Genomic DNA, 57,671 nt, shown 5'->3' on the forward strand with positions numbered 1-57,671 from the left:
GATTACCCCGGGCGCCCGGCAGGCGATCCAAGTGGTGGGGTGGCGAAGCGACTTGAGCACCGGGAAGCTGGCCATCGAGCGCGTCTATCTGATCACCAGCCTGAGCATCTTCGACGCCACCCCCCCCTGAACTCGCCACCTGGATCAGAGGCCACTGGGGCATCGAGAACCTGCTGCACCACGTCCGGGACCGCGCGTTCCGCGAGGACGACTCCAAGGTCCGCACCGGCACGCTGCCCCGCGCCATGGCTTCCCTGCGCAACCTCACCATCAGCGTCTTCCGCCAGGACGGCCAGACCAACATCGCCGCCGCCCTCCGCCACACCGGCCGCGACTACCTCCGGCCCCTACGAACCCTCGGCCTCACGTGACGAACCCGGACAGATCCCGATCACGCAATGACCCTGGGTAGAGGGAGGGTCCGTACGTAAGCGCCCTCACGTAGCGGAACAGACCACCGGTGCTGGCGTCGACACGAAAGCAGGCACCCGCAGAAGCGAGGACCTCTGCCATGGCAACCACCGTGCAGGTATCCCCGAGAGCCGCCGTTATCCCGGCCCACGCCGCGTGGGGCGCCGCATTCAGTGCGGCTGATCGCTCCTGGGCTGCGGCGGGTTTGGGAAGTAGGCCGTTGTCCCGACGCGGGACGGCGGAGCCCTCGCCCCGCCAGGCCCGGCTCTGCTGTGCCTTCCGGATCCGCAGGCACGTGGCCCACACGATCGTCTGCAACCCGCGCCGCGCGGCCCGGCAGCAGCAACTTCCCTGCGGCGATCCCCATCGCCCGCGCCCGGCGGAAACCGCCCGGCCATACCCACTGCGGGCGAACGTGGAAACCGCAGTACGCGAACGGCCGGACATCCCAGCCCGGTGTCGCCCACGCCCACGACAGCGCCGGCGTCAGACAGACGCGAGAGCGGTGAGCCCACCCCTCAACCGGGCAAGGGGGCGAATAGTCCGGAAAGGGCGTAGCAGGCCCCGCTCGTCGCGCCCGACAATGTGACGGCTGCCACGGATGTGGCGGTGGGACCAACACCGCGCCCAAGGTGTCCCCCGCTCCATGACGGGGGTCTGTGGTGCTACGTATTCACTTCACCGCGGAAGATCTCGCCCGCACCCGGGTGGCCAGTACGATCGGGGCCGCCGCGGAGACGTACTACAGCCTGGAGATGCTGCGGAGACCTTCCCTCCCGCTGCCCTTCCAGCGCTGGCGCGCCTCCGTGGCCGGCCACCTCGGCGCGGACACCGCACCCCTCACCACACTGGTGCCGACCACAGGACCCGGTCTCGACCTGCTCGCGCTGGCAGGCGACTCGCCCGACATCGACCACGCCGTGGAGGCCCTGCTGCGCGCACCGCGCACCCGTGTACGCCGGGAGTTGGAACCCGTCGCCGTTGGTCCCGCCCACAGGTCCTGGGCGCGGGCCGTCGCCGACGGGGACTCCGACGCCCGACGGTTGCTGGCGGCCGGCCTCGTGGCCTGTCACCGGGCGACCGTCGCACCCTACTGGGCGGCTTCGCGGCCACGGCTGGACGTGGTGCGTGCGCAGTACGCCCGCACGTTCCTGGAGGGGGGAGTCGAGACACTGCTGGCCGCCCTGAGCCCTCCGCTGGTGCGCTGGCGGCCGCCCGTGCTGGAGATTCGCTACCCGCGCCCGGTCGAGGTCCACCTGGGCGGCAGAGGGCTGATCCTGGTGCCGACCGTGTTCTCCTGGCGCGAGTTCAGCCTGCTGTACGACCCGCACGACGACGAGTCGGTGCCGCAGCTGACCGTGCCCGCGGTAACCGACCCGGCCGCGGCCGCGGCGCTGTGGCACCCCGGTGGCCCCAGGACGGACAATCCCCTAGGCGCCCTGCTCGGACGTACCCGGGCCGCTGCGCTGCGCTTGGCCCTCGACGGTTGCAGCACCACGGAACTGGCCGCGCGGCTCGGTGTCTCCCTGCCGGCCGTCAGCCAGCACACCAAGGCGTTGCGCGACGCGCGCCTCATCACCACCAGCCGACGCGGTGGTTCCGTACTGCACATGGCCACCGCTCTGGGGCGGGAACTGCTGGACGGGAACCGATAGCGCCGCACAGCGTGGCCCTCCTTTAAGCCATACCTTCAGGGCGTAGCCGCCCGTACCGGCAGCCCGGAACATTCATGGTGTTCGGCGTACCGAAACTCCTGGAGGTACGACAAGGGCAGGCAGCGTATGACCACTTCACCGACGCCAACCGGGTCACCGGGTAGGAATCCTGTCCCGGTCCCTTCGGACGCCCAGCTCTCGTGCGCCTCCACGGCGGGGGCGGTGCAGCGGAACTGCCCAGGGGCAAGCCGGTACAGCAGGGTTGCCTTCCGTTTTCCCGCCGACCGCGGCGGATGCCGCGGCCATCGGACAGCCGGGCAGTGGGGCCTTCTGTTCACAGCCGCACTCCCGTGGGAGTCGAACCAGGCCGTGCCCTACAGACGAATCAGCGCTTCTCGCCGAGGTGCCAGAGGCTCACTACATCGAAAGGCAGCTATCACCATGAAATCCCACTTCATCCGTACTGTTGTGATCGCAGGCTTCGCCGCAGGTGGTCTGTTCGCCAGCGTGGCCACGGCCACCGCGGCACCTGTGTCCGCCGTCGCCGCGCCCACAGCGTCGCCGGCCAGCGTCAGCTCCGCGCCGACCTGCGTCTACCTGTACCAAACCGACTACATCCGCGACGGCAAGTACCGTTCGCTGGCGAACGCCAAGAACAACTGCACCTACCCCATCCGGACCCGCATGATCTGGGTGGGCACCACTGACGGGGGCTGCTTCAGCCTCAACCCGGGACAGGACCACGGCGAATCCAAGCCCGGAACCGCACCGTACGTCTCCGAGCTGCGCGACTGCTGACACACCGCAAGCTCTGCACAGGACAACGAGATGTCAGTGGGGGCCAGGTGACCGTGGGCGGGGGCCGGGCTCCCACTGGCAGGTGCCCAACCGAGACCTTCGCGTACCAGTGGGCACTGGACTCGGGGATCCGCGTCTGGATGGCGTAGTCCCCATACATCGCGCCGAACCGCCTGCTGTAGCCGCAGGACCACTCGCAGTTGTCCGTCAGCGAGCGACCACAGGAAGCAGCACGGACATCGGCGCCGCCCGCGATCGCGCGGCGCACGCCAGAGGCCCGAGGCCGGCCAGCCACTGCACGGTCGCGACGAACGCTCGGGTGAACAGCCGCTGCGCCGACTGCTCGCCGTACCGCTCGACGCAGCCGGGCCGGCCCTCGAGGACCAACTCCTGCTCCTCGAGGGCCTCGGCCAGCTCTGGGGCCGTCAAAGGCAAGCTCACAGCAGATCATCCAGGACCGCCCGCACCCACGCGACGGCTCCCTTACCGGCACGGACCTGATCACGGAGCCTGACCGACATCACGGATTCAAGTTCAGAAGCCGGGAACGGTGACGTCTTCGTGCTGGGACGGGCGCTCGGGCTTTGCGCAGGTAGCCGTCGCCGAGGTCGCTCTCGTCGAGCAGGCGGGCCTTCAGCGTGGCTGGCGACAGCGGAGCGGGGCTCTGGTCGCCACCGGCAGGATTCTCGGCGTGGGCGGAGGAAGCCCTGTCGGGCTTGCCCTTGGTGGTGTGGGTGGAGCGGGCGAGGACGGTGACGGCGGTGAGGCAAAGGGCGGTGGCACGCGAACGCGCATGGTCGTAGGGGCGGGGGTCAGTGGCCGAGGTGGCGCAGGCAGTCCTCGAACGTGGCGTGGGTTGCGTCGGGGGGCCGGTGTGCCGGTTGTACCAGGCGGTGTCGAGACGCGGCTCAGGCTGCTGATGCCCTGCCTGGCAGCGCAACCAGATCTGGTTGCGGGTGGAGAGGATGAGCCAGTCCCGGTACGTCCCGCACTCGGTACAGGCGACCATCTCGCCGTCGAGGACGAGCGGCTGCTTCCAGGACGTCATCCGGCCAGCGACCTGATTGTGGCTCGAAACCCGCAGTTCCGGCGGAAGGAAGTCGTCCACCACGGCAGCCGGCTCGGCGTAATCCAGTTCGGCCCGCACCCGCTCGACCTGCGGCGGCACCTGCCCCTGCAACTGCGCCGACATCTCGAAGAACCGTTGCTGCGCTGCGCGGGGCTCCTTCGCACGGCGGCGTATCCGGTGAAACACCCTGGCGCCCTCCCTCGTCTCGTCCTGCACGCGTCATGATCGTGCCCCAGATCCCGGGCGGCCTTCAACTCACAAAATCAACAGTCGCGCCGCATGGGGCGGCATGCCCGTCATGCGCAGTCCAGCGCGGAGGATCACGAGTTCGCCACGGCACGTTTCCACAAGGCGGAAGACGGCGTTTGCCCGGTATGCCTAGCCACACCTCACCCCCTACTTTCGCCCAACTGCACGGCGCCTACTGGCTCGACTCGTGGTTTGTCGCGCATACGTCTTCGTGCGCGTGTGTTAACCCTTCGCAGCTCGGGCGGCGTGCTGAGTCTGCGGCCGAGTAACGGCAGGGCTCAGCGTGTGTTGCCCGCCGGCTTCTCGCCTTGAGGCCCGCCGGGCGTGGTGGGACGAGGCGTTGCCGGACGTTCGGCAGACGCGCCTTCCACCGTGCCGGAGTCCGGGAGCCCAGAGGCGTCGGCCGGTAGTTCCGCCAGACGTCGCAGGCGCCACGTCAGAACTCCGCTCACCGAGTCCGCGGTGTCGAGTTCGCGTCGGTGTGCTGTGCTGCTCAGAAGGGTTGCTGGGTCGAGGCCGGCGGCTTCGACCTCGGCGATGGTCGCTGCCAGTGCGTACCAGCCGGGTTCGGCGAGGATCCGTTCTGCCAACTCCGGCACCGCTACACGCAGCAGTACCGTCTGCCGTTGGAGCAGCGGCCGGGGCAGGCGCTGCCCGCGCTGGTACAGGACCGCGAGCGGTTGGGCGGCTGCGGCCTGGTAGGCGGACCGCAGGTGCGTGGCGGCTTGGAGGGCGGCGGCGGCCTGCTGCGCGTGCCCCTTCTTCGCGTGCCAGTGCGCGGTGGTCGTGATGAGGAAGAACAGCATGTCGATGGCCATCGCGGTCGTCGCACCGTCTTCGCCTCGACCCAGGGCGGGCCCGCCCTGGACGAGATCGCGGGCGGCCTGCCGCAAGGCACGATCGTGCCCGCGTTCTGCCCGGACGTGGGAACGCGAAGCCCGCTCGAACGCGGATGCGGCATCGCGCAGTTCGCGCCGGGTGTGGGCGGCGGACGTCTTCGCGAGCGCGTCCAGTACCTCACCGGCCGCCGCGATGTGGGCAGCGGCGACCGCGTCGTCGCCGTGTTCGACGATCGTGATCGCCGTCCAGGCAACCGACGCGGTTCGCCGGCGCGCGGCGGAGGGGCTGGCAGGCGTTGCGCGGCCGGGAGCACCTGGCGGCGAGATTTTCCCGAAATCGGCGGACCAGCGCTCCCGGATCCTGGGCAGGGAAAGGTCCGGGGCCAGCCGTGCCCCGGGGTAAAACACGGGCTCGCCGTCCTTGTTGCGGTCGTCCGGCAGGGCCACCTTGTAGCCGAGCAGGTCGCCGGAGGGAGCTGCGCGCTTGCGGATCAGGAGGCCGGCGGCGGCCAGCCGGTCGAAGAACTCCCCCTCGCTCGTGGCGCCTGTCACCGCTCGGCGTACGCTCTCGCGCAACTCCTCACGCGCGGTGCGCTCGCGGCCCTGCCGCTGGGCCTTGTGCCGCTCCGCGCTGGTGGGGCGTTGGGCTGCGGTGCCGTCGCCGGTGTTGAGTTGCTTAAGGCCGTACTCGGCTTCGATCAGGCGGGCTTCGGCCTGGGAGCGCTTAGCGTCGTTGTTCAGCCGCGGCCTGCGACCGTCCTCGCGCACGAGGGTGGCGATGATGTGGATGTGGTCGCCCGCGTGGCGCACGGCAGCCCAGCGGCAAGCGGTGTCGTCGTCCGCCGGGGCGATGCCGGTCGCCGCGAGCATGCGTCGGGCGATCTGCGCCCACTGCTCGTCGGTCAGGAGCGGATCTTCCGCAGCGGTCCGCACTGACAGGTGCCAGACGTGCTTGTCCGGACGCCGCGACGCCGGCAAGGCGTTGACCGGCTGGTCCAGGAGCTGCTGGAGTTGCTTCAGAGTCGCCTGCGGATCGCGGCCGGGGTCAGGGGCGAAACCGTCCCAGGCCGCAACGAGGTGGGGGTCGGTGTGTTCTTCGTGGGTACTGGTCGCGTAGAGGTAGGCGAGCAGGCCGATGGTGCGTGACCCGCGCTTGTGGACGCGGGGGATCACCTGGCTCGTGATTCGGTGTCTAGGTAGCGCTGAGTGAAGGCGTCCACACGTTGGGCAGCGGCTCGGACAGCGTTGAGGACGGCCGTGGCGTGCAGAACGTCTGCACCGGAATTCGTGGCCTTGGCTACCTGATTGAGGTTGTTGCCGATCTGGTTCAGGTGGCGGCGGACCGCGAATAGTTCCGAAATCACTTCGCGTTCCGAAGCAATCGCGGCGGCTGTGCGGTTGAGATCGCCGGCGGCTTTGAGCGCTGCGTAGGCGAGGAAACTGGCGACGCTCATCTGGCATGCGGCGGCGGCGCGGACGAGCTGCTGGAACTCTTCGTTGTTCATGCGGCAGCTGGGCTGGTGCTCGCGCTTGTGCGCGTCGTGGAGGCGCTGGCGCGTGCGCGGTTTCGCGGGCGGGGCGTGAGTGCAGTGTGTGCTGTGGCAGGTGTGCTGTGTCTTTTCCTGGAGATGCGGTCCGCCCTCGGCCGCATCTTCCCGGACCGGCGCCCCCTGGTGCCGGTCCGATTCCCCCGCCACTTTGGGGGCGGGGGACCCATTTGCATTGCTCCCGACGGGAGCAATGCAAATGGGATAACTTGCTCGCCCCGGAACCGAGTTGAGGTCATGAGCGGGTTCCGGGGTGTTGGCGTTCTGGGTCGGGTTCGTCATCGGGATGCGGGCCTCGTGGAGTGGGTGCGGTGCTGGATGGTGGCGACCAGTTCGACGACCTGGGCTGGTCCCTTGAGGACGTGGACGGGTCCGTCGGGCTGGTGCTGGATGAGCCACTGGCCGGTCGGGCAGAGGACGGCGGCGTGCAGGAGCCGTCGGCGGACCAGGACGTCCGCCCAGGTGCCGGCCTCGGCGGTCGTGGGCTCGGATGAACGAGGATGACGCGGTATCACGGCGTACCTCCTTAAGCAGGGCGGTAGCCCGGCGCAGAGCCGAGCCACCCATGGCGGATAGGGGTGATGACCTGCTGTTTTGCCCGATTCAGCCGCACTCGGGGCAGCGCCCGACGTGGCTGTTGAGCGCCCGGGCCATCCGTGCCTTCGTCGATGCGGCCTGCTTCGCGCTGGACTTCGCCGCCGGCCTGCCCTCGTGCCGTACGGAGTGGGCGAGCATGAAGCCGATCTCCCGCTCGTACTCCGCGCGGACGGTCTTGAACTGGTGGCAGGTCTTCATCGGGTAGTGCTCCTGGTCTGGGTGGTGTTGTCGCTCCGCAGTTGCTGGAGGACAAGGCTCAGTCGGTCGTTTCGGCCGCCTGTCAGGCCCTCGCGCCGCAGGATTTCCCGCAGCTGGACCCGGGTGACCGCTTCGTTGCCGTCGCGTGCGAGCAGAGCGGGGACGTGGGGGCGGACCTGCTGGGCGAGCTGGTCCGCCGTCTGCTCCGACTCGCGCGGCGGACGCTGCGGGCTGCGGGACCGGCTGCTGCGCTTGCTCTTGGCCTTCGTGGTCGGCTTCCGCCGCAGAGGAACCTTGTGCCCTGCCCTCGGTCCCCGGTCCCCGGCTGGCTCGGTCCCCGCGTTGGTGTGGCTCGGTCCCCGGTCCCGGGTGAGGTCGGTCCTCGCGTTGGTGTGGCTCGGTCCCCGGTCCCCGGTGGGTTCGGTCCCCGATTCGGTCCCGGCCGGTCCTTGAGTCGATTCAGGGGCCTGAGCTGGCATTTCAACCCCAGGGCGGTCGGTCCCCGCACCGTCGTCGTGCCCCTGTTCCAGCTCCGGCCGGCCAGCTTCGGTCCCCGAGTCACGGTCTTCGCTTCCGGGGACCGGTCCCCTTTCCCTGTGCGGTCCCCGGTCCCCGATCGGTGCGGCGGGACCGTGGGGACCGCGGGTGGGGACCGCCGTACTGGAGGGGTTCGGGGTGGGGACCGTGGTGGCTGTTCCGCTGGTGCCGTGGTGCGGGGACCAGGGGGAGGGGAGCGGGACCGTGGCGAGGGTGAGGGCGTGCCGGCGGACGGCGAGTTGGTCGAGCAGCTGCGCGCGCTGGAGGGGGTCGGTGCCGACCGAGGCCCTGCCTAGAGCCTTCGACAGCCGTCGGGTGAGTCGTCGGCCGCGCTGTCCCTGCTGCTGCTCGGGCGCGCGTTCGGCGAGGCGGGCGGCCAGGGCGACTGCGCGGGTGGTGGCTCGGTCGCGGGTGATCTGTGCGGCGTCGCGGTCTCGGGCGGCGATGCCCAGGCGGGACAGCAGCCGTTCGCGTGCCTCCCGTCCCAGGGTGGCGAGCAGCCCGTGGGAGGCGGCGCCCGGGGTGCGCAGGCGCAGTTCGATGCCCATGGCCAGGTGCCAGAGCACCGCCGCCATGATCGGACCGACGAAGGCGCGGACCGTGCCGCCGACCGGACCGCTCTCGGCGTAGGCGGGGATCACCTGCACCCCGGTGATCACCCAGACCAGCGTGCCCGGCAGGCCCGGCGCCCCCTCGCTGGCCAAGTGCTCCCGGGCCATCAGGGCGGTTGCGAACAGGGCGAGTTCGGCGGCGGCGAACATCCCGACGCGCTCGGTGGTGCCGGCGATGTCGAGGAAGTCCGCGGCGAACCGCCACGAGGTGTCCGCGCTGTAGGCGGTGCAGCCGAGCGCGGCGAGGGCAGCGACTTTGACCGCCGGGCTGCCGAGACGTTTCTGCGGGAGGGCGCCCCGGCGTCGGATCACCCGCCCGGTCAGTACCAGGGAGAGGGCGGCGAGGGGAGCGCCGATCGCGAGGAGGAGTGGCAGATCCGGAGCGGCACCAAGGGACAGGACTGGGTGGGTCATGCGGCCTTTCCGAGGGGGACGTGCGCCGAGGCCGGCGCCGCCGGCTGCTGGGTGCCGGGCTGGGTGGCCTTCGGGGCAGCCGGCTTGCGCTTTCGCTTCTTCTTGGGCTTCGGCACGCCGTAGGTGCGGTCGCGGTCGAAGACCTTGAGGGCGGCCTGGCGCAGCAGGTCGCGGGCGTGCTTGGGGCTGATCTGCAGGGCGCCGGCGAGCCGGGCGGTGCGCCAGCCGCGGACGTAGGCGTGGTCGATGACGAGCTGGCGCTCGTCCTCGGTCAGGTGCACGTCGCGCCCGTTGAAGAACGCGATGACGCGGGCGTAGTCGGTGCGCTTGTGCAGCCCGTCGTGCCAGGGGCGCCGTTCGGCTTCGGTGAGCCCGCCCCAGATGCCCTCCTTGAGGACGTTCTCCAGGGCGAAGTTGAGGCAGTCGCGGCGCACCGGGCACCAGCCGCACAGCTCCTTCGCCTCGGCGATGTCTTCGTGGTCCCGGGGCCCGGGGAAGAACACGGCGTCGGCGTCCTCGACGTCCATGCCGTGGCACGCGCCGCGGGTGTGCCAGCTGGTGTCACCGATAGCGCGCAGGCCGGTGGGTGGCGTGTGGTGGGTGGTGATGTGGCGCATGGTGGTCTCCGATGTGCTGCCGCGTCGGCCGGTCGGGTCGGCGGGAGAAGGACGCGGGCGTCGGGCGGGTGCCAGTTGCGGCGCAGGGCAGGCGCCGCAGCTGGGGGCAGGACGGTGGCGTGCTGGCGGTGCACGGCAGGGCGATCAGGCCATCGAGGGCTGCTGGGCCTGCTGGTTCTGCTGGGCGGTGGCGAGGTCGAGGCGGCTGGGGTGCGCGGTGGCACACGGGGCGGTTCCGCGTGCCTTTCCGTCGGGGCCCGTCCGCCGACGGCGGCACGGCTCGCCGATCGGGGCTAGGCACCAGTCGCAGCGCACCGCGAGGGCGTCGGGCCGGCCCTGGGCGACGGCGGCCTCGCGAGCTGCGCGGGCGGGCCGGTAGCGCGCGAGGGCTGCCCGGGGGGTGGGCGGTATGCAGGAGCCGACCTCCCGCAGCCGTGCTTCCAGTTCCGGATCGCGCTGCCCGCTGGTGATGGCCCGGTACTGCATGGGCTGCGCGCTGCCGGTAGCCACTGCGCGCCGGGCGCTGACCAGGGCGGCGGTCCAGGCGGCCTGGTCGTCTGGGTCGACGGCCGGGGTGGGGTCGGTGTGGCGTCCCAGGCGGTCGCGTCGGTAGCTCTCCCATGGGCGGCCGATATCGGCGGCCACGATCGGGTAGGGCGAGATGCGGATGTGGTTGCGGGCGGCGATGCGGGCGTCCCAGCCGTGCGGTGTGGCCATCGGCACGTCGCCGAGCAGCTCGTGCCACTGGGCGAGCTGGTCGCGGGCCTCGCCGGGGTCGGTGCGGCTGGTGCGGGGGTCGAGTCGGCCGATGTAGGCCAGCAGGGCGGCGATTTCGCGGCGGTCCATGGTCAGCCCTCCGTTGCGGTCGGCTCGTCGTCGAGAGCGGCGAGGAGGGCTGCGGTGTGGGCCTCGGCGCGGGTCATCCCGCCCGGCTGTGAGGGGCCTTTGCCGGGCAGGGCGTAGAGGTTCGGGTGGCCTGGGGGGTGTTCTCGGGCGACCCAGGAGCGCCAGTCGGCAGCCCAGACTCCCGCCGACTTCACGCCGCGGTCGGCGCGGTGGGCCCGCCACTTCGCGTCGGCCGCCCGCAGGCCCTGTTCGCCGAGGCGGTCGAGGTGCCCTTGCTGGCGGGCCCAGGTGTGGGTTTCTGGGTCGACCTTCCACTCGCTGGCCGAGGTGACGGTGCCAGCCCTACTGCTGTACCTACGGTTCACCTTCGGTTCACTACGGTTCTGGGGGGCGGAATCCGCACCTTCGAGGGTGCGGATTCCGTGCCTTCGAGGGGTCGGATTCCGTCGCGAGGGTGCGGATTCCGCCCCGGTCGGATTCCGTTGCGAGGGTGCGGATTCCGCTCTCTTGATGGGCCAGATCCCGTACCGCTGGAGTCTCTCCGGCTTCAGTTCAGGTAGCGGGTCAGCGTCGGACGGCTCGACGTGTGCGTCCGGGTCTTCCTGTCCGGCGGCATCGACCTTGGCCAGGAAGGCGGCGGCGCGGGGCAGGCGATAGACAGTGGCGCGAAGCGGTCCCTGATAGCCGTCGAGCAGCTCCAGCTCATCGCCGGCGACGAGAGCCCGCAGAGCGTCGCGCACCGCGGTCCGCGACGCGTTGGTCCGCTCGACCAGACTCGTCAGCGAGGCCCAGGCCACGCACTGCTGGTCGGGCACCCGGTCGGCGATCGACAGCAGGACCAGGCGCGCTATTCCCCGGCTGGCACTGTGCTGCCATACCCATTCGCGGGCATCGACGCTCATCGGCCACTCCCGCCCGTGAGGCGGGGCTGGCAACTCAGTGCGACGAAAGTGGCTGCCGCGCAGGCCAGGAGGATGGGCCTTTTGCGCAGGGCAGGAGGCATGCAAGAATCCCCTTTGCAGTGTTGCCACGCTGAGACGTCCCGAGGAAGGGATCAGCGTGGTGATGGTGGGCAATCTCCGCCCTTGCCGGGGCGGTCATGCCGATTGGCGTTCGGCGTCCGGGAGTTCGTACCTCTCGGGCGCCGCCGCTGCTTTCGGGTCTGTGTGGTTCGATCCGGGGCGCTGGCTCCTCGCAGCCGCAGTGCCGGGCGGGGTTGCCCGGGGTGACGATGAACATACGCAGAGACCCGCGCCAAGATCCAGAGTTGGTTCTTAATCTCTGTACTAGTTGCAGAGAGTGACGGGGCGGGACGTCGAAACGCCCCTGGGTAGTGCTCGCGCCAGTGTGCCGGGGAGCGTCGCCGCGATGATCTAGAGTGCTTGGCGGGGGCCACGCTTGGAGGCGGTAGGCGAAGCTGAGCTACGGCATGCTCGCTCCCATTGGCGGAGTTGATTGCACCGCACCCTCACAAAATTGCGTCTCAACAATTTGTTGAACCACGCGCCGGAGCGATCTGACCCAGGCTTCGCCGGAGCGCCAAAGGCAAGTTCTCGTTCGCCTGGGAGGCGGGGCTGCCAAGGTAGCCCGCGCTATCCCGTAGACCGTGCCAAGGCGAAGGTAGGCCATGGCTGCGACGCTGTTTGCCGCCATGATGTGCCCGCGTCGGGGCTGGCGCAAGCGCTTGTCGGCATTGGTCGGCCAAGAGGGGGCTCACGGGTCCATCCGATCTTTCGAGCAGGTTCCGCACCCTGGTGCGGCGACGTTGAAGTCACGGGACGTAGCGCTCGCGCATCTGTCGCGTGAGCAGCCCCGACACGAAGCGGAGCCACAAGTTCAGTTGCTATCCTAGACAGATGATCGAACAGATTGTCTACTGGTATCAACCGTGATTAATACCGAAGGAGAGGAGCTGTCGTGACCCATGACCAGGGAACGCAGACTCCGGACGACGCCCACGAGCAGCCCGCCAGGGGCACCTTCGCCCAGCGCCTAGACTTCCTGTGCACTCACGATCCGCGGGGTCCCCTCAGTAACCCGCAGGTCGTGCAGATGCTTGAGGAGCAGGGTCTGCCCAGCTTCTCGGGCACCTACATGTGGCAGTTGCGCACCGGTCGGGCTGATAATCCGACGTTGAAGCACATGGACGCTCTTGCGGATCTGTTTGGGGTGCCGAGGGACTACTGGGCCAGTGCCGCCACGGCGAGGGTCGTTGACGCCCTGATTGTCCAGCTCAACGGGCTGAAGGCATCCGGTGCGTCGCCCGAGAAGTTGCATCGACAGCTCGCCAAATTCACTCAGAAGATGAGCGCGGGCACCCCTCCCGCAGCCCTCAAGGCGCAACTGGATGAACTGGCCCGACTGAATCAGCACGGAGTGAGCGCGGTTACGCTGAAAAGCCTGCAGGACGCGCGAGTCAGCAGCATCGCCATGCGCGCGGTGGGGCTGAGTGACGGAGGGCTTTCCGCTGTCCAAGCCGTCCTTGAACAGTTCCGACGAGCCGAAGGACTGCGGCCCGTTCCGCCCGAGGGTGAGCGGGGGGCACTATCTGACGATTAGCACGAGGAGTGACCCATGAGGCGCCGCTCACGCCGTACCGGCCGAGCCGGAGTGCCTGCGCCGGCGCAGTCGATCCAGGGCGCATGCCGGACCTTCGTCCGGTCCCTGGATCTGCCTTGTGTGCACGGCGTTCGCGAGCTGACGGACTACATCGAGCGCCTGATTGGCGAGCCGATCATCATCTCGCCGAGCCTTTCTGCCGATGGACGCACCCCCTGCGGCCTGCTGGTCAAGATTGATGGGGTAAATCACATCGGCTATGACCCGAGCACCAGCTCGTCTCACCAGGACGACATCATTGCCCATGAGTTCGGTCACCTTCTCAAAGGGCACGCGGGCGGGCAGGTAACCCCGGCATCCGCCGCCGGGATCATCCTCGGGGACATTGACCCAGACCTGATCCAGATGGTTCTCTGCCGGGCCCGGTACGACGACAAGCAGGAGTTGGAAGCCGAGATCATCGGCACCTACCTGCAAGCGCACGTCCGCCGCTCCAGCGGTGCTCCCGCGACACAAGGGCCGGACGGTGACCGGATCCTGCAAACTCTCATACGACGAAAGAACAATCCACAGTGAGCGCGCTGCACCCCTACTGCCTGGCCATATCCAGCCTGGGATTCGTCCTGTTGCTCTGGGGTCTGAAGAGCAGCAAGAAGAAGACGAATGCAGCGCTCCTGCTGCTGGCTCTGACGTACCTGGCTTCGGCCGGCTCCTTCGTTATCGAGATGCCGCCGATCTGGTCCCGCATCGACAACACCTTCGGCGTCACCAACATCGCCGTCCCGCTCTCGCAGAGCTGGGTCATGCTGGTGTGCACGTGCCAGAGCAGCGTCATCGCCTACTGGGCCTACGCCCCCAGCCAGGCGCGCCGTGCAGCGAAGTGGTTCTTCGCCGCCGGCGCTGTCGTCATCGCCGGCCTGCTGGTGACGTTCTTCAAGATCCCTCCCGACGACTTCGCCACCTTCCAGGTGCGGGAGTGGTCCTACGCCACCTACCTGAGCATCTACATCGCCGCCTACACCGCCGCCCAGGGGTACCTCACCGTCCAGTGCTGGAAGCTCGCGCACCGCGTGGGCGTGGCCTGGGTCGCCTGGAGCCTGCGCATCATCTCCGTGGGCGCTCTCATCACCATCGGCCAGAGCATCATCCGCACCGCGAACCTCCTCGGTATGGCCGACGTCAAGTGGCTCGACCTTGCGTGGCTATGCGGCGACCTCGGCACGCTACTCACCAGCGTCGGCTACCTCCTGCCCACCCTTGTCGACCGCGCCCGCGAAACCTACACATGGGCCAACGAGCACTACACCTACAAGCGCCTCGGCCCCCTGTGGGAGGCCCTCCACACCGCTTCCCCGGAGATCACCGCCGTCAAGGCCCCGCCCCAGCGCACCACCTTCCTGCGCCTGCGTTCGATCAACTTCGCCCTGTACCGGCGTAGCACCGAGATCCGCGACGGCATGATCGAACTGCGACCATATCTGGACGCCGGCGCCCGCGGCTCCGCCGAAACCCGCCACGCGCAACTCGCCGCGCCCGAACACGCCGCCGCCGTGACCGCCGAGCAGATCCACCAGGCACTACGCGCCCACCAGGAAGGGCGCCAGGCCACGACCTCGGTCGAGTGGGCCGACGCCCGGGTGCCAGCTGACACTGCCGCACGGGAAATGCAGCTCCTTTTGCGCATTGCGGCCCATTTCAAGCGCCAGGCCACGGCCGCTGCCGCAGCACCTGGCTCTCCACTGGTGCCGACAGCCAGCTAACCCCCATGGACTGCGCCTTGGCATGTCAACCCAGTTCAGACGTGTCCCTGACCGCGGCTCCGGCGGGTCGGGGGCACGTTGCGCTACAGGGCTTCGCCTCCGCGCACGGCTGATCCGACCATTCGCACCGCGCTGTGAAGACCCCGCCGTGCACCCCCCGACCGTGACGGCACACACCGCTGCGCCGCCACGTCGTACTCCATCCCCAAGAGCCCCGCATGATCGGTATCCACCGGCTCCCAGTGCACCGGCCATCCCCGATCGAGTACGGCCCTCGCGAATTTCTGCGACTCCCGCCAGTCCAGCACGTCGTCTGCCGTTCCGTGCGACAACCACACAGGTACCGGCGACTCGGTGGTTGTGGCCAGGTCCTCGACGGGTGGAGTGCCGGACGAGCGTGCCACCAGATCGTAGCGGCCGGCCAGACCCACCACCGCTAGTGGGCGCCAGCCGTCCGCCAGGTCAGGGCGGAGCGCCATCGACACCGCGGACCCCGCTCCCGCTGACCAGCCGACTGTCACCAGCCGCCCGTCGCCCCCGTGCTCGGTGGCGTGCTCCCGCACGTACGCCAGCGCACCGAGCAGGTCCCCTTGACCGCCGTCCTTCGCGTCCGACTGCCAGTCCGCCGCAAACGCTGTGATGCTCAGGCGAGCAAGTTGCTCCGCGATCGCGGCCATGACGTCTCGCTCGTTCGGCCCGAGCCCGTGCCACAGAAGGACGGCAGGTCGTGCCACAACGCCAACGTGTGTGGGTTTGTACACGTCGATCAACCTGCCGCGGCTGGTCTTGACCGTCAGCTGTTCCACGCCGTTCGCCACGTTCTTTCCCCTGCTCCATGGTTGTCGCTTCTTTGATCTACTCATAGTCGACCCTCGACGCCAAGATCAATCCGAGTCCAGGGTGTGACCCCAGGGCACGCATGTCGTCATAGCCAGTCAGCAATGCGGTCGCTTCAGCTGTGACCCGATCGCATCGCTGCCTCGCGCGCGGTTGTGAAGAGTGCGCTTTGGTCTTTCAGCGGGAGACCTGCGCGATTGGCGTGGAAGATCACGTGATGTGCGATGACGGCGCGCAAACCGCGGGACAGCCCGCCCCCGGCGTTGAGGCAAGCCAGCGTCGTACCGGCCCGCTCGAAGCCATACACCCACTCCGCCCGCCCATCGAACGGGGCGCCCGCGCGGCACAAGCTGTGGATGTCGGCTGTCATTAGGGTCCGCATCGCTGGTATCAAGATGGCGGTCCGTTCCGGCGTGAGGGGGGCGGCCGGGCGCAGTGCTGCGGCCTTCGCCCAAACGTCTCCTTGCTCGAACCAGTCCAGGTTCGCGGCCCTCATCAAGCAGCTCAGCAGGAGTACCGCAGTCTCCCGGCGACCGAGCCCTTCTGGACCGAACGGGTAAAAGAGCAGGTGCCGGCTGTCCACATAGAACATGTCGTGGGCGGCGTCCATCGAGAGGGCTCCACCGAATGCGGTGCTCTCCGGCTCATAGATGCCAGAGGCCCAGGACTCCACTGTGCCCTCAGCAACAAGCTCTTCCAGGGCCGACTGAACCAGCGGCGACGGTTGCGCGGCCCGGTAGCGCAGCGGCCAGGGCTGCTTGTTCATGAACCACCAGCCGTCGAGTTCTCCGGCTTCTTCGGCCGCCAGCAGCGTGGGGCCGATGCGTTCCGAGATGGAGGTCTTGCCGCTCTCGCGGTCGGTGAAGGTGACGTTGTGCTGATACCAGCGGTCCGGGGCCATGGATAGTCCTCGATTGGCGGGTCAGGCAAGGAGTAAGCAGGTGTCCCAATGGCCTTGAGGTCGTGCGGCGCCATCAGGTTCGGCGTCCTGGAAGGCGAGGGCAGCTCCGGTCTTGCCTTGTAGGAAGCCTTTTTCCTCCGGGGGGCCGGCGGTCAGGAATCTGCCGGTCAGCAGGCCCATACGGGCGGTGAACGCGGAGGGTGTCTCGGCGTCTTCGGCGACGCGCAGCACGGTGCGGATGACGCCGCCGAAGCCGTGGCAGAGGCCGCGGTCCGCTATCCGGTCGAGCTGGTTCGGGTCGGTCATGCAGTGCAGCAAGGCGCGCTCGGCCATGCGCTTGCGGTCATCGTCGCCGGTAACGATCGCGGCGAGCTGCTGGGCGCGGGCCAAGCCTGGCGTCCCGTAACACCAGGAAGGGGCTGCGGGGAGAGCCGGAGCCGGGCCGCGTTCGCTGATCCAGCGGGGCCAGCGGACCCCCAGGTGGTCATGCAGTCGTATCTCATCCAACCACCGGCAGATGCGGTGTATGGCAGTCTCGTGGCCCTCTACGGTGATCCCCGAGCGCATGGCCAGGGCCAGGAGTGCGAGCGGGCCGGTGATGCCGTGGGCCAGACCGGCGTTGGCATGGCCGCCGGGCATGGTCGCCTTGTTGTTGGCCGGTGCGTGACCGACCCACCATCCCGGCAGCAGGTTGCCGTCCACCGAGACAGACTCGGTGAGGCGAACGAGGTACTCCAGGACGGCCTTCGTCTCCGGACCGTGCGGCTGTCGCAGCAGCAGCAGCGCCCCGATTCCAGTGAGGCCCCGGAGCAGGTCATATTCAGCGAACTCAGCCAGGCGGCCGGTGTTGATACGGGCGTGTGCGATGGCAAGGCGCTCCCGAACGTGAGCGACCACGATGCCATCGAGGCTCTGGAGGGCGCCGGCGTACCCGCCGCTGCCGTCGGCCGCCAGGTGCAGGACGAAGGCCAAGGCGGGGGCTCCCAGGAAGAGGCTGGCGGTCGGGCCGTCGATCAGGGGACCAGTGCCGGACAGGCTGCGGTGTACTCCCTCCCACGTTTCGGTACCGCGCCGGGCTCGTTCGATGCGCAGGAGAGCGGCGCCCAGTGGTCCGTGAGCGAGGGATTGTTTGGACGACAGTGATGTGTCGACGGCCGGTGGGGCTGCGGTCACCGCAGGGCTCCTTCTGAGCGGGCGATCAAGGAGAGAGCTGCCGCGCGGGCGGTACGGCGGCAGGTCGCTTCGGCGGCCGGGTCGATACCTGCTACGCGGTTGTGGTGCATGTGAAGCAGCGACGGCAGCACGTCCGCCGGATCGCTCCCGGACTCCTCCAACGCCTCGCGGTAGTGCAGGAGCGCGCGACGCCGCGCTTCCCACGCCCGCATCACCGCGGGTTCGCCCACCATGGTCTGCGCGGGGTCCGGGCCGGAAAGTCGAACGGCAAGGGCTTGGACGTGCCGGGGCGCGGCCTCGCCATCGGCGCGCCGCAGATTGCGCGTCAGCCAGTCGAGTCCAGCTGAGTGGGAGCCGAGCAGGCCAGCGCAGATGTCCACGAACGAGGCTGCGGCTGTTGCGGACTGAAGGTCGGCGGGATCGAGGAGCATCTGCGCGAGCGCCGCGGCGGAGTCGGCGGCGAAGTACGCCTCGGCAGCATCCAGCGCCGCGCCGGTGCCGTACCGGCCGGTCTCGGGCTGGTCGGTGTCCCAGGTGATGCGCTGGATGACGCCCTCTTCGCGAAGTGCCGACGCCCAGACCGCGACGTTCTGCGCTGCGGCTCCGAATCCGTCTGGGTTCGTCAAGCGGAGCCGCAGACGAACGTGCGGTTCGGGATCGGCGTATCGGACGAACCACGCGGCGAGGTCGGTGTCCCAGCCCGTGAGCAGACGCGGCAGGTGCGCCGTCAACAGCTCTGGCACCCGTGACGGGTTGCCGTAGAGCTTGAGGAAGGCGTGATCCGAGCTGCCCGGCAGACGTCCAGCCCCGCGCTCCGCCACGCGGTCGAGACGAACTACGGGGGCCGGGGTGGGCTCCTGGTCGGCGACGAAGGGAAGCACCACTTCGTGAGCGTGGCCGATCCAGCCGAAGGCGCTCTCGTCTGGTGCTTCGTGCAGGACGACGGACTGGTGGCGGTTCAGCTCGTGCCGCAGGAGATCCCGGTGGGCGGGCAGGCCGAGGTCTAGCCGAAGGAGCTGGTCGTTGGAGCCGACGTAGACGTTGCGCGGAACCCCGTACTGAACGAGCCAGTTGGTGAATCTGAACACCCACTCCTCCCCGTCGCCCAGGTTTTCCGCACGGAGCCGCCAGCAGGCGGCGGACAGGATGGTGCGGCCGTAGCGGATCTCGGGCAGGAAGGGGAGGCGGGCGGCGGCGCCCCAGGCGAAGGGAATGAGGATCGCGGCGTGGGAGCGGTGTATCTCGCACAGGAAGCGCACCAAGGGGTGGGTGGCGTGGCTCAGCTCGACGGCGTTCATCACCGACGGCTCGATGACACGGCCCGTGGAGAGGGTCACCAGGTAGAGGCGACCGGCGTCCGCGACCACTCCGAGGTCGTCCAGGTCGAGGGTGGCGGCCGGGTTGTGCTCGCCGACGGCCAGCACTTCGGGCGCGACCACAGGCGCCCGGCCGACGTTGAACGTCTGCTGCTTCATCGGGGGTGAGGTGACCTGGGCACGCACCGCTCCAGCGGTCAGCGTCGGCAGCGCCTTGTACGCGGCCGACCGTCGGTTCAACTCCGCGGGCGGCAGCATCGACAGGAACCTGCCGGTGGTCGTGCCGGCGGCCAGCGACAGGCCCACGGTGGACAGTTTGAACCGGCCCTCATCCAGCTCGTTTTGGGACGTGGCGAGCACGGTGAAGCACAGCTCGACGTGCGCGGGAACCTGGGTCGACTCGCCGACGGACAGAGCCTTGATGTCGTCTTCGGTAAGCGTGACCTCGCGCCGGTTGGTGAGCGCGGCGTCCTGGGCAAGCGCGAGGAGGTGTTCGTCGCGTGGTGTCGTGCCGAGGACGGGACGTGGCAGCACGGTTCCCCGGTAGCCGACGGGGACGCCGAGGCCGGTGTCCGCGTCGGTGAGGTCGCGCAGCGGCACGACGGTGCCCATGCTGTACCGCTCCAGGAATCGCGTCCGATAGTCGTTCCAGGCAGGCGAGCCGTTGGGATACGGCGTGATGCCCGCGATGGCCCTCAAAGCTTGCTCTGCCTCGCGCGCCACCTTGTCGGGCAGGACGATCTCAGCGTCCGGGCGGACGTTCACCACCAGGGGCCGGACCGTGACGCTGGTGAGCGCCGACATCAGGTCGACGGCCTCTGCGCGCAAGCCCGCCTGTTCGTCGGTGCGGGCGAGGTCATGGCGCTGGAGGTTTCGGTGGACGTGGCGGAGCCGCGCGGTGGCAGAGGTGTCGACTTCGGCCTTTTTGAGCTGGTGAACCAGGTGGCCGAGCGGGTCCATGGTCGTCATCGGCGGCGACAGTTCCGTGAGCAGGACGCGGTGGTCCACCAGGTTGGTGATCATCGTCTCGATGGTGGGCGCCGGGGTGTCGGGGTAGTTCGTTCGAATCTTGTCCACGAGGTCGCGGACTCGGATCGGAGTACGGGCCAGCGCGAGCGTCTGTTCGGCGGCCCGGGTGCGCCGCAGACTGGTGCTCGTCGGCCCGCTCGTGCCTGGCTGGTAGGGCACCACGATGCGGGGGCCCTGTACGGTCCACGTCGAATCCGCGATGACGGCTAAGTTCCGCAGTACCTCAGAGTCCCGCTCCAACGCCGTGATGATCTCGCGCAGCCACCCGGCGTCAGCCCCGGCGAACGCCCGGTGCTCCGTACCCCAGCGGACATGTGCCCTCTGCCCGAGGCGCACCGGGGCCGCTCCGGCGAACAGGCCGAATGGTGTGGCGCGGTGCTGCATCCGCAGTAGATATCGGGCCAAGGATCGCGCGGTGCTCTCGATGCGCGTCTGCGGAACGGAGCCGTTAAGCGCCTTGCGGACGGCTTGAGCGAGTACGGGTGCCGCGTGGCTGATGGCCTCGGCGCGAGATGCGTCCGCCCAGACCTCTCCCATCCAGTCGCCCAGTTGAGCACGGCCGGCGGATTCCCCGGGCCAGGAGGGCAGCGTGACCGCCATAGGTGTGACGGACGCTCTGATTATGCCGGCGTCGAGTGCGTGGTACATCGTGCCTCCTTCCCTCTGCGGTGCCCGGGACCGGGCGGGGCGCCCCGCCCGGTCCCGGGCGTCACGTCAGCCGCCGATGCAGGTGCTGTTCGAGCAGGCGGACGCGCAGGTGGACGTGCAGTTGTCGCTCGTGTCGTTCAGCAGCGAGCCCAGGACGGGGGCCGCGCCGACGGTCGACACGTCGAGGTCGAAGTCCCCGTCGGAGCGGTAATCCGTCGCCGCCTTGAGGACGGGACCGGTCTTCTGCTGTGCCATCTATGCCTCCAGAAGAGGTGGGTAGGGAGGTGTCTTGCGTGCTGTGCCGCCTGACCCTGCGCCCGAGGAGGGGCTAGGGCCAGGTGATAGTGACCCGCGTGTGCCTGCGCTCGATGCGGCGCCCAGCGGGAAGTCGGTCCTCCGGCGTGCCCACCGGGTAGACCTCGATGCGGGCGCGGTCGTTGCGATGCTCGCGGTCCCAGGTCTGGATCTCGGAGACCATGCGCTGGGCAAGCTGCTCCCCGCGCGGGCCGTGCCCGATGGCGCCCAGCTCGAAGCGGTCCTCGTCGTCCGTGGCTCGCACCGTGCGGTAGGCGAAGCTGCCGCCGTCGACGAGGGTCGGGACACCGAGGGGCGATGCAGAGGCGACCAGCCCGCGCTCGCGGGCACCGGGCTTCGCCGCCAACAGCGGCAGATTGTCCAGCGCCGTGGTCAGCCACAGGTCCAGGTGCTCATTGGACTCCATGCCGCCCAGCGTCACCCCTGACCACACCGTTGCCCGTGGCGTGAACAGCGCCTCAGACAGCGCCTTGGCGTCCGGCTCCGGGTGGCCGTCGATGCGCAGGCAGACCTCCTCGCCCTCCGTGTCGTGCAGGACGGCAAGCCGCACGCGGTTCTCTCCAGCGCCCTGCATCGGGACGAAGCCACACAGCTCGAAGCCGTCACTGACCAGGCGATCGCCCTCGCGGACGAAGGCGACGGTGCGCGTCAGGCCGCGCATCCGCAGAGGGACGACGAGCCGACCGCTTTCCTTGAGCTGCTGCATCCAAGCAGGGGGGACGTCGGCGGCTTGCACCGTGACCACAATGCGATCGAAGGGCCCGTGATCGGGAGCGCCCTCTTCCGCGTCGGCGGTGAGAACGGTGACGTTCTGGTAGCCGGCCGCCGCGAGGAAGGTCATCGCCCGGTCCGTCACCTCGGAGTCGATGTCCATCGTGACCACCCGGCCCTCCTTCCCCACCATCTCGGAGAGGTAAGCCGCGTTGGGGCCGCCGGAGCCGACCTCCAGCACGGCCATTCCGGGCTCGATCCGGGCCTGCTCGATCTGCATGGCCTGCACCCGCGGGGCCGACACTGAGCTGATGTCCACGCCGGTGGCATCCGTCTTCGTCACGGCCGCGAACTCCGCGTCGTACGACTTGGCCGGCCCCACCTCGGGGGTGGCCAGGTGCCGCGGGACGGCACGGAAGGCGGCGACGACGCGGGGGTCCCGGGCGGCTCCAAGCTCGATGAGCGCTTGCGTCATGGCATCGCGCAATCGTTGTTCGTTGGGGGCTTCTTGGCCCGGGGCGGTCGTCATGCCGGGGACGTTAACCACCAGTGATCTCCTTCGTGGCTTGCGCCATACTTCGGGCGGATTGTGCAGGGTGGCGTGGGACGCGAGGGCAAGCAGCCCGCGCCGGGTGGGTAACCACCCGCCGGTCCGATCGGTCACGTCAGGACCGGCGGGCGGTGGCTGCGGTCAGCGGCAGCAGCCAACCGGGCGGGTTGGCCTGCCTCGCGGACGACGGCCTGGCTGTAGCCGTAGAACCCGCTGCGCGCCACGTCGTCGTAGTCGCAGGCCGGCGGTTGGCCGCCCCACTCGACCACGTGGCAGGTGTCGCGGTAGGGGGAAGGCCGAACACGCAGGTTGGGGAAGCCCGGCAGGCCCTCCAAGAGGCCGCGCGTCTTCGCCGCCAGGATCAGCAGGTCGAAGGACATGTATCCGCCACGGCGCGCTCCGCCTACGGGTACGGCCAGCAACGGTGCCCGGTGGACGCAGACGGCTACGGCGTGATCAAGCAGCGATGGATCAGCGAGACGACTGGCGATGTACTCGAAGTCGTAGGCGAGCCGTGCCGGAACCAGGCGTGGGATAAGCGGGCGGATGACGGTCACGCCACCCCCTTGATGGAGTCGACCGCGACCAGCTGGTCCAGTAGTTCGCCGACGACCCATCCCATCTGCCGCAGATGCAGCACGGCGCGCCGGTAGTCGCCAGGCATCTCGCTTGCCCGCAAGGTGCGCGCCCGTTGAATGAGCGTGTCCGCGTAGGCCGACTCCTGCCAAGCCCGAGTGGACACAGCGATGTTCACGAGCCTCATGAGGTGACCGCGGGATCGCTGAACGAAGTCCTCTATGACTTCCTCGGGAGGCGCGATGTCGTCCAAGGCCGTGGCGACGTCGTCAAGGAGGTCCTCACTCTCATGCGCAGTCCAGGCCCAGCGGAGCAACAAGCCATGCACGTCGGTCAGACCAGCAGCATCCAGCGGGGGATTCCACGGGGTGACGGCAGGGGTTTCGGGTTCAGCGGGCTGCGGCCCGGTCGTCGAAGGGCACGTCAACCTGCGGTGCTGAGTCCGAACGGTCATCGGCCGGCCCCCGCAATGCTCAGCGTGCACCAGGTCGTCGTACCGTCGGCGCTGACCCCCCAGTCGTCGGCAAGGGCAGCGACGAGGAAGAGACCCCGGCCGGTCTCGCTGGAGTCGCCCGCCACACGCAGCTGCGGACGGTGGGCTGAGCCGTCGTTGACCGCGAGCAACAAGCCCTGGAGGGTGATGACGAGACGAAATTCGATCTCTCCGCCCTCGCCGTACCGCAGGGCATTGGTGACAAGCTCGCTGACCAGGAGGTTGGCGTCATCCAGAAGCGCAACAAGCCCCCAAGACCGCAACTTGGACGTACTGATGCGGCGAAGCCGTCCCACCCACTGGCCGTCAGGGTCCCGTTCGAGTGCGCCGCCATCCGCCGCGCCGTTGGAGATTCGCACCGTGAAGTCGTCGCAGATGCGCTCGCTGACATTGGGGATGTCGGCCCTGGGTGTGGAGGTGGTCGTCATGGTGTTTGCTAACCGGGTCATGAGACATGCTCCCTACGTCCAGCACAGCGCGTGCCGGGAGGGGCCACGCACATCCCGCGGCCGACCCCGCCAATCCATCCAGCCATGACCATCTCCCGTAACCCGTTACGAGTCAGCGAGAACGCGGTCGCACAGCAGTCGTTACGGGCACTGGTCACCTTGTCTCCCCGTCTTGGAAGAAGGAGCGGAAAGCGTAATCACGCCGTTCCTCTCCGTGTGGGAGCAAGAGTGTGTCGCCGGAGTGGGTATCGCCGCCATGTCTTACCGGGCATCGTTTGTTGACCCGCCGTGATCCACAGGTATCCCAGAAGTGTCGGCGGCCTATCTCTTCGGGGTGGACCATTGCGCTGCACCAAGAGGCGCAGGTAGTCCATAAGTGGGAGCCCCACGTTTGTCTGCCCTTGCGGCTGTCCACCGAGGAGCGAGGAGCCGGCCATGCCCGACGTCCCGACGTTGTTGAAGGCGCTTGTGAATGAGCGAGGCTGGAGCTATCGGGAATTCGAAAGCATGTACCAGCGCACGGCCCGACGGGTCCTCGGGCTCGAGCTGACCGTGTCGGAGCCTCAGTTCCGACGATGGACAAGCGGATCGCTCACGAAACTGCCACGCGCCGAAGCGTGCCGCGTGCTGGAAGAGATGTTCGGGGTGATGCCGGCCAGGCGGCTGTTCGCATCACCGGAGGCGCACCTTGCCGAGGTTCCCGCCACGTTCGACCTGGAAGCAGAGATCGCAATGACTGCACGTGACGCTCAAACCCGGGCTGGCGATACCGCCGCCCAGTCCGTCTCCGACATCTCCCTCGACCAGCTGCGCGAAGATGTGCTCACGCTCGCCCGCAGTTACAACGCCTTCGCGCCCGCCGATGTCTTCCACCGCGCGAAGGCGTTGCGGGACGAAGCTGAAACGCTGCGCGACCGCACTGCCGTACCCACCCAGCAACAGGAGCTGGTCATCCTCGCCGGACAGAGCTGCGCGCTGTTGGCCGCCTCAGCGTTCGACCTCGGGGCACTGGACGGAGCAAGGCGCCTGGCTCGTTCCGCCGCCCTATATGGAGAGGTCGCACGCTTCACCCCGCTGCAAGCTTTCGCCGGAGGGTCGCTCGCTTACATCGCGTATTTCAGCAACCGGCCTGCCGAGGCGGTTCGTTTCACCCAGGCAGCGCAAGCACTCGACGGGCTGGGAGATCTTGCCCGACGCCGCTTGGCGACGATCGAGGCCCGTGCCTTCGGGCACCTGGGGCACGTAGAGGCCGCTCATCGTGCCTTGCGGATCTCCGAAGCCCCTATCGGGAGCCAGGCCGATGATCTCCACGACGGCGTCGGAGGCGAGTTCGGGTTCACCGACGAGCGACTCGCCATGTCCAACGGCTCTACGTACCTACTGCTCGGCGACGGCCTGAACGCCGAAGCCGCTGCCCAGCGTGCACTGTCCCTCGTGGAGGAACGGTCCACCATCCAGCAGTCATGGCCCGTAGTGGGCGGGGCTGCCGTGAACTTGGCGAGCGCACGCCTCCTGGGCGGCGACCTGGCCGGAGCGGCAGAGGCGCTAGAGCTGGTCTGGAGTATCCCCACCCACCACCGGGTCACTGGCCTGCTGGAGCGGACCTCCCGGCTCCGTCATGCCCTGACTGCCCCCCCGTTCAGAGGGGCTGCAACCGCCGCGGCCCTGGGCGAGCGCCTGGAGGACTTCCACCGGGCCTCGGCACAGGGCACAGTGGGACCAAGCGACCGGCCAGCCCTGGAAGGGGGAGCCAAGTCAGACAAGCGTGGCTAGGATTCGAGCCTCCCTCTCGGGAGCAATGCCGTGCTCGGCCCAACGCGGATGTTCCACCGGCCGCCCATCCTGCTGGAGCCACGCCCAGGTGTCCGCCACGGTCGCAGCCAGCGGGCGGCAGCTCAGCCCCGCCGTGTAGGCGCCGGAAGAGTCGATGCGCCACACTCCCGCGTGAGTTCGCCAAAGTGGCAACTCCGTCCACTGCTTCACCCCCTGCTCGATGAGCACGGCGTCGGGTGCCCAGACCAGCTCGCCATCACTGCCGGTCGCCTCCAAGCAGGAGGTGAGGAAGCCGCCCATCGTCTCCCGCCCGACCGGCGCCGTCACGTTGTAGGTCCCACCGGTCGGCGCGGCTGCCTGGTCAACTGCGAACGCTGCGACGTCCCGCGCGTCGGCTGGTTGGATGCTCCGCATCGGATCGCCCGGAGCGAGTACTCGGCCGCCGGCCGCCGTGCGGCGTAGCCACCACGGCAGACGACCGACGTACTCACCGGGACCCAAGATCACGCCGGGTCGCAACAGCACCGCCCGATCCTTGAAGATGTCCAAAACCGCGTTCTCCGCACCGGCCTTTTGCGTGCCGTAGTGCGTATTCGGTCCATCGGCGCCTGGCGGCATGGAGCCGTAGTCGGACCCAGCATCGGCCGGACACGGCAGTACCGGCGACTGCTCGTTGAGATTTTCGTCCGGCCAGCCCTGATACACCGACACAGTGGATACGTAGACGTAGCGCCCAACCACACCGTTGAGTGTCTTGGTGCCGTCCAGAACCACTCGCGGTGGCATCTCCGACGCCGAGGTGTCTACTACGGCATCCCACGGGCCGAATTCTGTCAGGTAGGCCAGGCTGTCGCGGTCCGTGCGATCGCCGTGCACCGCAGTGACGCCCTGTGGGCTTGGCCCGGATAGGCCGCGGTTGAATGTCGTGACCTCCCAGCCGCGCCGCAGCGCCTCTTCCACAACTTCCCGTCCTAGGAACCAGGTGCCGCCCATCACCAAAAGCTTCATACGCCGATCCTGCCGTTTCGAGGTCGGGTGACGCCACTCGATGACTCGCAGCAGCACCAATGGCTCACCATCGAAGCCCACCTCCCGCACGGCCGCGCAACGTTGATCCGCGATGCTCGACTCGCGGACCCGCAGCGCGCGGCCCGCCGCCTGCACCAACCCCCCGCAGCACTACCGCGCCAGCCCCCACTGGCAGGTGCTGCATGCTGCGCTCGAACCAGCCGTCCGCACCGTCGCTGGAACCGCTGGCACGGCAGCAGTTGCCGAAGCCACCACCCGTTGCCTGCTGAACCTCCTGGGCCATCGCGGATCCAAGGGTGAACGCAGGGGCCAGGTTTGTCGAGTCCAGGCCGCCATAGTTCCGCACATCCGACACATGGTGACGGTAGGCGGAGTGGTTGTTGCGGCAGATCCGCCACGCGGTGCGGTCTGCCATGCCGGCTCCGGCGTCGCGGGCCTCGTCGGCCAGGAAGCGGTAGCCGAACGACGGGTCGTCGCGGTGTGCTGCGAACAGCGCGTGCGCGCGATGCGCCTGCTCGAACTCGGCTGCGGTCACCGGGTCGTCGAGCCAGCGGTCGTAGGGCTGTCTGGCGAGCTTCAGCACCCGGCACGCGACCGCGACGGGCACCCCGTCGCTGGCCAGCTCCTTCACGAGCGGGTAGATCCTTTTCCCGGCAGGTTCGCCTGGGGCAGGACCTCGTTCTCCTGCTCCAGCAGTCTGATCCGCCTGCGCGCTTCCCGCAGTTCCGCGCTCTCACAAATTCAACTTCAGTGGTCGTCCCGGGCTTTGTGCCGTCGTCGATGTCCGCGCGGCGCACCCACTTCCACAGTGTCATCGCGTGGACGCTGAAGTCAGCGGCCACCTGCTCGACGGTGACGGCCGGGCCGCGGTTCCTCGCGACCCGCACGACGTCCTCGCGAAACCCCTGGGGATAGGGCTTGGGTACAGCGACATCCTTCCCACCTGCCCCACAGGGCAAGCCAGTTCAGATGTCACCCGATCGTGCGGCAGACCCAAACGCTCTTGGCAGACCCTGGGTGCGCGCGTCTGCAGGGGCTCCCGCGCATCTTGCGGAGGTTGATCCGCCGACGGCAGACACATCGCGTGCCTAAAGGACTGGAACAGCGCGGCGAACCAAGCAAACCTAGAACTGCTCGGGAGGGCGGCGAAGCAAGCGCAACATAGCCGACGATCGCCGGTTAGCCAAACCGGCGTTCCTGCAGACCATTGGAGCTACTCGGGGCTGCTCATCGCCCCCCTTCGGTTCCGCCACTCGCAGAAAACTAACGATGCCTGCACGTTTTTTCCCCACCACATCTGCCGCCCCTACTCCCCAGGCCGCACCACGCGCGGCCTTCCTGAGCGTGAAGGAGGCTGCGGAGTATCTCGGCCTCTCACCGCACACCCTCTATGTCTGGCGTCACCGGCGGCAGGGACCACCGAGCTTCCGCATGGGGCCGCGAGGACGCGTCATGTATCGGCGGGAGTCCCTCTACGCCTGGATTCGTGAACAGGAGCAGGCGGACTCCCGCTCTAACACATCCCTGAACCCCCTGAGCGTTGCTCCGCAGTTTCGGTTCAGTCACACCTGCAAGGCCTGAAGCGCGGACGTCGTAGAGCGCCCTTTCCATCCGCCTCAACAAGGAGACTTTTTGGCCGGCTACGTAGAGGACCGTTGGATCAAGAAGAAGAAAGACCCGATAAGCGGGAGAAGGGAAAGAACCGCTCGTTACGGCAAGGGCAAGCGATACAAGGTCGCCGGCATAGCCGGGATCCGGGATCGGTCCTTTGACACCCTGGAAGACGCCAAGGCGTGGCTCCGTCGGTCAGCTACCGATGGGGAACGCGGGGAGTTCGTGGACCCGCGCGACGGATCCATCACTCTGGCCAACTACATCGCGCTGCACTGGGCCCCGGGCAGAGGGGGTGCGCCGAAGACCCAGCAGAACCAGGAGCGGAGAGCTCGTCTTCACATCGTTCCGCATCTGGGTCAACTGCCGCTCAGGAACATCACGGCGACGGAGCTGCGGACGTACATCGCAAAGCTGGAGGGGACCGTATCTTCGGTCGACTACCGGCGCGGCATCCTGTCGGAGCTGTCCAGCATTCTGGAGGCAGCCGTTGATGACAAGCGACTTGCGGCCAATCCCATGCATGCGAAGTCCGTGCGGTGGCCCAAGGCGCCGCGTGAGCGACGGGAGGTGTGGCCGCTGGAGAAGGCGCGTCGCGTCCGAGACGCCATCAGTCCGCGAAACCGGATATCCGTCGTGCTTGGTCTGGGGTGCGGACTTCGGCAGGGCGAAGTGTTCGGGTTGAGCCTCGAGGACATCGACTACGCGGGAGGAGTGCTCCACGTCCGCCGTCAAGTTCAGGCGATCAACGGGCGACTGTACCTTGCTCTGCCGAAGGGAAAGAAGACGCGCACCGTCGACCTCCCCTCCTCGGTGGCCGAAGAATTGAAGCTTCACGTTGCGTCGTTCCCACCGACGGAGGTGGAGCTTCCCTGGGAGAGGCCCGGGGCGGACCGGACCTCGAAGAAAGTCTCGCTTTTGCTCACCACGCGATTCGGCAATGCCGTGGCGGTGAACACCTGGAACACCTACAGCTGGAAGCCCGCGCTGGCCAAGGCCGGAATCATTCCTCCGCGGCCCCAGGGTGCGAAGCCGTGGCAGTGGGAGGCGGCGCCGAAGGACGGCTTCCATGTGCTACGTCACACATACGCCTCGATCATGTTGGAAGCGGGAGAGTCCGTCGTGACGTTGGCACGGTGGCTGGGGCACTCCTCGCCAGCTGTCACGCTTGGTTACTATGCTCACTTCATGCCAGAGGCCGGGAGTAAGGGGCGCACCGCGATCGACGAACTGCTTGAGGGGCGGGGGAGCGGCCGGGCAGCAGAAACTCCCCAGATTCTCCCCAGGGTTGATTTCGGCGAGAACCCCCAGGTATGAGCGGTTGGAGCTTGGCATGGATTGTAAGGCAAACGAGTCGGGCGGCCTGGGAATATGCTGAATGAGGTGACGGGAATCCGTTATGTGACCCCCCTGCGCGAGGGCGGCTCGGTGCCGGGGGTGGTCGAGGCCGACGACCTCGGCACGTACGTCGTGAAGTTCACCGGCGCCGCACAGGGCCGCAAGGCGCTGGTCGCCGAGATCGTGGCGGGCGAGCTGGCCCGCCGGCTGGGGTTGCGCGTACCGGAACTCGTCCGGTTCCAGTTCGATCCGGTGATCGGGCTCGGCGAGCCCGACGCGGAGATCCAGGACCTGCTCAAGTCCAGCGGCGGCCTCAACCTGGGGATGGACTTCCTGCCCGGGTCGCTCGGATTCGACCCGCTGGTCTTCGAGATCGATCCGGTCGAGGCCGGCCGTATCATCTGGTTCGACGCCCTGATCGGCAATGTGGACCGGTCCTGGCGCAATCCCAACCTGCTGATCTGGCACCGGGACCTGTGGCTCATCGACCACGGCGCCTCGCTGATCTGGCACCACAACTGGAAGACCGCCGAGCAGGCGTCGGCGAAGCCGTTCGACGCCGCCGACCACGCGCTGTCCCGCTTCTCGCCCGACCCGTCGGCCGCCGCGGCCGAACTCGCGCCCAAGGTCACCGAGGAGCTGCTGCGCGAGGTCACCGCGCTGGTGCCCGACGAGTGGCTGGCCGAGGAGCCCGGTTTCGAGGGGCCGGACGCGGTGCGCAGGGCGTACGAGCGGGTGCTGCTGGCCCGCGCGGTCGACGTGCACGAGCGGATCGTCCTCGTGGCGGGGCAGAAGCCGAAGCAGGACGCGCCGGACTGGCTGCGCACCTGGGTGGACGGGAAGGCCGCGAAGTGACCGGGTACCGGGGCAGTGGCCGTGATGTGTTCGAGTACGCGCTGGTGCGCGTCGTCCCGCGGATCGAGCGCGGCGAGATGATCAACGCGGGGGTGCTGGTCTACTGCCGCGCGCAGTCGTTCGTCGGGGCGCGGATCCACCTGGACGAGGCGCGGCTGCGCTGTCTGGACGAGGCGGCGGACGTGGAGGGGGTGCGCGCCGCCCTGCGCGGGTACGAGGGCATCTGCGAGGGCGGGGAGCGGGCGGGACAGGCGGCAGGTGACGACCCGGGACGGCGTTTCCGCTGGCTCACGGCGCCGCGCAGCACGGTGGTGCAGCCCGGCCCGATCCACACCGGGCTGACCGCGGACCCCGTGGCCGAGGTGGACCGGCTGCTCACTCTCCTGGTGCGCTGAAACACACTCGGGAGGGGTTCCGTTGACAGCGGGTCACTGGGCTCCTACGGTTTCGACAACTAACCTACTAAGCGGTTGCTCATGTGCGGAGTCCGTGCGGGATTCCGCCCGGCGCCGTATCTGAGGGCAAGGAGACTGCATGTCCACGACCGAGCAGCGCGTCGCGATCGTGACCGGGGCCGCGCGCGGCATCGGCGCCGCCACCGCCAAGCGGCTGGCGGCCGAGGGCCGCGCCGTCGCCGTACTCGACCTCGACGAGAACGCGTGCAAGGAGACCGTCGCGCAGATCACGGCGGACGGCGGCAGGGCGCTCGCGGTCGGCTGCGACGTGTCGGACGAGGCGCAGGTCGAGGCGGCGGTGGCCCGGGTCGCCGAGGAGCTGGGCGCGCCGACCATCCTGGTGAACAACGCGGGTGTGCTCCGCGACAACCTGCTGTTCAAGATGAGCGCCTCCGACTGGGACACCGTCATGAACGTGCACCTGCGGGGTGCCTTCCTGATGTCCCGCGCGGTGCAGAAGCACATGGTGGCGGCCAAGTTCGGCCGTGTCGTCAACCTGTCGTCGAGCTCCGCGCTCGGCAACCGCGGCCAGGTCAACTACTCGGCCGCCAAGGCGGGCCTGCAGGGCTTCACCAAGACGCTGGCCTTCGAGCTCGGCAAGTTCGGCGTCACCGCCAACGCCGTGGCGCCCGGCTTCATCGTCACCGACATGACCGCCGCCACCGCCGAGCGGATCGGTATGGGCTTCGAGGAGTTCCAGGCCGCCGCGGCGACCCAGATCCCCGTCCAGCGGGTCGGCAACCCGGACGACATCGCCAACGCGATCGCCTTCTTCACCGGTGATCAGGCCGGCTTCGTCTCCGGCCAGGTCCTGTACGTGGCCGGCGGCCCGCTCAACTGACGCGCATCGGAGATCTGAGCACCATGACACGTGAGATTCCCACCGACACCGGCAAGGTCGCCCTGGTCACCGGCGCCAGCCGCGGCATCGGCTACGGCATCGCCGAGGCCCTCGTGGCCCGCGGCGACCGCGTCTGCATCACCGGACGCAACGAGGACGCGCTCAAGGAAGCCGTCGAGAAGCTCGGCGCCGACCGGGTGATCGGCGTGGCCGGCAAGGCCCACGACGAGGCCCACCAGGCCGTCGCCGTCGAGCGCACCATGGAGGCGTTCGGCCGCGTCGACTACCTGGCGAACAACGCCGGCACCAACCCGGTCTTCGGCCCGATCGCCGAGCTCGACCTGAACGTCGCGCGCAAGGTCTTCGAGACCAACGTGATCTCCGCGCTCGGCTTCGCGCAGCAGACCTGGAAGGCCTGGCAGAAGGAGAACGGCGGGGCGATCGTCAACATCGCCTCGGTCGCCGGTCTCGCCCCGTCGCCCTTCATCGGCGCCTACGGCATCAGCAAGGCCGCCATGGTCAACCTGACGCTGCAGCTCGCCTCGGAGATGGCACCGGGGGTGCGGGTGAACGCCATCGCCCCCGCGGTGGTCAAGACCAAGTTCGCCGCGGCGCTCTACGAGGGCCGCGAGGAGGAGGCCGCGGCGGGCTATCCGCTCAAGCGGCTCGGGGTGCCGGAGGACATCGGCGCCGCCGCCGCTTTCCTGCTCTCCGAGGGGGCGGGCTGGATCACCGGCCAGACCCTGGTCGCGGACGGCGGGCTGTTCCTGCACGCGGGCGTCGCCTGAGCCTCGCACCCCAGCCGGGCCCGGGCTTCGGCCCGGGCCCGGCTGTGCTGTTCCCCCGGCCGGGCGACGGGCATCGTGCGCACCCGGGGAGCGCGTTGTCAGTGGGTCCCGGTACGTTCGCAGTTCCAGCAACGGATCGTGTACCGGAGGTTCCTGACGTGCCCAGCATGCTGCCCGACTCCTGGCAGGACGTTCTCGGCGAGGAGTTGGACAAGCCGTACTTCCAGCAGCTCACCGAGTTCGTCGAGACCGAGCGGGCCACGCACAAGATCTTCCCGCCCAGGGAAGAGGTCTTCGCGGCCCTGGACGCCACGCCGTTCGACAAGGTGAAGGTGCTGGTCCTCGGCCAGGACCCGTACCACGGCGAGGGGCAGGGGCACGGGCTGTGCTTCTCGGTGCGGCCGGGCGTCAGGACCCCGCCGTCGCTGCGGAACATCTTCAAGGAGATGAAGGAGGAGCTCGGCCACCCGGTGCCGGACAACGGCTACTTGATGCCGTGGGCCGAGCAGGGCGTCCTGCTGCTCAACGCGGTGCTGACGGTGCGGGAGGGCGAGGCGAACTCGCACAAGGGCAAGGGCTGGGAGAAGTTCACCGACGCGGTGATCGAGGCCGTCTCCGAACGGTCGGACCCGGCGGTGTTCGTGCTGTGGGGCAACTACGCGAAGAAGAAGCTCCCGCTGATCGACACGGAGCGGCACGCGGTGATCCAGGGCGCGCACCCCTCACCGCTGTCCGCGAAGCTCTTCCTCGGCAGCCGCCCCTTCACCCAGATCGACGACGCGGTCAAGGCACAGGGCCACGACCCGATCGACTGGCGGGTGCCCGACCTCGGCGTCCGCGCCTGACCGGGTTTCCCGGACCCTGCGGCTAGCGTCGTCAGGATCAGCGGGAACGGGAAACGGGACGCACGCGGGGCGCAGGAGGCGGCAGTGACGGATCGGGAACAGGGCTGGGGCGGCGGCCAGGACGCAGTCATGACGCGGATCGGCCAGGTCATGATGCTGCTGCACGGCGGCGACCGTGAGGAGGCCAGGGCCCGGTTCGGCCGCCTGTGGGAGGAGATCGGCGAGGACGGCGATCCCCTCCACCGCTGCACGCTGGCGCACTTCATGGCCGACACCCAGGACGATCCCGAGGACGAACTGGAGTGGGATCTGAGAGCCCTGCGGGCGGCGGACGGCCTCTGCGACGAACGTACCGGCCGCCACCAACCGTCCCTCGCCGTGCGGGGCTTCTACCCGTCACTGCACCTGAACCTCGCCGCCGACTACCTGAAGGTGGGGGAGCGCGAGCTGGCACGCAACCACCTCGTCCGCGCGCGGAACGCCTCGGGGGCGCTCGGCGACGACGACTACGGCGACGGCCTGCGGGCCGCGATCGGACGGATGGAACTGCGGCTGGACGGCTCCGGTCACCGGCCGTAGGCCTCGTGGCAGATCCGTGCCGCGTCGCTGTCCTCGGCCCAGCCGCCGTAGGTCTCGCCCAGTGCGCAGACCCCCGCCCCGCCCGGCAGCGACGCCGCGGGGCGGGGACGCGCGGCGGTCTTCGCGGCAGGCACCGCATCCTGTCCCGCGGGCGCCACCGGGGGATGCGCCCGGTGGCGGGGCCGAACGCGCTCGGGCGGCGCGGAGGCCGCGGCGGTCGGCGGATCGGTGTCCCGTTCCACCGGCACGGTCGCGAGCGACTGCAGATCCGGCTGCCGGACGGCCGTCCCGTCCTCGGGAAGGGGGAGGGCCGGTAACGCCGGCGCCGACGAGGGCTCCGGGGCGGGCTGCGAGGGCACGGTCGCACACCCGGTGACGGCCGAGGCCGCCGCAATGAGCACTACTGCTGCAAATTGACGCATTCGGGCAACTCTGCCGGTCGGCGGCACCCTTGGGTATTCCCCGCAGGAGTGACGCGGAGTGACACCGCCGGGGGGCAGCTCCCGCAGCCCCCGTATGCTGCCAGAGCACATCGGACCTTTCGTCCCGTCGCGGCGATACGGGCGCGGCAGCGCGCGGCAGCGGCGACGGACGGGGGGCGAACGAAGCAGTAGCGGTAGCGGTAGCGGCAGAACGGAAGAGGCACATGGGATCCGGCAACGCCCCCCTGAAAATCGGGGTGATCGGCCTCGGCGACATCGCCCAGAAGGCGTACCTCCCGGTACTCGCCTCCCTGCCGGGCATCGAAGTGCACCTGCACACCCGCACCCCCGCCACCCTGGACCGGGTCGGTGACGCCCTGCGGCTGCCGCACCGGCACACCGATCTGGACGCCCTGATCGGACAGGGGCTCGACGCCGCCTTCGTCCACGCGCCCACCGACCGGCACGTCGAGATCACCGAGGCGCTGATCGAAGCGCGCGTCCCGGCCTATGTCGACAAGCCGTTCGCGCCCGACCTCGCCGGGGCGCGGCACCTGGTGAACCTCGCCGAGCAGCGCCGGGTCAGCCTGATGGCCGGCTTCAACCGCCGCTACGCGCCGGGCTACGCCCAGTGCGCGGACCACCCGCGCGATCTGATCCTGATGCAGAAGAACCGGGTCGGGCTCGCCGAGGCGCCCCGCCCCGTGGTGTTCGACGACTTCATCCACGTCGTCGACACCCTGCGCTACCTCGCGCCGGGACCCATCGACCACACCGACGTCCGCGCCAAGGTCCGTGACGGACTGCTCCACCACGTCGTCCTGCAGCTGTCCGGTGACGGATTCACCGCCATCGGCACGATGAACCGGATGAGCGGCTCCACCGAGGAGATCCTCGAAGTGAGCGGCGACGACACCAAGCGCCAGGTCGTCAACCTCGCCGAGATCATCGACCACAAGGGCCAGCCCACGCTGCGCCGCCGCGGCGACTGGGTCCCGGTCGCCCGCCAGCGCGGCATCGAACAGATCATCCTGGCCTTCCTGGACGCGGTGCGCAGCGGCAAGCTGCTCGACGCACAGGACGCGCTGCTCACCCATGAACTGTGCGAGCGGATCGTCACCGCGATCGACGAGCAGACCGCCTGACGCGCAGCGAGACCTCGTACCCCGCGGCCACCACGACGAGCACCAGCGCGAGGTGCGGCACCCAGTCGCCGAACCGTACGTACGGGCTGCGGCCCGCCGAGAGCGGCACCTGGTACACCGCCGCCGTACTGGCGCTGGTGCCCAGCCACTTGCCCACCGGCCGCCCCCGGCCGTCGTAGACCGCGCTGATGCCGGTCAGGGTGGCGTGGACCATCGGGCGCCAGGTCTCCGCCGCCCGCAGCGCGGCGAGCGAAGCGTGCTGGGGCGGCGCCCAACTGCCCTGGAACGACGAGGTGGACGACTCCGCCACCAGCAGTTCCGCCCCGCTGTCGACCAGCTTCCGGCTCATGTCCGGGAAGGCCGACTCGAAGCACACCAGTGGCCCGAAGCGCAGCTCCCCGGCGGTCATGACCACCGGGTGGTCGCCGCGCCGCCGGTCCTCGCCCGCGGCCTTGCCGACCGAGGTGGCCCAGCCCAGCAGCGAGCGGAACGGGATGTACTCGCCGAACGGCACCAGGCGCATCTTGTCGTAGCTCTCGCCGGTGACCCCGTCGGGGCCCACCAGCACCGACGTCTTGGAGATACCGCGCCCGTCGGCCCGCTGGGCGTCCACGTTCACCAGGATGTCCGCGTCGATCTCCCGGGCGAGCGCGGCGAGCCGGCCGGCGAGGTCCGGCCGGGACGACAGGTCGAAGCCGACGCTGCTCTCGCCCCACACCACCAGGTCCGCACGCTGCCCGGCGAGCGTGCGCGTCAGTTCCTCCTCGCGGTCGAACCGCTCCTGCGCCCCCTCGATCACGCCCGGTTGCACCACCGCGATCCGTACCGTCCCGGTCCGCTGCGGCACCGGTGCGCCCAGCCACACGGCGGTCGTGCCGACCACCGCGGCGGCCAGCGCCGCGACGGCCGGGACGCGTACGGAAGGCACCGCGATCAGCGCGGCCACCGCCGTGTTCACCAGCACGACCAGCGCGCTGATCAGCCAGACCCCGCCGACCGACGCCAGCCGCAGCGCGGGGGCGACCTGCCACTGGCTGGCCCCCAGCAGCCCCCACGGCCCGCCCAGATACTGCCAGGAGCGCACCAGCTCGACCATCAGCCACCCGCACGGCGCCAGCACCATGGCGGCGGCCACCCGCCGCGGACCGGGCGTGCCCCCCAGCGTCCGCCGCAGCAGCCATCCCCACGGCGCCCAGAAGGCCCCCTGCAGCAGGGCCAGTACGACGAGGAAGACGTTGAGGCTCGGGAACAGCCAGTGGTGCACGGCCAGCATGAACCCCGCCCCGCCCAGCCACCCGTCGAGCGCGGCGCGGCGGCCGGTCGGCGCCGAGCGCGCGAGCAGGATCCACGGCACCAGCGCCCCGTAGGCCAGCCACCAGAGGGACGGCGCGGGGAAGGCCAGGGCAGGCAGGGCGCCCGCCGCGGCCGCGGCGAGGCCGCGTACCCAGGGCGAGGTGAGGCGGGATACCTGCCGGTCGGCTGTCGCCGTCATACCGCTCCCTTGTCCGTGTCTCCCCAGTGTCAAGGGCGCGAGCCCCCGTGCACAGAGGGCGACGTTCCGGTGACCCGGCGTGTCCCGTGCTGCCGGTCCACGGGGAGCGGGTGCCCGGCGGCGCTCAGGGCATGCGGTTCCAGGACACGAGGACCGGACGGCCGTGCTCGCTGCCGATCCGGCTGACGGTCCCGGTGGCCAGCTGGAACAGGGCGCCGTCCGCCGGCGGGAGTCCCAGCCGGCGGGCGGTCAGGACGCGCAGGAAGTGGGCGTGGGCCACCAGGACGATGTCGCCGTCGTCCGCCAGGTCGCGGAAGGCGTCGTCCACCCGGGCGAGCACCCGGTCGGCGCGGTCGCCGACCTCCTTCGGCGACTCGCCGGGGTGCCCGGGAGCGCCGGCCACGCCGTCGGTCCACAGGTTCCACTCCGGGCGCGTCCGGTGGATCTCCTCCGTGCTGACACCCTCGTAGCCGCCGTAGTCCCACTCGTGCATCTCGGGATCGCGCGTGGTGCGGGTGAGGCCCGCGAGCTCGGCGGTGTGCACCGCGCGCTCCAGCGGACTGGTCAGGACGAGCGAGATCCGGAACTCCGCCAGCAGGGGTGCCAGACCGCGCGCCTGCTCCTTGCCCCGGGCGGTGAGCGGCAGGTCGGTGTAGCTGGTGTGCTGCCCCGACGCGCTCCACTCGGTCTCGCCGTGCCGGACCAGGATCAGTTCACCCATGGGGTCCCTCTTCTCTCGACGTGCTCAACCCCCGCGACGCTACGCCCAGCGGACGCGGACGGCCGCGCACCCCCCGGTGCCGTCGTGTCAGCTTCCGGCGGGAGTGAGTTCGGCCGTCCGTTCCGGGGCCTCGGCGCCCTCCGGCTGCCCGTACCAGGCGACGGCCACCGCGCCCGTCACGGCCAGGACGAAGCCGGCGATCGCCATCCAGCCGAAGCCGTCGCGCGAGGTGTCACCGAGCCACAGCACGCCGAGGATGCCCGGCACCACGGTCTCGCCGACCACCAGCGCGGCCGTGGCGCCGTTGATCGAACCGATCTGCAGGGCCACCGTGTGCAGGTACATGCCGCCGATGCCGGCGACCAGGATGGCGTAGAGGGCGGGGTCCGCGAGCAGCGTCGGGAGGTCGAACGGGTCCACGCCGTCGAGCACACGCACGCCGACTCCCAGGGCGCCGAAGCCCAGCCCGGACAGCAGCCCGGCCAGGATCGCGCCGCGGGCGCCGAGGCGGCGCACCAGCAGGCTGCCGGCCCCGATGATCGTCACGGCGGCCACCAGCAGCCACCAGTGGGTGGCGCGCGAGGTGTGGCCGCTGCCCTCGGGGCCGGCCGCCGTGGCCAGCAGCACCAGGGCGGAGCAGACGACGCCGATGGAAATCCACTCGGGGCGGCTCAGCCGGATGCCGAGCATACGGATGCTCAGCACCGCGGTGATCACCAGGTTGGCGCTGATCACCGTCTGGGAGAGGAAGAGCGGCAGCAGCCGGGCGGCCAGCGCACCGAGTCCGAAGCCGATGAAATCCAGCACCGTGCCGAGCATGAACTCCCAGGTCACGGCGGCCTTGGCGGTGGAGGACAGGCTCGGTCCGCCGTGCTCGGTGGTGCCGGTGGTGGAGGCGGCGGCCGCCTCGCGGCGGGCGGATTTGCGGGATCCCACGGCCTGGAGGACCGACCCCGTGCCGTAGCAGGCCGATGCCGCGACGGCTGTCAGAAGGCCGATGTACACCAAGAGCTCCGTTCCCGTACCAGTTCGTCCCACTGTGTCGTGCCGGGGAGATCCTCTCCTCCGGTCTACTGGACGCGCCCTCGGAGGAGAAAGTTCCGTAAACCGGGCGCCGAATGTGGGGCCGCGGAGCACCGGCCGCCACGGCAGTCCGGCTCGGCGATCTCCTGTCGCCCCGACGCCGGTCACATCGTATGGTCATCGGAAATGGCTGGTGGCAGCCGGGCGAGTGCGTTGTGGATCATGTACGGGGGAACGATGTCGCTGGATCGCCGGGCGGTACTCACAGCCGTGGCGGGCGGGTTCCTCGCGGGATGCGCCGCCTCGCCCGATTCCGCAGGACGCCCGCGGGACCCGTCGTCCCGTCCCGGCCCGGCCACGGTCCCCACCCCGCCCCCGGCCCCGTCGAGGACCGCGTCCCCGTCGCCCAAGCCGGCTCCCCGGGTCACGCGGGCCGCGACCGTCGCCCGGTACGGCCGAATGACCCCCGCCAGCTGGGGTTTCACCCCTCCCGGGGTCGTCACCGAACTGCCGTCCACCGCCGGGCGGGCGATAGCGCTGACCTTCGACGCGTGCGGGGGACCGGGCGGCGGGGGGTACGACCGGAAGCTGGTCGACCTGCTGCGGTCCCGCGAGGTGCCCGCGACGCTCTTCCTCAACGCGCGCTGGATCGACGCCAATCGCGCGCACTTCGAACACCTCGCGAACGATCCACTGTTCGAGATCGCCAACCACGGAACGCGTCACCGGCCGCTGTCGGTGGCGGGCCGCTCCGCGTACGGGATCGCCGGGACGCGCGACGCGGGGGAGGTCTTCGACGAGGTCGCGGGGAACCAGGAGAAGCTCACCGCCCTGCTCGGCCGTCCGCCGCGCTTCTTCCGCTCCGGCACCGCGTACTGCGACGACATCGCGGCGCGCATCGTCGCCGAACTGGGGGAGCGGTTCGCCGGTTTCGGCGTCAACGCCGACGCGGGAGCGACGTTCACCCCCGCCCAGGTGCGCGCCGCCGCCCTGACGGCGACCGCCGGCTCGGTCGTCATCGGCCATATGAACCACCCCGCGGGCGGCACCGCCGAGGGCATGGCCCGCGCCCTGCCCGAGCTGCTCGCCTCCGGTCACCGCTTCGTCCGGCTCTCGGACGCGGTGCACTGACGGCGCGGCGGGAGGGATCCTCGCATGCCTGGTACTTGAACTTTCAAGGCAGTTTGCTTGAAGTTTCAACCGAGTCGGCGTACGGTCGAAAGAGTCCCGCCGGCCACGGTGCCGACCGATGTCAGACCAGGAGCGCCACCATGTCCGTACGCCGCCTCAACCACGCAGTGCTCTACATCCGCGACGTCCCGCGCGCCGTCGAGTTCTACACCGACGTCTTCGGCTTCAAGGTCGACGTGGAGATCCCCGGCCGGGCCGCCTTCCTCAGTGCCCGGGAGACCCTCAACGACCACGACCTCGGCCTCTTCGCGCTCGGCGCGGACGCCCCCGGTCCCGAGCAGGGCCGGGTCGGCCTCTACCACCTGGCCTGGGAGGTCGGCACGCTCGGCGAACTCGCTGAGGCCGCCGCCAAGCTGACGGAGCGCGGCTCGCTGGTCGGCGCGACCAACCACGGGGTGTCGAAGTCCCTGTACGCCAAGGACCCCGACGGCAACGAGTTCGAGATCATGTGGCGGGTGCCCCGCGAGGACTGGCCGGCCGGCGGCGAGCCGCAGCTGCGGGCGCTGGACCTCCAGGAGTCGCTCGACCGCTGGGGTCCGGACCTGAAGACCGGTGCGGCCGCCGGTTCGGCCACCTGATCCACCCCTCCCGTCGCTCTCCGGGGTGGCCGTCGTTCGCTCCCCGGACCCCGCCGACGACGGTTTCCGGTCGAGAGTGGTGGGCCGGGAAAGCTCAGAGTGCCGCGTCGTCCCAGCTCACGGACGTTCACCGGGGCGCGCCACGCCCGAGTGTCCGCATGCTGGACGGTTCACCCGGTGCGTTCGAAGCCCTCACTGAGCTGCCCGTATCGAACAATGAGCCATCGTGCGATCACGCACCGCGACCAGAAGTGATCGTTCGAGCTGTGGTGCGCGAAACATCTCCGCAATACTCCGTCCGTTATCCGCAACCAACGGAGAAGGAGTGTTCGGAATGCGATACACCCTAGGTGCGATCGGAGTGGGGGCCGCCCTGGCCCTCAGCTGTGCGGCGGGCACCAGTGGGACCGCCCGTGCCGAGTCAGCCCAGCCGCAGAGCCTGTACGCGCCCTCGTCGATGGTGCTGACCATCGGCAAGGGGGAGGACCCCGCGACTGCCACGATCCAGCGCGCCGCGCTGCTGCGCTGCAGCCCCACCGCCGGTGGAGACCACCCGGACCCGCGGACCGCGTGTACGGAACTGGCCCTGGCGAGCGGGAACTTCGACGCGCTGTTAGCTTCCGACCCCAACCGGATCTGCCCCAAGATCTGGGATCCGGTGGTGGTCACCGCGGACGGCGTGTGGCAGGGGCAGCGGATCTCGTACACGCACACCTACGCGAACTCCTGCGTCAAGGGGGGCGGTACCGGGCCGGTCTTCTCCTTCTGAGCCGGGGGTGAACGCCTGTGCCCAGGGGTGTCGCGGCTGTTGTGAGACCGGCCACTCGGGTCAAACCCGACAGGCTGTGTTCATCTTGCGCCGGTAACGTGCCCAAACAGACCACGTACCTCGGAGGGTAAGACATGCGTCCGTTCCTGGCCGGCACAGATCGGATCGACGCGCGCTGTGCGCCGCCGTCCCTCGCACCGGCCGGGAACGGGGGCACTGCATGACGCTGGCCGAGGCACCCGAGCTGACGCTCGACACCGTGATCGACCCGGCCGGGTCGATCGCAGCGCCCCGCGCGGTCTTCTCCGCGAACGGTCCCGCACCCGAACGGACCCTGCTCGACATCCTGGCCGAGACCACCCGCAGGTACCCGAACGGCGCAGCCGTCGACGACGGTTCCACCGCGCTGAGCTACCGCGCGCTGGCGGCGGAGACCGAGGCGCTGCGGCTGCGGCTCGCCGCGGCGGGCATCGGCGCCGGTGACCGGGTCGGCGTCCGGGTGCCGTCCGGTACCAGCGACCTGTACATCTCGATCCTCGCGGTCCTCGCGGCAGGCGCCGCCTACGTGCCGGTGGACGCCGAGGACCCCGAAGAGCGCGCCGAGTTGGTCTTCTCGGAGGCGGGCGTGAGCGCCGTCATCGGCGCACACCGCGAGATCCGCTCCTGCGGCACCCCGCACGGGGTCGTGGGCCGGCGACCCGGACCCGACGACGACGCCTGGATCATCTTCACCTCGGGCTCGACCGGCAAACCCAAGGGCGTCGCCGTCACCCACCGCAGCGCCGCGGCGTTCGTGGACGCCGAAGCCGGACTCTTCCTCACCGAGGAGCCCATCGGCCCCGGCGACCGGGTGCTGGCCGGGCTGTCGGTCGCCTTCGACGCCTCCTGCGAGGAGATGTGGCTCGCCTGGCGGTACGGCGCCTGCCTCGTCGCCGCACCGCGCTCACTGGTGCGCACCGGGCTCGACCTGGGCCCCTGGCTGGTCGAGCAGCGCATCACCGTCGTGTCGACCGTGCCCACCCTGGCGGCGCTGTGGCCGTCCGAGGCGCTCGACGACGTCCGGCTGCTGATCTTCGGCGGCGAGGCCTGCCCGCCCGAACTCGCCGAGCGGACGGCCGTCGAGGGCCGCGAGGTGTGGAACACCTACGGCCCGACCGAGGCGACCGTGGTCGCCTGCGCCGCCCAACTCACCGGCGAGGGCCCGGTCAGGATCGGACTGCCGCTCGACGGCTGGGACCTGGCGGTCGTGGACGCGCGCGGCGACCTCGTGCCCATGGGCGAGGTCGGCGAACTCGTCATCGGCGGGGTCGGGCTGGCCCGCTACCTCGACGCGGACAAGGACGCCGAGAAGTACGCGCCGCTGCCCTCGCTGGGCTGGGAGCGCGCCTACCGCAGCGGCGACCTGGTCCGTGCCGACGCCGAGGGACTGCTCTTCATCGGCAGGGCGGACGAGCAGATCAAACTGGGCGGCCGCCGGATCGAACTCGGCGAGGTCGACGCGGCGCTGCAGGCGCTGCCGAACGTCGCGGGCGCGGCGGCCGCCGTCCGCACCACCCGGGGCGGCAACCAGATCCTCGTCGGCTACGTGGTGAGCGCGGAGCGGGACACGGCCGGCGACATGCCGGCCGTCGAGGGGACCCTGGCCGAAGCGACACCGGCCGTCGAAGCGGCACCGGCCGAAGCGGCACCGGCCGGCGAAGCCGGCGGCGCCTTCGACCCCGTCGACGCGCTGCGCCGGCTGCGCGAGGCGCTGCCCGCCTCGCTCGTGCCGCTCATCGCGGTCGTCGACACCCTGCCCACCCGGACCTCGGGCACGGTCGACCGGGCCGCGCTGCCGTGGCCGCTGCCCTCGGTGGACACCACCGGGCAGGAGAGCCCGCGGGAAGGCACCGAGGCGTGGCTGGCGGAGCAGTGGGCCGAGATCCTGGGCACCTCCGTGGGCTCCGCCGACGCAGAGTTCTTCGCGATCGGCGGCAGCAGCCTCGGCGCCGCCCGCCTGGTCGCCCTCATCCGTGCGCGCTTCCCCAACGTCTCCGTCAGCGATATCTACCAGAACCCGGCGCTGGGCGCGCTGGCCCGCGTGCTGGAGGCCTCGGACGCCCGCGAGAGCGCCGTGCGCACCGTACGGCCCACCCCGCGGCGCGCCGCCGCCGTACAACTGGCGCTGATGATCCCGCTGCTGACCATCCCGGGGCTGCGCTGGGCCGTGGGGATCGCCGCGCTGAACAACGTGCTCACCCGGTACGCGGGCTTCGAGTGGGCGCCCACCGTGTCCTGGTGGTGGGTGGCGCTGGGCTGGCTGCTGTGGGTCAGTTCGGCCGGCCGGGTGGCCGTCGCGGCCGGCGGCGCGCGGCTGCTGCTGCGCGGAGTCCGTCCCGGCACCTATCCGCGCGGCGGCAGCGTCCACCTGCGGCTGTGGACCGCGGAACGGCTGGCCGAGCGCGTCGGCGCGAACCGTCTGACCGGCACCTGGATCACCCACTACGCCCGCGCCCTCGGCGCGCGGATCGGCGCGGACGCCGATCTGCACTCGCTGCCGCCCGTCACCGGGATGCTGCGGCTCGGCAAGGGCTGCGCCATCGAGCCGGAGGTGGACCTGTCGGGCCACTGGCTCGACGGCGACCTGCTGCACATCGGCAAGATCCGCATCGGCGCGGCGGCCACGGTCGGCGCGCGCAGCACCCTGTTCCCCGGCGCCCGCGTCGGCAAGCGCGCCGAGATCGCACCGGGCTCCGGCGTGACCGGGGCGGTGCCGGCCGGCCAGCGCTGGTCGGGTGTTCCGGCCGCGCGCACCGGCAAGGCCGCCCACCGCTGGCCGAACAGCCGCCCGCCGCGCACCCGGCGCTGGACCCTGGTCTACGGCCTCACCTCCACCGCGCTGGGCCTGCTGCCCGCACTGGCGGCGCTGCCAGGGCTGCTGACGCTGCTGCTGTTCGTCCGCGGCGAGTCCGCTCCCGGCGCCGTGCTCGCCGCCGCGCTGATCGCCGTACCGCTCGCCACGGCGGTGTCGCTGGCCGCCTACGCGCTGCTCGTCCTGGTCCTGGTCAGGGCGCTGGGCGCCGGGCTGCGCGAGGGGTACCACGCGGTGCACAGCGCGGTCGCCTGGCGGGCCTGGGCGACCGAGCGGCTGATGAACGCCGCGCGCGTCGTGCTCTTCCCGCTGTACGCGAGCCTGTTCACCCCGGTGTGGCTGCGCGCCCTGGGCATGAAGGTCGGGCGGCGCGTCGAGGCGTCGACGGTCCTGGCCCTGCCCGCGATGACCACCGTCGGCGACGGCGCGTTCCTCGCCGACGACACGATGGTCGCCACCTACGAGCTGGGCGGCGGGTGGATGCGCATCGCCGCCGCCCGGGTCGGCAAGCGGGCGTTCCTGGGCAACTCCGGGATGACCGCGCCGGGCCGCTCGGTGCCGAAGAACGGCCTGGTCGGCGTGTTGTCCTCGACGCCGAAGGGCGCCAAGGCGGGGAGCTCCTGGCTGGGCATGCCGCCGATGAAGCTGCCCCGGGCCGCGGAGGCCGGGGACCAGAGCCGCACCTACGACCCGCCCCGCGCTCTGATGGCGGCGCGCGCGGCCGTCGAACTGTGCCGGGTCGTCCCGGTCATGTGCACCGTCGCCCTCGCGGTCCTGGTCGCGGGCGCGTTCGAGGCGCTGGCGGGTACCGCAGGGTTCGCCGTCGCGGCGCTGTGCGGCGGCCTGCTGCTGGCGGCCGCGGGGCTGCTGGCCTGCGGGGTCGCCGTCGCGGCCAAGTGGCTGCTGGTCGGCAGGTTCCGCACGGTCGAGCACCCGCTGTGGAGCTCGTTCGTGTGGCGCAACGAGCTCGCCGACACCTTCGTCGAGGTGCTGGCCGTGCCGTGGCTGGTGGGATCGGTCCCCGGCACCCCGCTGATGAACCTGTGGCTGCGGACGCTCGGCGCGCGGATCGGCCGCGGCGCCTGGTGCGAGACGTACTGGCTGCCGGAGGCCGACCTGGTGCGGGTCGGCGCCGGGGCCACCGTCAACCGGGGCTGCGTGGTGCAGACGCACCTGTTCCACGACCGGATCATGCGCATGGACACCGTGGAGCTGGGGGATGGTTCAACCCTGGGTCCGCATGGCATCGTGCTACCCGGTGCGACCGTCGGGCCGCGCACCACCATCGGTCCCGCGTCGCTCGTCATGCGCGGCGAGTCGGTGCCCGAGGGCACCCGCTGGCTCGGCAATCCGATCGCCGCCTGGCACACCGACCGGCACGCAGAGGGGACCCGCAGTTAGTGAACAAGGCACCGGGGGGCGGCCGTGCGGCCGCCCCGGCCCCGCCCGGGGCGGCCGTCTCCACCGATTCGTACCTGCCCGAGCACGGCAACGGCGGCTACCGCACGGTGCGCTACGACCTCGAGCTGGACTTCCGGCCGAGCGCCGACCGGCTCTCCGGGCGGGCACGGATCTCCGCGGTCACCGACCACGCGCTCTCCGAGTTCAGCCTCGACTTCGGGACGTTCCGGATCGACCGGGTCCTGGTGGACGGCAAACGCCCCGCCCGCTACACCCACCGCGCCGGGAAGCTGCGGGTGCGCCCCGCCCGTGAACTGCCCGCGGGGGCGGCCTTCACGATCGAGGTGCGCTACGTCGGCACCCCGCGGCCGATCCGCAGCCGCTACTGGGGCGACCTGGGCTGGGAGCCGCTGGAGTACGGCGCGCTGGTGGCCGGCCAGCCGATCGGCGCGCCCTCGTGGTTCCCCTGCAACGACCACCCGTCCGACAAGGCTGTCTACCGCATCGCGGTGACGGCGCCGACGGTCTGCACGGTGCTCGCCAACGGGACCCTGGAGTCGTGCACCATCGGCGGTTCCACCACGACGTGGGTCTACGAGCAGCGGGCGCCGATGGCGAGCTACCTCGCCAGCGTCCAGATCGGTCCCTACGAGCTGGTGGAGCACCTCGGCGGGCCGATCGCGCAGCCCGCGGCCGTCCCGATGGGCCTGCTCGTCCCGTTCGCCCACGACTTCGGCCGGCAGCCGGAGATGATGGAGCTGTTCCAGGACCTCTTCGGCCCGTATCCCTTCGAGGACTACGCGGTGGTCGTGGTCGACGAGGAGCTGGAGGTGCCGGTCGAGGCGCAGGCCCTGTCGGTCTTCGGCGCCAACCACGTCGACGGGCGGCGCGGCTTCGAGCGCCTGGTGGCCCATGAGCTGGCGCACCAGTGGTTCGGCAACAGCCTCACCGTCGCCGACTGGCGGCACATCTGGCTGAACGAGGGGTTCGCCTGCTACGCCGAATGGCTGTGGTCGGAGGCCGCGGGCGGCGCCCCCGCCGCCGTCCTGGCCGCCCGCGCGCGGGCCCGGCTCGCCGGACTGCCGCAGGATCTGCGGGTCGGCGACCCTGGCGTGCAGCGGATGTTCGACGACCGGGTCTACAAGCGCGGCGCGCTCACGCTGCACGCGCTGCGCACCACCATGGGCGACACGGCCTTCTTCGCGCTGCTGCGCACCTGGACGTCGCAGTACCGCCACCGCACCGTCAGCACCGAGCAGTTCACCGCTCTCGCGCAGCAGTACACCCCGCACTCGCTGGACACCCTGTTCACGGCGTGGCTGCGCGAGCCCGCACTGCCGGCGCTGCCCCGGCCCCGTTAGCCGGCCGCGTCTCCGTACCCGGCGTCCCCGCACCGCGCGTCCCGGTGCCACCTCGCGTTCCGGTGCCACCCCGCGTTCCGACACGCCCGGACGCGGCCCGGAATACGGGGATATGTCATACAAGCTGTATAGGCTCGGCGTCGCAATATGGGATGAATCGGTCAGTTCTTGTCGTCATCGCGGCTTCACGGGCCGGGAAGTGACCGGACGTCACCGAATCCTCCTCTCACAGCTTCGGTGATCACCGACTAGGAGACGCCCGTGCCAGGCACTCCCCACCTTCCCCCTCCGGCCCGGCGCGGGACCCGTCGCGGGCGCCCGCGGCACCTCGCCGTCCTGCTCGTCGCGGCCCTGTCGACGAGCCTGACGCCCGCGGTCGCCGGGTCGGCGGCGCAGGCCGCGCCGGGCTCGGAGCCCGTCCCCTGCGGGATCACGACGGCGGCGCTGAACCGGCCCGCCACCGCCTCGTCGACCGAGCGCGCCGACACCCCGGCCGCCGCGGCCTTCGACGGCAACGCGGGCACCCGCTGGTCCAGCGCCGCCACCGACCCGCAGTGGCTCCAGGTCGACCTCGGCGCCGACCGGGAGATCTGCGGAGCGCAACTGGCCTGGGAGACCGCGTACGCGAAGGCGTACCGGATCCAGGTCTCCGACGACGGCGCCGAGTGGACCACCGTCCACGACACCACCGCGGGCCAGGGCGGCATCGAGACGGTCGCGCTGAAGGGCACCGGCCGCTACGTGCGGCTGACCGGCCTCCAGCGGGCCACCGAGTGGGGCTACTCGCTCTGGGATTTCAGCGTCCTGACCCCCGGCGGCACCGGCGGCGCGCCCGGCGGCGGCGACGGCACCTGCCCCTGGGCCGACTCCAGCGCGCCCGTGGCCGACCGCGTCACGCAGCTCATGGCCCGGATGACGCAGTCCCAGAAGATCCAGATGCTGCACGGCACCGGCAACAGGACGCCGTACGTCGGGAACCTATCCGCGATCCCGTCCCTGTGCATCCCGTCGGTGGGCCTCCACGACGGTCCCGGCGGGGTGGGCGGCGGCCTGACCGGCGTGACCCAGCTGCCTTCGGCCGTGTCGTCCGCCGCCACCTGGGACACCGGTCTGCAGCAGCGGTACGGCTCCGTCGCCGGGAAGGAGTTCGCGGGCAAGGGTGCCGACGTGGCCCTCGGCCCGACGCTCAACATCGTGCGCGACCCGCGCTGGGGCCGCGCTTTCGAGACCTACAGCGAGGACCCGTACCTGTCCGGGGAGATGGCCGTCGCCAACATCCGCGGCATCCAGGGCGAGGGCGTCATGGCGCAGGCCAAACACGTGGCGGTCTACAACCAGGAGACCAACCGCAACGGGCCCAAGGACAACGCGATCGTCGACACCCGCACCCTGCAGGAGATCTACCTGCCCGGGTTCCAGACCGCGGTCAGCAAGGGCGCGGCCGCCTCCGTGATGTGCGGCTACAGCACCGTCAACGGCGCCTACGACTGCCAGCACCCGTATCTGCTGAACACCGCCCTCTACGAGCAGGCGGACTTCGGCGGGTTCGTCACCAGCGACTGGGGCGGGACGCACTCCACCGTGGAGTCCGCGAACAGCGGCATGACGATGGAGATGCCCGGCGGGTCCTTCTACTCCAACCTCCTCGCCCAGGCCGTCGCCGACGGCAAGGTCACCCAGGCCACGCTCGACACCATGGTGAGCCGGGTGCTCACCCAGATGTTCGCCTTCGGCCTCTTCGACAAGCAGCGCACCGGATCGACCACCGCCGTGGTGACCTCCGCCGCCCACCGGGCGACCGCCCGTCAGATCGCCGAGCAGGGCAGCGTCCTGCTGAAGAACACCGGTCTGCTGCCGCTGTCGACGGCGTCGACGCACTCGATCGCGCTGCTCGGCCCCGACGCCGGCGCGGGCGTGCGCAGCGTGGGCGGCGGCAGCGCCGTCGTGACCAGCTCCGGCACCGTCTCGCCGCTGACCGGGATCCAGAACCGGGTCGCGGGCACCGGCACCACGGTCCAGTACAACGACGGGAAGGACATCGCTGCCGCGGTCGCTCTGGCCCGCGCCTCCGACGTGGCGGTCGTCTGCGTCGGGTACATGGAGGGGGAGGGCGCCGACCTGAAGGGCATCGACCTGACGGCCGCGCAGAACGATCTGGTGACGCAGGTCGCCGCGGCCAACCCCAGGACCGTGGTGGTCCTCAACACCGGCTCCGCCGTCACCATGCCGTGGCTGGGCCGGGTCCAGGCCGTACTGGAGGAGTGGTACGCCGGGCAGGAGGTCGGCAACGCCGTCGCCCGGCTGCTGTTCGGCGACACGAACCCGTCGGGGAAGCTGCCTGTCACCTTCCCCGCGAGCCTGGCCGACGTGCCCGCGCACACCGCGGCCCAGTGGCCCGGCACCGACGGCACCGTGCAGTACTCGGAGGGCCTGAAGGTCGGCTACCGGTGGTACGACGCGGGTGACGTCACCCCGCTGTTCCCGTTCGGGTTCGGGCTGTCGTACACGACGTTCTCCTTCTCCGGCCTCCAGGTCGGCACGCCGGACGCGAGCGGCGCCACCACCGTCTCCGCGACCGTCACCAACACCGGCGACCGCGCCGGCGCGGAGATCGCCCAGCTCTACGTCGGCGCTCCGGCCTCGACGGGTGAACCGGTCCGGCAGCTCAGGGGGTTCCAGCGGGTCGAGTTGCAGCCGGGGGAGAGCGGGCGGGTGGCGTTCACCGTCACCGCGCACGATCTGGCGCACTGGTCGGACACCACGGACGGCTGGACGACCACCCCGGGCGCGTACCGGATCCTGGTCGGCGCCTCGTCCCGCGACCTGCCGCTGACCGGAACCCTGACGGTCGGCACACCGCTCTCGGCCAGGACCGTGACCGGCACCGCGACCGCCACGGGCAGCGTCGCCGTGACCAACCCGCACGGCATGAGCAGCCGGACCGGTGCTCCGGTCCGGCTGGCGATCGCGGCCCGGACCACCGGCTCCGCTGGGCCCGCACCGGTCTTCGCCGCGACCGGGCTGCCGAAGGGGCTGTCGATCAGCCGGGCCGGGGTGATCTCCGGTACGGCGACCGCACCGGGCACCAGCACGGTCTCCGTCACCGCGACCGCCCCCACCGGCGCGACCGGCACCGCCGGCTTCGTGTGGACCGTCAGCCGGTCCTGACCCCGGCGGCGCGGCCGGTCCGCGCCGTGGCGCCGCGCTCCCGCGCCGTCACGAGCGGCCGGTCACGTTGACGCCGGTCCACGCGGCGGCGACCGCCGCGTACTGGCTACTGGCCGCCCCGTACAGGTCGCGCGCCGCGTTGAGGGTCGCGGTCCGGGCCGTGTGGTAATTGGCGTTGGACGTCAGGTACACGGTCAGCGCCCGGTACCAGATCGCCGCCGCGCTGTTCTGCCCGATGCCGGTGAGTACCGAGCCGTCGGCGGTCGGGCTGTTGTAGGAGATGCCGTTGACGACCCGGGGGCCGCTGCCCTCGGCGAGCAGGAAGAAGAAGTGGTTGGCGATCCCCGACGCCAGGTGCGGGTCGAGACTGGGGACCGACGTCGACCAGTAGTCGGGTGAGGCGCCGTCCCGGGAGGGCCGGTCCATGTAGCGCAGCGGGGTGCCGTTCCCGTTGAGGTTGGCCTTCTCGCCGATGAGGTAGTCGGGCACGTCGGCCGGGATGCCGGCGTAGAACTCCACCATGGTGGCGAAGATGTCGGAGGTGCCCTCGTTGAGCGCGCCCGCCTCGCCGCTGTAGCCGAGCCCGGCGGTGGCGGAGGTGACGCCGTGGGTGATCTCGTGCGCGCCGATGTCGATGGTGGTCAGCGGATGGGCGTTGTCCGATCCGTCGCCGTAGCTGACGCAGCCGCAGGCGTCGCTCCAGAAGACGTTGGCGTAGTTGCTGCCGTAGTGGACGACGCTGCGGATGCCCTTGCCGTCGTTCCTGACGCCGAGGCGCTGGAACGTGTACTTGAAGTAGTCCCACACGGAGACGGCGGCGAACTGGGCGTCGACGCCCGCGGACTGGATGTTGGTGGGAAGGCCGTTGCCCCAGATGTTGTCCGCGTCGGTGAGGACGGCATTGGTCCGGCCGTTGACGGTGACGGTGTTGCCGCGGGTCGGGTCCTGCAGCAGGTAGGCCGCCGCCGTCCTCGTGGTGGTCAGCGGGACCTTGCCGTCGTGCACCCCGTAGCCCGTGCCGAGGGCGGGGGAGTCAGCGGCCGCCGCGGTGCCCGAGCCCATGACCGACGCCAGCAGCGCCGCGGCCGCGAGAACGGCCCCCGCGGTGAGTCTCCGTCGCATCTGACTGCCTCTCTGTCGCCGGCGCGGTGGCGCCCTGTCTCGTGGGGCGCCGGGTGGGCGCCGGGACGAAGCATGGCGGCGCGGCACCAATTCTTGGCAGGGGCTTGTCAAGGATTGGCGCGCCTTCGCCGGTCAGGAGGCCGGATACGGTCGGCCGGCGGCCGGAATCCGGCCTCATGTGCCCTGGACGGGGCCGGGGCTCCCCTCTACGGTTGCGATCGTGGACCGGATGAGCGCCTTGGATGCGGGTTTCTTCTTCATCGAGGACGAGAACGTGCCGATGCACGTGGGATCGGTCCTGGTGTTCGAGGGACCGGTGCCGTCGTACGGGGATGTCATCAGGCTGCTGGTGTCCAAACTCTCCGACGTGCCCCGCTACCGGCAGCGGGTGAAGAGCCTGCCGCTGAACCTGGGCCGGCCCGTCTGGGTCGACGACGAGCACTTCCAGATCCTCTACCACCTGCGCCACACCGCGGTGCCCGCGCCGGGCGGCGACGACCAGCTGCGCAACCTCGCCGGCCGGCTCTTCGCCCAGCGCCTGGACCTCACGAAGCCGCTGTGGGAGATGTGGCTCGTGGAAGGGCTGGAGGGCGGCCGCTGGGCGCTCATCTCCAAGGTGCACCACTGCATGATCGACGGCATGGCCGGCACCGACATGATGCAGCTGGTGCTGGACTGGCGAAAGGACATCGAGCTGTCCGAGCCCCGGCCCTGGACGCCGGAGCCGAGCCCGTCCACGCTCGACCTCGTCGCCGACGGGGTGCGCGACGCCGTGCTGACCCCGCTGGGACACCTGGCCGCCGTCCCCGCCCTGGCCCGGCGGCTGCGCAGCGGGTCGGAGCTGCTCGGCGTCGGCCGCGCCCTGGCCGGCAGCCTGCCGAGCACCGCCCGCCGGCTGACCACCCGCGCGGCCGGCTCACTGAACGGCTCCCTGGGCCCGCACCGCCGCTGGGTGTGGGCGAAGGCGGATCTGACGGAGACCAAGGCGATTCGCAACGTGACCGGCGGGACGGTCAACGACGTCATCCTCGCCGCGATCACCCGCGGCTTCCGCGACCTGCTGGAGAGCCGCGGTGAGCTGGCCGAGGGCATGGTGGTCCGCACGATGGTCCCGGTCTCCGTACGCTCGCGGGACCAGCGCAACAGGCTGGACAACCGGGTGAGCGCCGTCCTGCTGAACCTGCCGGTCAGCGATCCCGACCCGCGGGCGCGGCTCGCAGCGGTGCGCGAGCAGATGGACGACCTCAAGAGCAGCCGCCAGGCGGCCGGCGCGGAGGCGATCACCGGCATGGCGAACTTCGCGGCGCCGACCCTGCTGGCGCTGGGCTCGCGCACCGCCATGCGCTTTCCGCAGCAGTTCCTGCAGACGGTCACCACCAACGTTCCCGGCCCGCGGGTGCCGCTGTACCTGCTGGGCAGGCGGCTGGCCGAGATCTACCCGTACGTGCCGATCGCCAGCACCATGCGGATCAGCGTCGGGATCTTCTCCTACCTCGGCCAGATCACCTTCGGCGTCAACGCCGACTTCGACGGGGTACCCGACGTCCAGGTGCTCGCGGACGGCATCCGCGCCGGCTTCGACGAGCTCCTCGCGCTGGCCTAGAACCGGTCCCGGCCCGACCGCGTACGGGGATCCGTCCGGCGGACCACCGACCGAATGGCGGGGTCGTGCGGCCGGGCCTAGCCTCGGAAGGTGACCGTTTCGTTCCCTCCGGCCTGAGGCGCGGACCAGCGCGCGGGCCATCGCAGAGGCGCTGCCATGACGGACTCCCAGCCGACACCCGCAACATCTGCCGCATCCCCGGAGCGGGGCCACGGCAGAGGTATCGCACTCCTCGTCATCTGTTCGTGCCAGTTGATGGTGGTCCTCGACATCACCATCGTGAACATCGCCCTGCCGCACATCCAGACCTCGCTCGGTTTCTCGACCGAGAACCTGTCCTGGGTCATCAACGCCTACACGCTGACCTTCGGCGGACTGCTCCTGCTCGGCGGGCGGCTGGGCGACATCCTCGGCCGCCGCCGGGTCTTCACCTTCGGTGTGCTGCTCTTCGTGCTCGCCTCGCTGCTCGGCGGACTCTCGCAGGAATCCTGGCAGTTGCTCGCGGCCCGCTCGCTGCAGGGCGTCGGCGGCGCCATCGCCTCTCCCACCGCCCTCGCGCTCATCACCACGACCTTCCGCGAAGGACCCGAGCGGAACAGGGCGTTCGGTGTGTTCGCCGCCGTCTCGGCGGGCGGCAGTGCGATCGGGCTGCTCGCGGGCGGTCTGCTCGTGGAGTGGCTCGACTGGCGCTGGGTCTTCTTCGTCAACGTGCCCATCGGCCTGCTGATCGTGCTCGCGACGCCCCGTTACATCCGGGAGTCCGAGCGCCACCCGGGCAACTTCGACATCCTCGGCGCGCTCACGTCCACCGTGGGTATGGTGCTGCTCGTCTACGGCTTCATCCGCGCCTCCAAGGACGGCTGGAGCGACAGCGTGACCATCGCGTCCTTCGTGGCGGCCGTGGTGCTCCTGTTCGTGTTCCTCACCGTCGAGCGCCGGTCGAAGCAGCCCATCACGCCGCTGTGGATGTTCCGGGACCGCAATCGCGCCGGCGTCTACGGGATCATGCTGAGCCTGTCCGCCGCGATCTTCGGGATGTTCTTCTTCCTGACGCTCTTCGTGCAGAACGTCCTGGCATTCAGTCCACTGCGGGCCGGCCTCGCCTTCCTGCCGGTGAGCGTGATCATCGCGGTCGCTGCGGGGTTCACCTCGCAACTGCTGCCCAAGTGGGGACCCAAGCCCTTCATGGTGGTGGGGGCGGTCCTGGCCGCGGTGGGACTCGGCTGGCTGACGATGACCGATGTCGACAGCTCGTACCTGGGCAGCATCCTCGGCCCCATCCTGGTCTTCGGCGCCGGCATGGGCCTGCAGTTCGTGTCACTGACGCTGATGGCGGTGTCGGGCGTCGAGCCGAAGGACACGGGCGCGGCCTCCGGGATCCTCAACGCCACCCAGCAGGTGGGCGGATCGCTCGGCCTGTCCGTCCTGGTCACCGTCTTCGGCACGGCCAGCCGCAACGAGGCCACCGACCAGGTCCCCCAGTTCCTGTCGCAGGCGTCCCCGGCCCAGCGGCTGGAGTTCCGCAGGACCGGGCAGCTCCCGTCGCCCTGGGGCGACCAGGTGCTGACGTCGGGCATCTCGAGCGCCTTCGTCGCCGCTGCCATCTTCGCCGTCGTCGGCGCCCTGATCGCCCTGCTGGTCATCCAGGTACGTCCCTCCGACCTGGAACGTCTCCAGGGTGGTGGCGCTGTCCCCCTCGTGCCGGCCGACGTCGGCGAGACGGCCTCCGGCACGCCGCCGGGGGCGTCCGGCCCGCGCGACGCTCCCCCTCCACACGGCTGAACCGCCGGACTCATGCACTCCGGCCACTCGCTTACCGGGGTCAACAGAGGTAGACATAGGCCATGGCCCGGTTGACGGTCCGATCCTCGGGCGCCCTCCCGGCCGGCCGACGCAGGTGGATCAGGGGGATACGCAGCGTCGCCGGCCAGGTCTTCGCGCTGCAAGTGGTCGTGGTGGTGCTGCTCGTCCTGGCGGCGGTGCTGGCGCTCGTCCTGGAGTCGGGGCACGACAGCACGCAGGAGGCCCGCAACCGCTCGGTCGCCGTCGCCCAGACCTTCGCGAACTCGCCGGGAATCGTGGCGGCGCTGCAGTCCGATCACCCGAGCGCGATCCTCCAGCCGAAGGCCGAGGCCGCCCGGATCGGCTCCGGCGTGGACTTCATCGTCGTGCTGAACACCGACGGGATCCGCTACACCCACCCCAAGCCGGACCGGATCGGCAAGAAGTTCGTCGGCAACTACGAGGCGGCCCTGCACGGCGAGGTGATCATCGAGCGGATCGTCGGGACGATCGGGCCGCTCGTCCAGGCCGTGGTCCCCGTCCGCGACGCCGGCGGCCAGGTGGTCGGCCTGGTCTCCGCCGGGATCACCATCACCAAGGTCAGCGGGGTCGTCAACGAGCAGCTGCCGCTCATCCTCGGCGCCGCGGCCTTCGCACTCGCCCTGGCCACGGTCGGGGCGGCGCTCACCAGCAGACGGCTGCGGCGCCAGACACACGGTCTGGGGCCGACCGAGATGACCCGGATGTACGAGCACCACGACGCGGTGCTGCACGCGGTGCGGGAGGGCGTGGTCATCGTCGGCGGGGACGGCAGGCTGCTGCTCGCCAACGACGAGGCGCGCAGGCTGCTGGGACTGCCGTCGGACGCCGAGGGACGCCCGGTGAGCGGCCTGGGGCTCAACCGCAGGGCGGCGGAGCTGCTGGCGTCGCAACAGGCCGTCAGCGACGAGGTCCTGCCGGCCGGCGACCGGCTGCTGGTGGTGAACATCCGGCCCACCGACCGCAACGGCGGCCCTCCCGGCATGGTCGCGACCCTCCGCGACTCCACGGAGCTGCAATCGCTGTCGGACCGGGCCGAGGCGGGCCGCAGGCGCCTGCGCCTGCTCTACGACGCCAGTGTCACCATCGGCACCAGCCTGGACGTGTCGCGGACCGCGCAGGAACTCACACGGGTGGCCGTCCCCCGGTTCGCCGACTTCGTCAGCGTCGACCTCGCGGTGCCCGTCCTGCGCGGGGAGGAGCCCTCGGGCAGCGTCGGCGCCCCGATGCAGCGGGTCGCCGTCAGCGGCATCAGGGACGACAGCCCGTTCTACCCCGTGGGCCGGCCGATCACCGTGCTCCCCGCCACTCCGCAGGCCTGGAGCCTCGACACCGGCCGGGGCATGTACGACCCCGACCTCGCGTCGTCCACCGACTGGCAGGTGCAGGACCCCGAACGCGCCGCGGAGCTCCTCGCCTACGGGATCCACTCGGTCGTCAGGGTCCCGCTGCTGGCCCGCGGCGTGCTGCTGGGGATCGCCAAGTTCTGGCGCTCGGAGCGGCCGGAGCGCTTCGACGAGGACGACCTCTCCTTCGCCGAGGAACTGGTCACCCGGGCGGCCGTGTGCATCGACAACGCCCGGCGCTACACCCGTGAGCACGCCATGGCCGTCACCCTGCAGCACAGCCTGCTGCCGCACGGCCTGCCCGAGCAGAACGCCGTCGAGGCCGCCTACCGCTACCTGCCCGCCCAGGCCGGCGTCGGCGGGGACTGGTTCGACGTCATCCCCCTGCCGGGCGCCCGGGTCGCGCTGGTCGTCGGCGACGTCGTCGGCCACGGGCTGCACGCCGCCGCGACCATGGGGCGGCTGCGCACCGCGGTCCACAACTTCTCCACGCTGGACCTGCCGCCGGACGAGGTGCTGGGCCACCTCGACGAACTGGTGAGCCGGATCGACCAGGACCAGACGGCCGCGGGCTCCGGCGACGACGTCACGGGAGCGACCTGCCTGTACGCGATCTACGACCCGGTCTCGCGGCTGTGCACGATGGCCAGGGCGGGCCATCCGCCGCCGGCGCTGGTCCATCCGGACGGGACGGTGGAATTCCCCGACCTGCCCGCCGGGCCGCCGCTGGGCGTCGGAGGCCTGCCGTTCGCGACGGCCGAAGTGCGGCTGCCCGAGGGCAGCCGGCTGGTGCTCTACACCGACGGGCTCGTCGAGGACCGCGAGCGGGACATCGACGACGGGCTCGAGCGGCTGCGCGGCGCCCTCAAGGACGTCGACCGGACACCGGAGGAGACCTGCGAGGCGGTCCTGGAGGCCCTCCTGCCCGCCCACCCGAAGGACGACATCGCCCTGCTCGTCGCCCGCACCCACGTCCTGCCCGCCGAACGGATGGCGGAGTGGGAGGTGCCGTCCGACCCCGCGGCGGTGTCCGAGGTCCGTGCCGCGGTCAGCCGGAAGCTGGCGGGCTGGGGACTGGACGAGGCGGCCTTCGTGACGGAGCTGATCCTCAGCGAACTCGTCACCAACGCCATCCGCCACGGGGCGGCGCCGATCAAGGTCAGGCTGCTGCTCGACCGGGCGCTGATCTGCGAGGTGTCCGACACCAGCGACACCTCACCGCACCTGCGCTACGCCGCCACGATGGACGAGGGCGGCCGCGGCCTCTTCCTCGTCGCCCAGTTCGCCGAGCGCTGGGGCACCCGCTACACCGCCGAGGGCAAGGTGATCTGGAGCGAGCAGCCGCTCTGACCGGCGGGGGCCGGGCCCGTCCTCACTTCGCCGCCCCGGCCGCCGGCAGGACGTCGTCCAGCCAGTCCAGCAGCCGCCCGGCGATGACGCCCGGTATCTCCAGCTGCGGGACGTGGCCGACGCCGGGGAACGTCTCGAAGCGCCAGCCGGGATGGCGGGCGGCCGCCGCGCGGGCCGCCCTCACCGGCACCAGCCGGTCCCGCTCCCCGCTCATCAGGTAGACCGGCATCCGCAGCGACCGCATCGCCGACCAGTACGTGTTCCGCCGCGCGTTCACCCGCACCAGTGAGCGTGCGGCGGCCAGGAAGGCGGCGTCCAGTCCCGGCACCCCCGCCCGGTGCTCCACCAGCTCGACCGAGGCGCCGACCAGCTCCTCGGGAACCGCCGACGGGTCGGCGCACACGAGAGCGAGCAGCCGCCGCACCTGCTGCCGGGCCGTGCCGGAGGCCCGCGCCCGCGCGAACAGTTGCTCCCCGACCACGGGCACG

At 70.4% G+C, this 57,671-nt stretch carries 50 protein-coding genes and 3 pseudogenes (1 of these 53 running past the window's edge); 25 read left to right on the top strand and 28 right to left on the bottom strand.

Annotation, left to right across the window (positions count from 1 at the left end; translation table 11 throughout):
- Positions 1–245 precede the first annotated feature (245 nt).
- The 3 genes from O3X23_RS30320 (at position 246) to O3X23_RS30330 (ending at position 2,864) form a co-directional block, all read left to right on the top strand.
- Positions 246–371: a hypothetical protein gene (locus tag O3X23_RS30320; protein WP_269275142.1), complete on the top strand. Its 126-nt coding sequence runs from the start codon at positions 246–248 to the stop codon at positions 369–371.
- 699 nt (positions 372–1,070) lie between these two features.
- Positions 1,071–2,066 carry an ArsR/SmtB family transcription factor gene (locus O3X23_RS30325; protein WP_331283965.1) on the top strand — a complete coding sequence of 332 codons (996 nt, stop codon included), beginning with the start codon at positions 1,071–1,073 and terminating at the stop codon, positions 2,064–2,066.
- A 441-nt stretch (positions 2,067–2,507) separates the two neighbouring features.
- Positions 2,508–2,864, top strand: a complete 357-nt coding sequence (locus O3X23_RS30330; RefSeq protein ID WP_269275144.1) for a hypothetical protein — start codon at positions 2,508–2,510, stop codon at positions 2,862–2,864.
- 70 nt (positions 2,865–2,934) lie between these two features.
- Here the strand turns inward: O3X23_RS30330 and O3X23_RS30335 are convergent.
- The 11 genes and pseudogenes from O3X23_RS30335 to O3X23_RS30385 form a co-directional block, all read right to left on the bottom strand.
- Positions 2,935–3,132: pseudogene (locus O3X23_RS30335) on the bottom strand (family 1 glycosylhydrolase); the annotation flags it as partial.
- On the bottom strand, positions 3,072–3,305 hold the full coding sequence (locus O3X23_RS30340; RefSeq protein ID WP_269275147.1) for a hypothetical protein: 234 nt from the start codon (positions 3,303–3,305) through the stop codon (positions 3,072–3,074). The gene O3X23_RS30340 and the pseudogene O3X23_RS30335, both read right to left, overlap by 61 nt.
- A 371-nt stretch (positions 3,306–3,676) precedes the next feature.
- A pseudogene (locus O3X23_RS30345) lies at positions 3,677–4,119 on the bottom strand (hypothetical protein).
- Positions 4,120–4,460: 341 nt separating this feature from the next.
- A complete protein-coding gene (locus tag O3X23_RS30350; RefSeq protein ID WP_269275149.1) occupies positions 4,461–6,194 on the bottom strand; it encodes a relaxase/mobilization nuclease domain-containing protein in 1,734 nt (577 codons plus the stop codon).
- Positions 6,191–6,850, bottom strand: a complete 660-nt coding sequence (locus O3X23_RS44335; protein WP_443048020.1) for a plasmid mobilization protein — start codon at positions 6,848–6,850, stop codon at positions 6,191–6,193. Before O3X23_RS44335 ends, O3X23_RS30350 begins: the two co-directional genes overlap by 4 nt.
- Complete coding sequence (locus tag O3X23_RS30360) at positions 6,847–7,083, bottom strand: hypothetical protein (RefSeq protein WP_269275153.1); 237 nt, start codon at positions 7,081–7,083, stop codon at positions 6,847–6,849. Before O3X23_RS30360 ends, O3X23_RS44335 begins: the two co-directional genes overlap by 4 nt.
- A gap of 88 nt (positions 7,084–7,171) precedes the next feature.
- On the bottom strand, positions 7,172–7,363 hold the full coding sequence (locus O3X23_RS30365) for a hypothetical protein (RefSeq protein ID WP_269275154.1): 192 nt from the start codon (positions 7,361–7,363) through the stop codon (positions 7,172–7,174).
- Complete coding sequence (locus O3X23_RS30370; protein WP_269275155.1) at positions 7,360–8,925, bottom strand: hypothetical protein; 1,566 nt, start codon at positions 8,923–8,925, stop codon at positions 7,360–7,362. The genes O3X23_RS30365 and O3X23_RS30370 overlap by 4 nt, the downstream gene beginning before the upstream one ends.
- A complete protein-coding gene (locus O3X23_RS30375; RefSeq protein ID WP_269275157.1) occupies positions 8,922–9,542 on the bottom strand; it encodes a WhiB family transcriptional regulator in 621 nt (206 codons plus the stop codon). Before O3X23_RS30375 ends, O3X23_RS30370 begins: the two co-directional genes overlap by 4 nt.
- 144 nt (positions 9,543–9,686) lie before the next feature.
- Positions 9,687–10,388 (bottom strand): zinc finger domain-containing protein, encoded by a 702-nt coding sequence (locus O3X23_RS30380; protein ID WP_269275159.1) that lies wholly within the window; start codon positions 10,386–10,388, stop codon positions 9,687–9,689.
- A 2-nt stretch (positions 10,389–10,390) separates the two neighbouring features.
- Positions 10,391–11,290: a helix-turn-helix domain-containing protein gene (locus O3X23_RS30385; protein WP_269275161.1), complete on the bottom strand. Its 900-nt coding sequence runs from the start codon at positions 11,288–11,290 to the stop codon at positions 10,391–10,393.
- Positions 11,291–12,305: 1,015 nt separating this feature from the next.
- Here O3X23_RS30385 and O3X23_RS30390 point away from each other — a divergent pair.
- The 3 genes from O3X23_RS30390 to O3X23_RS30400 are packed head-to-tail and all read left to right on the top strand — an operon-like array spanning position 12,306 to position 14,707.
- A complete protein-coding gene (locus tag O3X23_RS30390; protein ID WP_269275163.1) occupies positions 12,306–12,947 on the top strand; it encodes a hypothetical protein in 642 nt (213 codons plus the stop codon).
- A 15-nt stretch (positions 12,948–12,962) separates the two neighbouring features.
- On the top strand, positions 12,963–13,523 hold the full coding sequence (locus O3X23_RS30395) for a toxin (RefSeq protein ID WP_269275165.1): 561 nt from the start codon (positions 12,963–12,965) through the stop codon (positions 13,521–13,523).
- The gene (locus O3X23_RS30400; RefSeq protein ID WP_269275167.1) at positions 13,520–14,707 is read left to right on the top strand and encodes an MAB_1171c family putative transporter; all 1,188 of its coding nucleotides are present in this window, start codon (positions 13,520–13,522) and stop codon (positions 14,705–14,707) included. Before O3X23_RS30395 ends, O3X23_RS30400 begins: the two co-directional genes overlap by 4 nt.
- 83 nt (positions 14,708–14,790) lie before the next feature.
- Here the strand turns inward: O3X23_RS30400 and O3X23_RS30405 are convergent, their stop codons facing one another.
- From O3X23_RS30405 to O3X23_RS30445, 9 genes and pseudogenes are all read right to left on the bottom strand, one after another.
- Complete coding sequence (locus tag O3X23_RS30405; protein WP_269275169.1) at positions 14,791–15,525, bottom strand: alpha/beta hydrolase; 735 nt, start codon at positions 15,523–15,525, stop codon at positions 14,791–14,793.
- Positions 15,526–15,677: 152 nt separating this feature from the next.
- Positions 15,678–16,445 (bottom strand): annotated as a pseudogene (locus O3X23_RS30410) (thiopeptide-type bacteriocin biosynthesis protein); the annotation flags it as partial.
- Between the two features lie 21 nt (positions 16,446–16,466).
- Positions 16,467–17,618, bottom strand: coding sequence for a lanthionine synthetase C family protein (locus tag O3X23_RS30415; protein WP_269275171.1), 1,152 nt, complete (start codon positions 17,616–17,618; stop codon positions 16,467–16,469).
- Positions 17,615–20,611, bottom strand: a complete 2,997-nt coding sequence (locus O3X23_RS30420; protein ID WP_269275173.1) for a lantibiotic dehydratase — start codon at positions 20,609–20,611, stop codon at positions 17,615–17,617. Before O3X23_RS30420 ends, O3X23_RS30415 begins: the two co-directional genes overlap by 4 nt.
- Before the next feature lie 66 nt (positions 20,612–20,677).
- Entirely contained in the window at positions 20,678–20,866 is a 189-nt protein-coding gene (locus O3X23_RS30425) for an FxLD family lanthipeptide (protein WP_269275175.1), read from the bottom strand.
- Positions 20,867–20,939: 73 nt separating this feature from the next.
- Entirely contained in the window at positions 20,940–22,166 is a 1,227-nt protein-coding gene (fxlM, locus tag O3X23_RS30430) for a methyltransferase, FxLD system (protein WP_269275177.1), read from the bottom strand.
- Between the two features lie 131 nt (positions 22,167–22,297).
- Positions 22,298–22,744: a DUF6302 family protein gene (locus tag O3X23_RS30435; protein ID WP_269275179.1), complete on the bottom strand. Its 447-nt coding sequence runs from the start codon at positions 22,742–22,744 to the stop codon at positions 22,298–22,300.
- Entirely contained in the window at positions 22,741–23,217 is a 477-nt protein-coding gene (locus O3X23_RS30440) for a DUF6415 family natural product biosynthesis protein (RefSeq protein ID WP_269275181.1), read from the bottom strand. Before O3X23_RS30440 ends, O3X23_RS30435 begins: the two co-directional genes overlap by 4 nt.
- Complete coding sequence (locus O3X23_RS30445) at positions 23,214–23,705, bottom strand: ATP-binding protein (RefSeq protein ID WP_269275182.1); 492 nt, start codon at positions 23,703–23,705, stop codon at positions 23,214–23,216. Before O3X23_RS30445 ends, O3X23_RS30440 begins: the two co-directional genes overlap by 4 nt.
- 435 nt (positions 23,706–24,140) lie before the next feature.
- Between O3X23_RS30445 and O3X23_RS30450 the strand changes: the two genes are divergently transcribed.
- Positions 24,141–25,478 (top strand): DNA-binding protein, encoded by a 1,338-nt coding sequence (locus O3X23_RS30450; RefSeq protein ID WP_269275183.1) that lies wholly within the window; start codon positions 24,141–24,143, stop codon positions 25,476–25,478.
- Here O3X23_RS30450 and O3X23_RS30455 read toward each other — a convergent pair.
- Positions 25,461–26,486, bottom strand: coding sequence for an NAD-dependent epimerase/dehydratase family protein (locus tag O3X23_RS30455; protein WP_269275184.1), 1,026 nt, complete (start codon positions 26,484–26,486; stop codon positions 25,461–25,463). The two genes, O3X23_RS30450 and O3X23_RS30455, sit on opposite strands and share 18 nt — an antisense overlap.
- 64 nt (positions 26,487–26,550) lie before the next feature.
- The gene (locus tag O3X23_RS30460) at positions 26,551–27,138 is read right to left on the bottom strand and encodes a hypothetical protein (RefSeq protein ID WP_269275187.1); all 588 of its coding nucleotides are present in this window, start codon (positions 27,136–27,138) and stop codon (positions 26,551–26,553) included.
- Between the two features lie 638 nt (positions 27,139–27,776).
- On the opposite strand from O3X23_RS30460, the gene O3X23_RS30465 reads away from it, so the two are divergent.
- The 8 genes from O3X23_RS30465 to O3X23_RS30500 all read left to right on the top strand — a co-directional run bounded on the left by O3X23_RS30465 (position 27,777) and on the right by O3X23_RS30500 (position 33,819).
- Entirely contained in the window at positions 27,777–28,088 is a 312-nt protein-coding gene (locus O3X23_RS30465; protein ID WP_269275189.1) for a helix-turn-helix transcriptional regulator, read from the top strand.
- A 51-nt stretch (positions 28,089–28,139) separates the two neighbouring features.
- The gene (locus tag O3X23_RS30470; RefSeq protein ID WP_269275191.1) at positions 28,140–29,435 is read left to right on the top strand and encodes a tyrosine-type recombinase/integrase; all 1,296 of its coding nucleotides are present in this window, start codon (positions 28,140–28,142) and stop codon (positions 29,433–29,435) included.
- Positions 29,436–29,489: 54 nt separating this feature from the next.
- Positions 29,490–30,311, top strand: a complete 822-nt coding sequence (locus tag O3X23_RS30475) for a HipA family kinase (protein WP_269275193.1) — start codon at positions 29,490–29,492, stop codon at positions 30,309–30,311.
- Positions 30,308–30,706, top strand: a complete 399-nt coding sequence (locus O3X23_RS30480) for a DUF3037 domain-containing protein (RefSeq protein WP_269275195.1) — start codon at positions 30,308–30,310, stop codon at positions 30,704–30,706. Before O3X23_RS30475 ends, O3X23_RS30480 begins: the two co-directional genes overlap by 4 nt.
- Before the next feature lie 139 nt (positions 30,707–30,845).
- A complete protein-coding gene (gene fabG / locus O3X23_RS30485; RefSeq protein ID WP_269275197.1) occupies positions 30,846–31,607 on the top strand; it encodes a 3-oxoacyl-ACP reductase FabG in 762 nt (253 codons plus the stop codon).
- Between the two features lie 23 nt (positions 31,608–31,630).
- Entirely contained in the window at positions 31,631–32,395 is a 765-nt protein-coding gene (locus tag O3X23_RS30490) for an SDR family oxidoreductase (protein ID WP_269275199.1), read from the top strand.
- A 167-nt stretch (positions 32,396–32,562) separates the two neighbouring features.
- The gene (ung, locus tag O3X23_RS30495) at positions 32,563–33,240 is read left to right on the top strand and encodes a uracil-DNA glycosylase (RefSeq protein WP_269275307.1); all 678 of its coding nucleotides are present in this window, start codon (positions 32,563–32,565) and stop codon (positions 33,238–33,240) included.
- Positions 33,241–33,369: 129 nt separating this feature from the next.
- Positions 33,370–33,819, top strand: coding sequence for a hypothetical protein (locus O3X23_RS30500; RefSeq protein ID WP_269275309.1), 450 nt, complete (start codon positions 33,370–33,372; stop codon positions 33,817–33,819).
- Here the strand turns inward: O3X23_RS30500 and O3X23_RS30505 are convergent.
- Positions 33,807–34,241 (bottom strand): hypothetical protein, encoded by a 435-nt coding sequence (locus O3X23_RS30505; RefSeq protein ID WP_269275201.1) that lies wholly within the window; start codon positions 34,239–34,241, stop codon positions 33,807–33,809. The genes O3X23_RS30500 and O3X23_RS30505 overlap by 13 nt on opposite strands.
- A 245-nt stretch (positions 34,242–34,486) precedes the next feature.
- On the opposite strand from O3X23_RS30505, the gene O3X23_RS30510 reads away from it, so the two are divergent.
- Positions 34,487–35,386: a Gfo/Idh/MocA family protein gene (locus tag O3X23_RS30510; protein WP_269275311.1), complete on the top strand. Its 900-nt coding sequence runs from the start codon at positions 34,487–34,489 to the stop codon at positions 35,384–35,386.
- Here O3X23_RS30510 and lnt read toward each other — a convergent pair.
- From lnt to O3X23_RS30525, 3 genes are all read right to left on the bottom strand, one after another.
- On the bottom strand, positions 35,358–36,878 hold the full coding sequence (gene lnt, locus O3X23_RS30515; RefSeq protein WP_269275203.1) for an apolipoprotein N-acyltransferase: 1,521 nt from the start codon (positions 36,876–36,878) through the stop codon (positions 35,358–35,360). The two genes, O3X23_RS30510 and lnt, sit on opposite strands and share 29 nt — an antisense overlap.
- 124 nt (positions 36,879–37,002) lie before the next feature.
- Complete coding sequence (locus tag O3X23_RS30520; RefSeq protein ID WP_269275205.1) at positions 37,003–37,599, bottom strand: histidine phosphatase family protein; 597 nt, start codon at positions 37,597–37,599, stop codon at positions 37,003–37,005.
- Between the two features lie 87 nt (positions 37,600–37,686).
- Positions 37,687–38,604, bottom strand: coding sequence for a hypothetical protein (locus O3X23_RS30525; RefSeq protein ID WP_269275207.1), 918 nt, complete (start codon positions 38,602–38,604; stop codon positions 37,687–37,689).
- Positions 38,605–39,081: 477 nt separating this feature from the next.
- Between O3X23_RS30525 and O3X23_RS30530 the strand changes: the two genes are divergently transcribed.
- The 6 genes from O3X23_RS30530 to O3X23_RS30555 all read left to right on the top strand — a co-directional run bounded on the left by O3X23_RS30530 (position 39,082) and on the right by O3X23_RS30555 (position 49,941).
- Positions 39,082–39,753, top strand: coding sequence for a polysaccharide deacetylase family protein (locus O3X23_RS30530; protein ID WP_269275210.1), 672 nt, complete (start codon positions 39,082–39,084; stop codon positions 39,751–39,753).
- A gap of 140 nt (positions 39,754–39,893) precedes the next feature.
- A complete protein-coding gene (locus O3X23_RS30535) occupies positions 39,894–40,391 on the top strand; it encodes a VOC family protein (protein ID WP_269275212.1) in 498 nt (165 codons plus the stop codon).
- Between the two features lie 334 nt (positions 40,392–40,725).
- A complete protein-coding gene (locus O3X23_RS30540) occupies positions 40,726–41,160 on the top strand; it encodes a subtilase-type protease inhibitor (RefSeq protein WP_269275214.1) in 435 nt (144 codons plus the stop codon).
- A gap of 220 nt (positions 41,161–41,380) precedes the next feature.
- A complete protein-coding gene (locus O3X23_RS30545) occupies positions 41,381–45,412 on the top strand; it encodes a Pls/PosA family non-ribosomal peptide synthetase (protein WP_269275216.1) in 4,032 nt (1,343 codons plus the stop codon).
- Positions 45,412–46,773 (top strand): M1 family metallopeptidase, encoded by a 1,362-nt coding sequence (locus tag O3X23_RS30550; protein WP_269275218.1) that lies wholly within the window; start codon positions 45,412–45,414, stop codon positions 46,771–46,773. Before O3X23_RS30545 ends, O3X23_RS30550 begins: the two co-directional genes overlap by 1 nt.
- Before the next feature lie 261 nt (positions 46,774–47,034).
- A complete protein-coding gene (locus O3X23_RS30555; RefSeq protein ID WP_269275220.1) occupies positions 47,035–49,941 on the top strand; it encodes a glycoside hydrolase family 3 C-terminal domain-containing protein in 2,907 nt (968 codons plus the stop codon).
- Positions 49,942–49,989: 48 nt separating this feature from the next.
- Here the strand turns inward: O3X23_RS30555 and O3X23_RS30560 are convergent, their stop codons facing one another.
- On the bottom strand, positions 49,990–51,063 hold the full coding sequence (locus O3X23_RS30560; RefSeq protein WP_269275223.1) for a M4 family metallopeptidase: 1,074 nt from the start codon (positions 51,061–51,063) through the stop codon (positions 49,990–49,992).
- A 229-nt stretch (positions 51,064–51,292) separates the two neighbouring features.
- Between O3X23_RS30560 and O3X23_RS30565 the strand changes: the two genes are divergently transcribed.
- From O3X23_RS30565 to O3X23_RS30575, 3 genes are all read left to right on the top strand, one after another.
- The gene (locus O3X23_RS30565) at positions 51,293–52,666 is read left to right on the top strand and encodes a WS/DGAT/MGAT family O-acyltransferase (RefSeq protein WP_269275225.1); all 1,374 of its coding nucleotides are present in this window, start codon (positions 51,293–51,295) and stop codon (positions 52,664–52,666) included.
- Positions 52,667–52,822: 156 nt separating this feature from the next.
- Complete coding sequence (locus O3X23_RS30570; RefSeq protein WP_269275227.1) at positions 52,823–54,448, top strand: MFS transporter; 1,626 nt, start codon at positions 52,823–52,825, stop codon at positions 54,446–54,448.
- Between the two features lie 62 nt (positions 54,449–54,510).
- Positions 54,511–57,183 carry a SpoIIE family protein phosphatase/ATP-binding protein gene (locus O3X23_RS30575; RefSeq protein ID WP_269275230.1) on the top strand — a complete coding sequence of 891 codons (2,673 nt, stop codon included), beginning with the start codon at positions 54,511–54,513 and terminating at the stop codon, positions 57,181–57,183.
- 22 nt (positions 57,184–57,205) lie between these two features.
- Here O3X23_RS30575 and O3X23_RS30580 read toward each other — a convergent pair whose 3' ends face one another.
- Positions 57,206–57,671, bottom strand: partial view of an alpha/beta fold hydrolase gene (locus O3X23_RS30580; protein WP_269275232.1) — the 3' portion only. It continues 455 nt past the right edge of the window; the window shows 466 of its 921 coding nt (coding positions 456–921); its start codon lies off the right edge, out of view; it ends in the stop codon at positions 57,206–57,208.

Source organism: Streptomyces sp. H39-S7 (assembly GCF_027158205.1).
GTDB lineage: Bacteria > Actinomycetota > Actinomycetes > Streptomycetales > Streptomycetaceae > Actinacidiphila.

Excerpts from the sequence above, each read along its gene's own strand:
- O3X23_RS30500 (WP_269275309.1), top strand. The coding sequence starts at position 33,370 with ATGACGCGGATCGGCCAGGTCATGATGCTGCTGCACGGCGGCGACCGT.
- lnt (WP_269275203.1), bottom strand. The coding sequence starts at position 36,878 with ATGACGGCGACAGCCGACCGGCAGGTATCCCGCCTCACCTCGCCCTGG.
- O3X23_RS30530 (WP_269275210.1), top strand. The coding sequence starts at position 39,082 with ATGACCCCCGCCAGCTGGGGTTTCACCCCTCCCGGGGTCGTCACCGAA.
- O3X23_RS30395 (WP_269275165.1), top strand. The coding sequence starts at position 12,963 with ATGAGGCGCCGCTCACGCCGTACCGGCCGAGCCGGAGTGCCTGCGCCG.
- O3X23_RS30365 (WP_269275154.1), bottom strand. The coding sequence starts at position 7,363 with ATGAAGACCTGCCACCAGTTCAAGACCGTCCGCGCGGAGTACGAGCGG.
- O3X23_RS30545 (WP_269275216.1), top strand. The coding sequence starts at position 41,381 with ATGACGCTGGCCGAGGCACCCGAGCTGACGCTCGACACCGTGATCGAC.
- O3X23_RS30330 (WP_269275144.1), top strand. The coding sequence starts at position 2,508 with ATGAAATCCCACTTCATCCGTACTGTTGTGATCGCAGGCTTCGCCGCA.
- O3X23_RS30445 (WP_269275182.1), bottom strand. The coding sequence starts at position 23,705 with ATGACCCGGTTAGCAAACACCATGACGACCACCTCCACACCCAGGGCC.
- O3X23_RS30505 (WP_269275201.1), bottom strand. The coding sequence starts at position 34,241 with ATGCGTCAATTTGCAGCAGTAGTGCTCATTGCGGCGGCCTCGGCCGTC.
- O3X23_RS30380 (WP_269275159.1), bottom strand. The coding sequence starts at position 10,388 with ATGGACCGCCGCGAAATCGCCGCCCTGCTGGCCTACATCGGCCGACTC.
- O3X23_RS30490 (WP_269275199.1), top strand. The coding sequence starts at position 31,631 with ATGACACGTGAGATTCCCACCGACACCGGCAAGGTCGCCCTGGTCACC.
- O3X23_RS30425 (WP_269275175.1), bottom strand. The coding sequence starts at position 20,866 with ATGGCACAGCAGAAGACCGGTCCCGTCCTCAAGGCGGCGACGGATTAC.
- O3X23_RS44335 (WP_443048020.1), bottom strand. The coding sequence starts at position 6,850 with ATGACGAACCCGACCCAGAACGCCAACACCCCGGAACCCGCTCATGAC.
- O3X23_RS30520 (WP_269275205.1), bottom strand. The coding sequence starts at position 37,599 with ATGGGTGAACTGATCCTGGTCCGGCACGGCGAGACCGAGTGGAGCGCG.
- O3X23_RS30535 (WP_269275212.1), top strand. The coding sequence starts at position 39,894 with ATGTCCGTACGCCGCCTCAACCACGCAGTGCTCTACATCCGCGACGTC.
- O3X23_RS30320 (WP_269275142.1), top strand. The coding sequence starts at position 246 with ATGGCTTCCCTGCGCAACCTCACCATCAGCGTCTTCCGCCAGGACGGC.
- fabG (WP_269275197.1), top strand. The coding sequence starts at position 30,846 with ATGTCCACGACCGAGCAGCGCGTCGCGATCGTGACCGGGGCCGCGCGC.
- O3X23_RS30565 (WP_269275225.1), top strand. The coding sequence starts at position 51,293 with ATGAGCGCCTTGGATGCGGGTTTCTTCTTCATCGAGGACGAGAACGTG.
- O3X23_RS30375 (WP_269275157.1), bottom strand. The coding sequence starts at position 9,542 with ATGCGCCACATCACCACCCACCACACGCCACCCACCGGCCTGCGCGCT.
- O3X23_RS30455 (WP_269275184.1), bottom strand. The coding sequence starts at position 26,486 with ATGAAGCTTTTGGTGATGGGCGGCACCTGGTTCCTAGGACGGGAAGTT.
- O3X23_RS30570 (WP_269275227.1), top strand. The coding sequence starts at position 52,823 with ATGACGGACTCCCAGCCGACACCCGCAACATCTGCCGCATCCCCGGAG.
- O3X23_RS30465 (WP_269275189.1), top strand. The coding sequence starts at position 27,777 with ATGCCTGCACGTTTTTTCCCCACCACATCTGCCGCCCCTACTCCCCAG.
- O3X23_RS30560 (WP_269275223.1), bottom strand. The coding sequence starts at position 51,063 with ATGCGACGGAGACTCACCGCGGGGGCCGTTCTCGCGGCCGCGGCGCTG.
- ung (WP_269275307.1), top strand. The coding sequence starts at position 32,563 with ATGCTGCCCGACTCCTGGCAGGACGTTCTCGGCGAGGAGTTGGACAAG.
- O3X23_RS30575 (WP_269275230.1), top strand. The coding sequence starts at position 54,511 with ATGGCCCGGTTGACGGTCCGATCCTCGGGCGCCCTCCCGGCCGGCCGA.
- O3X23_RS30440 (WP_269275181.1), bottom strand. The coding sequence starts at position 23,217 with ATGACCGTTCGGACTCAGCACCGCAGGTTGACGTGCCCTTCGACGACC.
- O3X23_RS30540 (WP_269275214.1), top strand. The coding sequence starts at position 40,726 with ATGCGATACACCCTAGGTGCGATCGGAGTGGGGGCCGCCCTGGCCCTC.
- fxlM (WP_269275177.1), bottom strand. The coding sequence starts at position 22,166 with ATGACGACCGCCCCGGGCCAAGAAGCCCCCAACGAACAACGATTGCGC.
- O3X23_RS30370 (WP_269275155.1), bottom strand. The coding sequence starts at position 8,925 with ATGACCCACCCAGTCCTGTCCCTTGGTGCCGCTCCGGATCTGCCACTC.
- O3X23_RS30450 (WP_269275183.1), top strand. The coding sequence starts at position 24,141 with ATGCCCGACGTCCCGACGTTGTTGAAGGCGCTTGTGAATGAGCGAGGC.
- O3X23_RS30420 (WP_269275173.1), bottom strand. The coding sequence starts at position 20,611 with ATGTACCACGCACTCGACGCCGGCATAATCAGAGCGTCCGTCACACCT.
- O3X23_RS30385 (WP_269275161.1), bottom strand. The coding sequence starts at position 11,290 with ATGAGCGTCGATGCCCGCGAATGGGTATGGCAGCACAGTGCCAGCCGG.
- O3X23_RS30475 (WP_269275193.1), top strand. The coding sequence starts at position 29,490 with ATGCTGAATGAGGTGACGGGAATCCGTTATGTGACCCCCCTGCGCGAG.